Origin of the sequence: Intrasporangium oryzae NRRL B-24470, assembly GCF_000576595.1 — a bacterium.
Classification (GTDB): Bacteria; Actinomycetota; Actinomycetes; order Actinomycetales; family Dermatophilaceae; genus Intrasporangium_C; species Intrasporangium_C oryzae.
Genome location: NZ_AWSA01000036.1, coordinates 1 through 49,033, shown reverse-complemented (window position 1 = coordinate 49,033; position 49,033 = coordinate 1). Strand labels below are relative to the sequence as shown.

Here is a 49,033-nt window from a genome sequence, read left to right as displayed (position 1 = left end):
GGGTCCCCGGCCGCGTGCGCGAGGGCGCGGTGCGCGGGTTCGGCGCCGACACGGCATACGCCTCGGTCGGCTCGGCCGTGACCGCGCTGGCCCGTCTCGTCGTCGCGCTCGACCGCGACGTCGTCGATGCCTACCCGCGGGCGACGGTCGTCGTCGCCCGCGGCCTCGGGCGGGCAGGGGAGCGCGGCCATCGCGCCGTCCCCTCGCTCGCCCTCGTCGGACTCCTCGTCGGCGTCATCGCCGTCGCCGTCCTGGGGGTGACCGCGTGGCGCTGACCGCACTGCTCCTCGTCCCACTGCTCGCCGCGGTGCTGCTCCTCGCCCTGCCGAGCGCGCCGGCCACGGCCGTCGAGCGCTGGGTCGCCCTGGTCGCGTCCGGCGTCGCCGCGGTCCTGTCCGTCTACGTCGTCGCCACCCGTCCCGTCGTCGACGCCCCGTGGATCCGCTCGCTCGGGATCCGGTGGCACTTCGAGGTCGACGGCATCTCCGCCGCTCTCGTCCTGCTCACCGGGCTGCTGACGCTCGCCGTCGTCGCCCATGCCCTCGCCGGGCCCGAGCCGACGGGCGGTTCCCGCTCGACGTACCTCGGCTGCATCCTCCTCGTGGAGACCGGCGCCCTGGCGACGTTCCTCGCCCGCGACGCGATCCTCTTCTTCATCGCCTTCGAGGTCGTCCTCGTGCCGATGTGGGTGCTCATCCGCCGCTTCGGCGACGACCACGTCGCCGACGAGACCCGCGGCGACGCAGCCGGTCGGTTCGTCCTCTTCACGGTCCTCGGCTCGACGCTCATGCTCGTCGGCATCCTCTTCCTCGTCTACCACCAGGGCACGTCCGACCTCACGGTCTTGGCGACGCGGCACGGTGACGGGCTCTCGCGCGGGCTCGAGATCGCGATCGCCGGACTGCTCCTCGCCGGGCTCGGGATCAAGGTCCCGATCTGGCCGGTCCACACCTGGCTGCCGTCCGCGCACACCATCGCTCCCACCGCTGGCTCGGTCCTGCTCGCGGCGGTCCTGCTCAAGATGGGCACCTACGGCATCGTCCGCCTCGCAGTCGCCTCCGTCCCGCAGGGCGTCGCAGCCCTGAGCCCGGTGCTCGCGGTCCTCGGAGTCGTCGGCATCCTCTGGGGAGGCCTCGCCTGTCTCGTGGAGCGCGACCTCAAGCGGCTCATCGCGTACAGCTCGGTCGCCCACATGGGGTTCGTGGTCCTCGCCCTCGCCTCGGGCACCCACACGGGGCTGCAGGCGGCCCTCCTCGGCAACGTCGCCCACGGCATCGTCGCGGCGCTGCTCTTCTTCCTCGTCGGAGACCTCAAGGAGCAGTGGGGCTCGGCCGACCTGCGCATCGCGCGCCTCGCCCTGCGCGACACGGCCTCCCGCTACGGGTTCGCGCTCGTCGTCGGCCTCGGGGCGATGCTCGGCCTGCCCGGGCTCGTCAGCTTCTGGGGGGAGTTCCTCAGCCTGTATGCCGCCTGGTCCCCGGCGCCGGGCCGCCCGGTCGCGCTCATGCGGGGCTGCGTCGTCCTCGGCGCCGTCGGCCTCGCCATCGCGGCCGGCTACGCCCTCCGGGTCGCGCGGATCGTCTGGGCGGGAGAGGGCAGCGACCAGGCCGCCGGCGACGGTGCCACACCGGTGCGCGACGCCCACGGCGTCCGCTGGGTCGTCGTGGGCGCGCTCCTCCTCGCGATCGTGACGTTCGGGATCGCGCCGCACCTGCTCCTGCGCGTCTCCGACCTCGACGCGGCCGCCTTGCTCTCGGGGGTCCTCCGATGAAGAACCTCACGATCGACGTCGTCGCCCTGCTGCCCGCGCTCCTCCCGATCGGGGCCGTCATCGTCGTTCTCGTCGTCGACCTCGTCACCCCGCGCCTGCGCGCGGTGCCGTGGGGGATCGCCGCGGCGGCCGCGCTCGGTGTCGTCGCCACCGCCGGCCTCTCCCTCGTCCGTGCCGACTCGAACGGCGGCGGAGGCGCGACGCTCTGCCTCACCGGGCAGCCGGGCGGGGGCGCCACGACCGACCGGCTTCCCGACCTCCAGGGGCTCCCCGCCACGTGCTTCTGGCACGCCGACGCGCTCGGCTCGACGCTCCAGCTCGCAGCCGGTCTCGCCGCCCTGGTCTGCATCGGGCTGGCCTGGCCCCGCTCCGGGGCGCGCATGCCGGGTGCGACGCAGGCGCCCGTCGAGGCCGTCCTGCTCCTGACCGCGCTCTCCGGCACGGTCGTCGTCGCCGCGAGCCGCGACCTCGGGACGTGGCTCATCGCCCTCGAGCTCGCGACGCTGCCCGTCATCGCCCTCGTGGCCCTGTCCGGCCGCCGAGCCGCTGTGGCCGGCGCCGTCCAGCTTCTCGTGACCTCGCTCGTGTCCTTCGCCCTGCTCGCGCTGGGGGCCGCGCTCTGGTTCACCGCCACGGGCAGCCCGTTCCTCACCCCCGACGCTGCCGTCAGCCCCGGTGGCGGCCAGGTGACCTACTCGTCGGTGACGGCGGGGCTCATCTCCCTGTCCGTCGTGCTCATCCTCGCGGGCATCGGCTTCAAGCTCTCGCTCGTCCCCTTCCACGCGTGGACCCCGACCGCGTATGCCGGCTCGTCGACGGCCGTCGCCACCTTCCTCGCGACGGTCTCGAAGATCGCCGCCCTGGCGGCCCTGCTCGTCGTGGTCCGGGCCGTCGCCGCGCTCGGCGCCCCGGCGCTCGTCGCCGTCGGGCTCCTCGCGGCCCTCAGCATGACCCTCGGCAACCTCATGGCGCTGCGCCAGGACGACGTCATCCGGCTGCTCGCCTGGTCGACCGTCGCCCAGGCGGGCTGGGTCGTCATGCCGCTCGTCAGCGTGTCGACGCTCGGTGCGACTTCGTCGGCGACCTACCTGCTCACCTACGTCGTGGCGACCCTCGTCGCCTTCGCCGTCGTCGCGCTGACCGTGCGAGAGAGTGCTGCCAGTGGGCGCAGCCTCGCGGCCTACGAGGGACTCTGGCACCGCAGCCGGTGGCGCGCCGGTGCCCTCGCGATCGCGCTGACGTCGCTCGCCGGCCTGCCCCCGGGCGTCATCGGCCTCGTCGGCAAGGTCGTCGCCCTGCGTCCCGTGGTCGTCGAGGGCTGGGTCTGGCTCGCCGTCATCGCCGCGGTCAACGCCGTCCTCGGCGTCGCCGTCTACCTGCGCTGGCTCCGGCCCGTCGTCACGGTGACCCGGACGAGCGACCAGCCGGTCGCCGCGACCGCAGGTCCTGGCCACCGGCCGGCGATCGTGGCCGTCCTCGCGCTCGCGGCCGCGGTCCTGGTCGTTCTCAGCATCCAGCCGGACCTGCTGCTGCGCCTGCTGGGCTGAGACCGCAGCGCCCCGGCGATCCGCGACCCGCGACCCGCGCTGGTCGTCCTGGTCTTCCCCGCCCGGGCGGAGTTGTTGTGGTCGTTCCTGGGGTCGGGACCGGATCTTCTTCGCCGGGGCGGAGTTGTTGTGCTGCTGAGGCGCCCGGGACCGGATCTTCCCCGCCCGGGCGGACTTGTTGTGGTCGTCCTGGGGCGGGGACCGGATCTTCTTCGCCGGGGCGGAGTTGTTGTGGTCGTTCCTGGGGTCGGGACCGCATCTCCCCCGCCGGGGCGGAGTTGTCGGGGTGCTGAGGCGCCCGGGACCGGATCTTCTTCGCCGGGGCGGAGGTGTCGGGGTGCTGAGGCGCCCGGGACCGGATCTTCCCCGCCCGGGCGGAGTTGTTGTGGTGCTGAGGCGCCCGGGACCGGATCTTCTTCGCCGGGGCGGAGGTGTCGGGCTGCTGAGGCGCCCGGGACCGGGTCTTCTTCGCCGGGGCGGACTTGTTATGGTGCTGAGGCGCCCGGGACCGCGACCCGACCACAGCGGGTGGGCGGCTGTGCGCGGACCGGGCTGAGCGGCATACGCGCCCCCGGACATGGGACTGGCCACCCGGGGGACTCGGGTGGCCAGTTTCCGTGAGAGCGGTCAGGTCGTGACCGGTTCGGGCGTCGGGGTGGCGGTCGCCTCCGGCGTCGTGGTGCCCTCGTCCAGGTGCCGAGCGTGGTTGAGACCGGCGACGGCGAGGATGGTGAGGATGACCGCGCCGACGAAGGCGACGATGGCGCCGATGCCGGCGATCTTGCCCATGGTGGCGAAGGCGTAGCCGTAGAGGAGCAGGCCGCGGAGCGTGCTGCCCATGAAGAGCGTCTGGCGCAGCTCACCGAGCTTGGCGACCTGGGCCTGGTCCGCGTTCGGGTCGGCGGCGAGCTTCAGGTACGCGCCCGAGACCTCGGAGTAGGACTTGCCACCGCTCGCCTCGTTCATGTGGGCGAGGATGAAGTGGTCGGCGTAGGCCTTGGCCTGGTCACCGGTCGTCATCTGCTGGCCGGAGTACTGCGCCAGGTTGTCCTTCATGTCCTGCGTGGTCAGCGCCGCCGCGGCGGGCATCGTGATCTTCTGGGCCTGGAGCTGCTCGGTGACGTTGTTGTTGACGAAGGTGGCCGCCCACATCAGCAATCCGCCCGCCACGAGAAGGACCCCCGCCATGATGAGGCCGGTCCAGGAGATCAACTTGTCGAATGACTTGCGCATCGCTTTCTCCTTGTTCAGAGGTGGGTGTCGGTGTTCCCAACACCTCGAAACTACTACTACTTGTAGTAGTTGAAATGGGTGTGAGGTGAAGTCGCCGCGAGATCCGCGTCACAGCCCCTCCACAGGCCAGCCGGACCCGCGCCACAGCAGCCGGGCGCTCCAGGGCCACGCTTCGTCCAGAGCGGGTGCTGGGAAGCCGCTGGGAACACCCCTTCACCGCTGCTCGTTCAACCGGCATGCACAACCACTTCAACGGGCTCAAGACGGCTGCCCTCTTCGGCGGCATCTGGGCCCTGCTCCTCGCGGTCGGCGCCCTCGTCGGCGGCGGCCGCTTCATCTGGGTCTTCGCGCTCTTCGGCGTCGTGATGACCTTCTTCGGCTACTGGAACAGCGACAAGCTCGCCATCCGGGCCATGCACGCCTACCCGGTGTCCGAGGCCCAGGCGCCGGTGATGTACCGCATCGTCCGCGAGCTCTCGACCCGAGCCGGCAAGCCGATGCCGCGCCTCTACATCTCGCCGACCCAGGCGCCCAACGCCTTCGCCACGGGCCGCAACCCCAGGAACGCCGCAGTCTGCTGCACGGAGGGCATCCTCCAGCTCCTCGACGAGCGTGAGCTGCGCGGGGTCCTCGGGCACGAGCTGATGCACGTCTACAACCGAGACATCCTCACGAGCTCGGTTGCCGCGGCCCTCGCCGGCGTCATCACCTCGATCGGTCAGATGCTCATGTTCGCCGGCATGTTCGGCGGCGGCTCCGACGAGGACCGGCCCAACCCGATCGCCCTGCTCGCCATGAGCTTCCTCGCGCCGCTCGCCGCGATGATGATCCAGATGGCGATCAGCCGCACCCGCGAGTACGACGCCGACGAGGACGGCGCCACGCTCACCGGCGACCCGCTCGCCCTCGCGTCAGCGCTGCGCAAGCTCGAGTCCGGCGTCGCCCGCGCCCCGCTCGCCCCGCAGCAGGACATCGTCAACGCGAGCCACATGATGATCGCGAGCCCGTTCCGCGCCCAGGACGTCTCGCGCTTCCTCTCGACGCACCCGCCGATGGACCAGCGCATCTCGCGGCTCGAGCAGATGGCGGGCGGCCCGCTCCACCGCTGAGCCGGGCACCCGCCGGATCGGGCGGACCACTCTGCAGCGGCGAGCCTGCCCATCTGGCAGGCTCGCCCTCATGCGTAGTCTCACCTTGGCCGAAGCCCGCGAGCGCTCGGAGCTGCTCACCGTCACCTCGTATGCCGTCGAGCTCGACCTCGACCAAGGTGCCGAGGTCTTCGGCTCGGTGGCCACGGTCCGGTTCACGTGCCACCGTCCCGGCGAGCCCAGCTGGGTCGACCTCAAGGCCCGCTCGGTCGCGTCGATCACGCTCAACGGACGCGACCTCGACCCCGCCGCCGTCGTCGAGGGGCGGCTCCCGCTGCCTGACCTGGCCGCCGACAACGAGCTCACCGTCGTCGCGACCATGGCCTACAGCCACGACGGCCAGGGGCTGCACCGGGCGACGGACCCCGCCGACCAGCGTGACTACGTCTACGGGCACCTCTTCCTCGACGCCGCACCGAGCGTCTTCGTCTGCTTCGACCAGCCCGACCTCAAGGCCCCCTACGACGTCACGGTCAACGCCCCGGCGGACTGGGTCGTCATCGGCAACGGCGCGGCCACGCAGACCGCCCCGGGCCGCTGGACCCTCGCCACGACGCGGCCACTCGCCACCTACTTCGTGACGGTGTGCGCCGGGCCGTACGTCTCCGTGCGGAGCGAGCACGACGGCATACCGCTCGGCATCCACGCCCGCGCCTCGCTGAAGGAGCCGCTCGAGCGTCACGCTGCCGAGCTCTTCGACGTGACCCGGCGCTCGTTCGACTACTTCCACGGCCTCTTCGGCATCCGCTACCCCTTCGGGGAGTACCACCAGGTCTTCGTGCCCGAGTTCAACGCCGGCGCGATGGAGAACCCGGGATGCGTCACCTTCCGCGACCAGTACCTCTTCCGGGGGGCGGCGACGCGCGACGAGCTGCTGAGCCGGGCCAACACCGTCTCGCACGAGATGGCCCACATGTGGTTCGGCGACCTCGTGACGATGAAGTGGTGGGACGACCTCTGGCTCAACGAGTCGTTCGCCGAATACATGTCGCACCGGTGCCTCGTCGACGCCACCGACTACACCGACGCCTGGGTCGACTCCTCGATCGTACGCAAGGTGTGGGGATACGGCGCCGAGCGGTCGCCGTCGACCCACCCGATCGCGGGCGTCGAGGCACTCGACGCGCAGAGCGCCCTGCAGAACTTCGACGGCATCGCCTACGCCAAGGGCGCGGCGGCCCTGCGCCAGCTCATCGCCTACGTCGGCGACGACCGGTTCGTCGCCGGGGTCCGGGCCTACCTCAGCGAGAAGTCCTACGCCAACGGCACGCTCGCCGACTTCCTCGCCGCGATCGAGCAGGCGAGCGGCAAGGACCTCGCAGCCTGGTCGCAGGGCTGGCTCCTCACCGCCGACCGCGACGCGATCTCCGTCGAGCTGACGACCGACGGTGAGGCTCCCGGCGCCCACGTCACGGCTGCCGCGATCCGCCGCGGGGTGCCGTCGGCCCACCCTGCGGACCGGCCGCACGCCCTCGACGTGGCCGGCTGGACCGACGGTGCCGAGGTCTTCCGCGCGTCGACGACCCTGACCGGCCCGGAGGCCACCCTCGACGGCCTGCGCGGGAAGCCCGTGCCCGCCGTCGTCGTGCCCAACGCCTCAGACCTGACGTGGGCCCGGGTCACCCTGTCCGAGAGCACGATCCACGCACTCCCCGTCCAGCTCTCGCAGATCCCCGACCCGCAGGCGCGAGCCGTCGTCTGGTCGTCCCTGCTCGACGCGGTCCACGGGGCCGCGGTCGCGCCGGCGACCTTCCTGCACGTGTTCGAGTGCGTGTGGCCGTCCGAGACCAACTCGTCGATCCTCACCCGGATGGCCGCCTACGCGGAGCACCGCATCGTGCCCTTCTTCGTGCCTCGCGCCCAGCAGTCGCGCGCCCTCGAGCGGCTCGCATCGAGCGCTCGCGCCCTCCTCGACACGGCGACTCCCGGCTCGACGGAGTCGCTCGCCGCCGCGCGGCTGCTCGCGGGCGCCAACGACGACGAGGGGCTGCTCCGCTCGTGGGCGGAGGGCGAGGGCCTGCCGCTCGGTCTCGAGGACGACGGTGACTTCCGCTGGATCGTCGTCGGCAACCTCGCGACCCGCGGCTTCATCGGTGCCGAGGAGGTCGAGGGCTACCGCCTCAAGGACGAGACGCTCCAGGGCTCGCTCAACGCGCTCATGTGCCGGGCCAGCCTGCCCGACGCGGAGCAGAAGGCGTGGGCCTGGGACCAGCTCACCGGACGTCACGACCGGTCCAACTACGAGATGGTCCACCTGGCCCGGGGGTTCTGGTCCGCCCCCGAGGACGCCCTCGTCGAGGCCTATGTCGAGCGCTACTTCACCGAGGTCCCCGAGATGTCCGGCTGGGTCGGCGAGGACGCCCTGTCGCGCGTCGTGCGGGTCGCCTTCCCGCGGGTGTTCACCGACGAGACGGCGCGCCTCAGCGCTGCGACGCTCACGCGCGACGACCTCACGCCGGCCGTCCGCCGGTCCCTCGTCGACGCCGACTCCGAGCTGCGCGAGGCCCTCGCGTCCCGGCGCGCCTACTACCCCGAGGCGTGACGGTGGCGACCCCGACCCGGGACGAGCTGCCCGAGATCGTCCGAACGGTCTGCGACACGCATGCCGCCCTCGTCGACGACGCGCTGCCGGGCCTGCTCGACGGTCTCTACCTCCACGGCTCCATCGGGTTCGACGGCGAGTTCCACGCGGGCAGCGACATCGACTTCGTCGCGACGGTCACCCGCCGCCCCACCGACGTCGACATCGAGGCGCTGCGCCACGTCCACGCCGAGCTGGGCAAGCGGTGGCCGTCACCGGCCTACGACGGCTTCTACGTCCTCGAGAGCGACCTCGCCGGGCGTCCGGCCGACGTCCCGGAGGGGCCCGGCGTGCTGCACGAGTGGTTCGACGTCGGCCACCACGGCGACGTCAAGGAGATCACGTGGCGTGAGCTGCGCGACCACGGAGTCACCCTGCGAGGCAGGCCGCTTCGCGACATCGAGATCCACAGCGACGATGCCGCCCTCCACGCGGCGACCCGCGACAACCTCGACACGTACTGGCGCGCCCAGCTCGAGGCGATGGAGCATCACCCTCGCGAGGCCTCGCTGCCGCAGGCCGCAGAGTGGGGTGCTCTCGGGGCGCCGCGCCTGCACCACCTGCTCGTCACCGGACGACCCACGTCCAAGTCGGGCGGCGGACGGTGGGTGCTCGAGGCGTTCCCGCACCGCCGCGAGATCGCGGAGGAGGCCCTCCGCGTGCGCGAGCGTCCCGACGAGCCGTCGACGTATGCCGCTGACCCCGACCGGCGCCGACGTGACCTCATCGCCCTGATGAGTGAGGTCATCGCCGACGGCGTCACCCGCGGTTCGATGCCTTCAGCGGCCGCATCCGACCGCTGACACATCGCACCCCGTGCTCGGGTGGTCGGGGGTGGGTGCCTCAGACTCGCCCGAGCTGGTGGAGCAGGGCGATGTTGTCGTTGAGGATCCACCGCTCGACGGTCAGGCCCTCGTCGTTGAACCGCCTGAAGTTCATCGCATCCCAGCGCAGGCGCCGACCGGTCGGGGGCACGCCCTGGAGCACTCCCCGGTGGGTTCCGGTGTACGTGAGCCGCGCCGCCGACGTGTCGTTCTCGACGATGAGCGTGTGCACCTCCGCCTTGAAGTCCGGCAGGGCAGCACGCATCGCCGTGAGGAACTCGCGGTGTCCTGCGACGGTCGGTGGCAGGTGCTCCGGGAGCCCGTGGATGACCGCGTACGGCGCATAGCTCGCGAGGTAGCGGTCGAGGTCGCCCGCGTTGAAGGCATCGACCGCGTCCAGGGTGTTGCGACGGTTCAGTTCGGCGTCCACGTCTCCAGTGTGGCCCCGCCACGCAGCGACCGGGCCGGTTACGACGGACTGTGCTCAGCGGCATACGGCCTCATCGGGAAGCGGGGCGGCCCGTCCGGGCGCTCGAGCACGTCACACGTCCCCGGACGGGCTGAATTTCGTCTCTTCTCATCCTTTGTGGGCGATGTCGACCGGTATTCCGTGCGGGCAGGGTGGGCTTTGTCGGGCCTGATGTCAGGCCTCGGAAGAGCGTCCGCAGGCGCCGGTCCCCGCACAGCGACGGGCCGGAGGACGGCGGACACAAGTGAAGGAGTGGCAATGAACGACATCACCACCAACTTCTGGGACGTCCTTCTGTGGAGCTTCTGGTTCTTCATCTGGATCGCCGCGATCATGGTGTGGTTCCGCTGCGTGTTCGACATGTTCAGCGACCGGACGCTCAGTGGTTGGGCCAAGGCCGGGTGGGCACTCGTGCTGATCTTCCTGCCCTGGCTCGGCGCGCTCATCTACCTCATCGTCCGGGGCAAGAGCATGGGCGAGCGGCAGATGGCGTCGATGGCCCAGCAGCAGAAGGCCCAGGCGGAGTACATCCAGCAGGTCGCCGGCTCGGGCGCGTCGCCGGCCTCCCAGATCTCCGACGCGAAGGCGCTGCTCGACTCGGGCGCCATCAGCCAGTCCGAGTTCGACGCCCTCAAGGCCAAGGCCTTGGCCTGACCGCGTGACCGCAAGACCGTCGGCCCGAATCCGGTTCGCCCGGAGCTGAGCCCGGCGGCATACGGGTTCGTCGTATGCCGCCGGGCTCAGCCGCGCTCGGACCGCGCGGTCACCAGGGGCTGGGCTGGTAGTCCTTGACGAAGCAGCCGTGGAGGTCCTCGCCGGCCTCCCCGCGCACGATCGGGTCGTAGACGCGGGCCGCGCCGTCGACGAGGTCGAGCGGGGCGTGCCAGCCCTCGGCGGCGATCCGCAGCTTCTCGTCGTGCGGCCGCTCGTCGGTGATCCAGCCCGTGTCGACGGCCGTCATGAGGATGCCGTCGGTCTCGAGCATCTCTGCGGCGCTCGTGCGGGTCAGCATGTTGAGCGCCGCCTTTGCCATGTTCGTGTGCGGGTGGCCCGGACCCTTGTACCGCCGGGAGAACTGGCCTTCCATCGCCGAGACGTTGACGACGTACTTCCGGCGAGCCGTCGAGGCGCGCATCGCCGGCCGCAGCCGGGAGATGAGGATGAAGGGAGCCGTCGCGTTGCAGAGCTGGACCTCGAGCATCTCGAGCGGGTCCACCTCGTCGACCTTCTGGGTCCACGAGTTGACCCGCTGGAGGTCGGGCAGGAGGCCGCCGGCGTCGACGGCTGTCCCGGCGAGGTGCGCCTCGAGGCTCGCGTGGCCCGCCGAGAGGGCGAGCGCCGTCATGCTTGCGGCGTTCTGGGCGGCGATGGCGTGCTCGACGGACTCGCCGTCGTGGTGCGCGACGGCATGGTCCCTCAGGGCCCCGGCGATGGCGGCGGGGTGCGCCTCGCTGATGCGGTCGAAGGTGACCATCTCCGGCAGCGCGATCCCGTCAGGGAGCGGCGCCGACTCCATCTCGACGAGGTTGCTGTAGGCGCCCGGCGAGCGGCGCACGGTCTGGGCCGCGTTGTTGATGAGGATGTCGAGCGGGCCGGCGGCCGCCACCTCGTCGGCGAGCGCGACGACCTGAGTCGGGTCGCGCAGGTCGATCCCGACGATCTTGAGCCGGTGGATCCAGTCGCCGCTGTCCTCCATCGCGGCGAACCGGCGCATCGCGTCCTTGGGGAAGCGGGTCGTGATCGTCGTGTGGGCGCCGTCGCGGAGCAGGCGCAGGGCGATGTACATCCCGATCTTGGCGCGGCCTCCCGTGAGCAGGGCGCGCCGGCCGGTGAGGTCGGTGCGCTGGTCCCGCTTGGCGTGCGAGGTCGCCGCGCAGGAGGGGCAGAGCCAGTGGTAGAAGGCGTCGACGAGCGTGTAGTCCGTCTTGCAGATGTAGCAGCCTCGCGGGTTGACCAGCTCGCCGGCGAACGCGCCCCTCGCGCTGGAGACGAGGGGGATGCCGCGCGTCTCGTCATCGATCCGCATCGGCGACCCGGTCGCCGTCGACTCGATGACCTGGCGGTCGGCCTTGCGCTCGGCCCACGTCTTTGCGTTGCGCCGGTCCTTCTTGAGCCGCTTGTACATCAGGGACGCCGCCCGTTTGAGCGTCTCGAAGTCGGGGTCGTCGAGGTCGAGCGAGGGGGCGAGGGCGAGCACCCGGACGGCGGTCGCGACGTCCTCGGGGTCGAGCCGCGGCGCCGGCGGGGCGCTGCCATCGGCGCTCGCGGGGGGCCCCTCAGCCGGCGCCGTGGTGACGGCGCCGTCGGCGGTCGGGTGGGTGCTCTCGTCCGGGTTCACCGGAGCATCCTAGGTCGGACCTGCGCAAACGACGTGATCCCGGAAGCGGGAGGCTCCGGGATCACGTCGTCGCGCCGGGGGGAACGCGAGGGGAGGGGACGGTCAGTTCTGGGTGTCGGGCTTCACGGCGAGGGTCACATCGACGTTCTGTCGCGCACCCGACCGGATGATCGTCAGGGTGGTCTTGTCACCGGCGGTCATCTCGCGGATCTGGGCGACGAGCGCCGTGGCCGAGTCGACGGGCTGGCCGTTGACCGCGATGATGACATCGCCCTGCTTGATGCCGGCCTTCGCGGCGGGGGTTCCGTCCGTCACCGATGCGACCTGGGCGCCTGCGCGCTTGGCCGAGCCGTCGGTGACGGTCGCGTCGCGAGTGCTGACCCCGAGGAAGGCGTGAGAGGCCTTGCCGCTCGAGATGAGCTGGTCCGCGATGGTCTTGGCTTCCTTGATCGGGATGGCGAACCCGATGCCGATGTTGCCGCTCTGGCCGCCCGAGGAGCCGCCGAGCTGGGCGATCGAGCTGTTGATGCCGATGAGCTCGCCCTTGGCGTTGACGAGGGCACCACCGGAGTTGCCGGGGTTGATCGCCGCGGACGTCTGGATCGCGTTGGTGACGACGGGGTCGACCGCCTGCCCGCTGGGCGAGTCGCTCGTGCCGGTGCTCACGGGCCGGTTGAGGGCCGAGACGATGCCGGTCGTGACCGTGCCCGAGAGGCCGAGCGGGTTGCCGACCGCCATCGCGGGGTCGCCGACCTTGAGCGCCTCCGAGTCGCCGAGGGTGATCGGCGTGAGGTCGCTCGGACCGTTCGTCAGCTTGATGACGGCGAGGTCGGTCGACGGGTCGGTGCCGACGATCGTCGCGCCGTAGGTGCGTCCGTCGGCAAGGGTCACGCTGATCGCGCCGGCGCCGGTCGCGTCCCCGACGACGTGGTTGTTGGTCAGGATGTGGCCGGACTTGTCGAAGATGACGCCGGAACCGGCGCCCTCGCCCTGGGCCGTGGTGACATCGATGCTGACGACGCTCGGCGAGACGGCCTTGGCGACCGCCGTCCAGTCAGGCGCTGCGGCGTTGCCCTGGATGACGGTGGGGGAGGAGTTCGCGTTGTTCGTCGTGGTCGAGGACGTCGTCGTCTCCGAGCTCGGGAACACGGTGCCGTGGTCGTGGATCTGAGTGGCGGCATACGTGCCTCCGCTCGCGAGGATCGCGGCGAGCAGGGCCACGCCCGTGGTCTCGGCCAGCCGGCGGCGCTCCTTCGGGGGCGGCGTCGAGCCGCCACCGCCCTGCCCCTCCGGCGGCGCCGGAGGCATCGGGGGCGGAAGCTGGCTGTAGTAGTCAGCGTTGGGGATCTGCTGGGTGTGGTCCGGTGCCATGGTCATGGCTCCTCCTCGGTTCTCTCGCTTGTCTCCATCAGACAAGCCGAGATTGGGACACTCGTGTGGCGATCCTAAGAATGGGCTGTGTGGTCTCCGCACGGCGGCTCGACATCCGCCGAGAGCCTCGACGGCTGGCCCGGTGGGCCGTATGCCGCTGTGTCCCAGTCGAGGACGGGTCCCCGCCGCGCGCGGCGGGGTCGTCCTGCCGCCTCAGCCGTCGATGAGCTCGGGCCGCGGCCGCTGGGGCAGCTCGACGACGAACGTCGCGCCACCGCCGGGGGTCTCGTCGGCCCGGACCTCGCCTCCGTGGGCTGCGACGATCGCGTCGACGATGGCGAGGCCGAGGCCGTTGCCCCCGCCGCGGCCCCGGCTGCGGGACCAGTCCGCACGGTAGAAACGCTCGAAGACCGTGCGACGGTCAGCCGCCGGGATCCCCGGGCCGTGGTCGCGGACGAGCAGGGCGACCCGGTCGGGCCCGGTGCGCCCGACGAGGATCTCGACGGGCGTGCCCTCGGGCGTGTGGACCCGGGCGTTCGTGACGAGGTTGGTGACGACCTGGCGCAGCTGTCGCTCGTCGGCGATGAGCTCGGTCGGCTGGATCGGGCCCTTGATGCCCGATGCGGTGAAGTGCCGGTCCGGGCTGATCGTGCGGGCGTCCTGGGCGGCGTCCGCGGCGAGGACGGCGAGATCGACGGTCTGCAGCTCGAGCGGTCGCTCGCCGTCGAGGCGGGCGAGGGTCAGCAGGTCCTCGACGAGCCCGCTCATCCGGTGGCTCTCGCTCTCGATCCGGCCCATCGCGCCGGCGACCGCATCCGAGGTGGGAAGCGCGCCCTGGCGGTAGAGCTCGGCGTAGCCCGAGACGGCCGCGAGGGGGGTCCGCAGCTCGTGCGAGGCGTCGGCGATGAAGCGCCTCATCTTGAGCTCGTTGGCCTCGCGGACCGCGAAGCTCTGCTCGATCCGCGCGAGCATCGCGTTGAGCGAGCGTGAGAGCGAGGCGACCTCGTCGTCGGTGTCGGGGACCTCGACACGCCGCGTGAGGTCACCGGCCGCGATCCCTGCAGCCGTGTCCTCGATCCGGGTCAGTGGCCGGAAGGTTCGCCGGACGAGGAACCAGCCGAGCACCGCACACGCGAGCAGGACGATCCCGCCGATCGCGGCCGCGTAGCGCAGGAAGCGGTCGACGGTGTCGTCGAGCTGGCGGAGCGGCAGCGCGACGACGAAGGTCGCAACCTGGTTGGTGTCGGCCTGGGCCAGGGCCAGCCACTCGGTGTCACCGCCGCCGACGGAGCCGACGGTGAACGTCTTGCCGGACTTCACCTGCGGGTCGTCGGGGTGCAGGTAGGGGATGTCGGCCCGGTCGGTCTCGGTCGCCGCCTCACCGAGCGAGATCTGCTCCTCCCCATCGGCAGGCTGGAGGCGCAGGGTGAAACCGGTCGGGAGCAGGGGGCGGTCCTGGGCCATCTGGCTCACCTGCAGTCGAGCGATGCTCGCGCCGTAGACGCGCAGCTCCTGCTCGGCCTGGTCGAGCAGGTAGCGGTTGAGCAGGGCACTGACGACCACCATCGTGAGCGCGAGCGCGACGAGGATGAGCCCGAGGGCCACGGCCAGCAGGCGCCATCGCAGCGGGAGGCTGCGCAGGCGCCTGGGCAGGCCGCGCCGCCGCCTACGGCTCGAGGCGGTGGACGAGGCTGGTGGTGCGGCGACGGTCTCGCTGGTCTCGATGGTCACGCGGGCCGGCCGGGTCAGGTCGTGGCGAGCTCTGGGGGCACTCGCAGAACGTAACCCACGCCACGCTTCGTGTGGATGAGGGACGGGCCGTCGGCATCGATCTTGCGCCGGAGATAGGAGATGTAGGACTCGACGATGCCGGACTCGCCACGGAAGTCGTAGTCCCAGACGTGGTCGAGGATCTGCAGCTTGGACAGGACCCGGTTGGGGTTGAGGAGCAGGTAGCGCAGCAACTTGAACTCCGTCGGCGACAGGTCGATGACCCGACCGCCCCGGCGCACCTCGTGGGAGTCCTCGTTGAGCTCGAGGTCGTGGAAGCGCAGCGTCGCTCCCTCGTCGACGGCACCGCGGGTCCGGCGCAGGACCGCCCGGATCCGCGCGATGACCTCCTCGAGGCTGAACGGCTTGGTGACGTAGTCGTCGCCGCCGACCGTGAGTCCCTGGATCTTGTCGCCGGTCGCGTCGCGCGCCGTGACGAAGACGATCGGCTGCTGGCGGCCACGGTCACGAAGGCGTCGGGTCACCTCGAACCCGTCGACGTCGGGGAGCATGACGTCGAGGACGACGAGGTCGGGCTCCTTCTCGGCGGCCAGGGCGAGCGCCGTCGTGCCGTCGCCCGCGGTCTCGACCTCGAAGCCGGCGAATCGCAGGGAGGTCGCGAGCAGCTCGCGGATGTTGGGTTCGTCCTCCACGACGAGGAGGCGGGCCTCTGGTGTCTGGGTCTCCACGTCATCAGTGTCGGCGTGTTTGCTGGAAGTTTCCTGTGAACGCGGTGGACCCCCTCGGCGCGCCCGCTGGAGACGCGGGACGCCGGAGACGCCCCCCGCCCGCTCGTATGCCGCCCGCCCGCTCGTATGCCGCCCACCCAGCATTTCCGCCCGGGCGGAGCTGTTGGGGTGTTTCCGGCCCGATTGGCCGAGTTCCTTCGCCCGGGCAGAGAAGTTGTAGTGTCTCGGGCCAGGCCGGGTGCAGGTTCTCCGCCCGGGCGGAGAAGGTGTGGGGGCGGGGGACCGGCGTCCGGGTGTCCTAGCGTTGACGGCGATGGTCAACACGCTCGTGCTCGCGCCGCTCATCGGCCTGGTCGTCGGGCTCCTCATGGGGTCGCTCGGCGGGGGCGGTGGCGTCCTCGCCGTCCCGGTCCTCGTCTACGTCCTCGACCAGCCGGTGCGCGAGGCGACGACGATCTCGCTCGTCGTCGTCCTCTTCGGTGCAGCGGTGGGGCTCCACGCGCTCCGGGGCAGCGGGCTCGTCGACTGGCGGACCGGACTCGTCTTCGGCGGCCTCGGCCTCGGCGGGTCGGTCCTCGGCTCCCGCCTGTCCTACCTCGTCGACCCGACCTACCTGCTCGTCGGCTTCTCGGTCCTGCTCGTCGTCGTGGCGGTGGTCATGTGGCGCCACGCCGGCCGCCCGGAGCCGGCGGAGCGCACGGGTGAGGTCTCGATCGCCCAGCTCGTCCCCACCGCGTTCGGCGTCGGCGCGCTCACCGGGTTCTTCGGTGTCGGCGGCGGTTTCGCGACCGTCCCGTCGCTCGCCGTCGTCATGCGGATGCCGGCGATCATCGCGACCTCGACGAGCCTCGTCGTCATCGCGGTGAACGCCACCGCAGCGCTCGTGACGCGTGCCCTCGGAGGCGGGCTGAGCGGCATACCGTGGGCTCTGGTGGCGACGTTCGCCGTCGGCACGGGACTCGGGACCAGGCTCGGTGGGCGGGTGGCCCGGAAGGTCCGCGGGGTGACGCTGTTGCGGGCGTTCGCGGTGTTCCTCGTCGTGCTCGGGACCGTCGTCGCGGTGGAGAGCCTCCACCGCTGACCGGGCGGCTCAGAGGTCGTCGGCGTCGACGATGCGGTAGGCGTAGCCCTGCTCTGCGAGGAAGCGCTGGCGGTGCGCGGCGAAGTCGGCGTCCACGGTGTCGCGCGCCACGATCGTGTAGAAGTGCGCGGTCCGGCCGTCGCCCTTGGGGCGCAGCACGCGGCCGAGGCGCTGGGCCTCCTCCTGCCGGGAGCCGAACGTCCCCGAGATCTGGATCGCCACGCTCGCCTCGGGCAGGTCGATCGAGAAGTTCGCCACCTTGCTCACGACGAGCGTCGAGAGCTGGCCCGTGCGGAACGCGTCGTAGAGCCGCTGGCGCTCCCTGACCGTCGTCTCCCCGGTGATGACCTCCGCGCCGAGGCGCTCGGCCACCTCATGGAGCTGGTCGAGGTACTGCCCGATGACGAGGGTCGGCTCGCCCGTATGCCGCTGGGCGAGCTTCTCGACGACGTCGAGCTTGGCGTCGGAGCAGGATGCGAGCCGGTACCGGTCCTCGGGCTCGGCGGTCGCGTAGGCCATCCGCTGGCCGTCCGGCAGGGTGACTCGCACCTCGACGCAGTCCGCCGGAGCGATGTAGCCCTGCGCCTCGATGTCCTTCCACGGCGCGTCGAAGCGCTTGGGGCCGATGAGGCTGAAGACGTCGGCCTCGCGACCGTCCTCGCGCACGAGCGTGGCGGTGAGTCCGAGGCGGCGACGGGCCTGGAGGTCCGCCGTCATCCGGAAGATCGGCGCGGGGAGGAGGTGGACCTCGTCATAGACGATGAGGCCCCAGTCGCGGGCGTCGAGCAGGTCGAGGTGCGCGTAGGCGCCCTTCCGCTTCGTCGTGAGGACCTGGTAGGTCGCGATGGTGACGGGCCGGATCTCCTTGCGGGCCCCGGAGTACTCGCCGATCTCGTCCTCGGTCAGGCTCGTCCGGCGGAGCAGCTCGTCCTTCCACTGCCTCGCGGAGACCGTGTTGGTGACGAGGATCAGGGTCGTCGCCTTGGCCGCGGCCATCGCTCCGGCCCCGACGAGGGTCTTGCCGGCGCCGCAGGGGAGCACGACGACGCCCGAGCCGCCGTGCCAGAAGCCGTCGACGGCGTGCTGCTGGTAGGGCCGCAGCGACCAGCCGTTCTCGGCGAGGTGGATCGGGTGCGCCTCGCCGTCGACGTAGCCGGCGAGGTCCTCCGCCGGCCAGCCGACCTTGAGGAGCTCCTGCTTGAGGGTCCCTCGCTCGCTCGGGTGCACGACGACAGCGAGGTCGTCGATGCGCTCGCCCGTCAACGGCTTGATCTTCCGGTGCCGGAGGACCTCCTCGAGGACCGGGCGGTCGGTCGTGCGCAGGACGAGGCGGGTGCCCTCGGGGGAGTCGGCGAAACCCTCCTTCTCGAGGGTGAGGCGGCCGTATCGGTCCATCGTGTCGGCCACGTCGACGAGCAGGGCGTGCGGGACGGCATACCGGCTGTGCGTGATGAGGGCGTCGACGACCTGCTCGGCGTCGTGCCCGGCGGCCCGGGCGTTCCACAGGCCGAGCGGGGTGACGCGGTAGGTGTGGACGTGCTCGGGAGCGCGCTCGAGCTCGGCGAAGGGCGCGATGGCCCGCCGCGCCTCTTCGGCACGCGGGTGGTCGACCTCGAGGAGGAGGGTCTTGTCGCTCTGGACGATCAGGGGTCCGTCATTCATCGTCCTGCTCAACCCTCCCCTCCGTTCGATGTATTCCAGCACCGCCCACGGCCCCCGGATACATCGAACCGGGGGTGGGTGCCGCTGGTGACAGTATGGGCGCATGCGATCCCCACAGGTCGAGGCGGCAGCGGGCCTGCCCGCGGAGGTGACGATCTACGAGGTCGGCCCGCGAGACGGCCTCCAGAACGAGAAGACCATCGTCCCCGCCGCGACGAAGGTGGAGTTCGTCCGGCGCCTCGAGGCGGCCGGCCTCGGAACCATCGAGACGACCTCCTTCGTGCCAGCGAAGTGGGTGCCGCAGATGGGCGACGCCGAGGAGGTCCTGGCCGGTCTCGGTGCCGACGGCGTCGGCCGCCGCCGCCCCGCCCTCGTGCCCAACGAACGCGGCCTGGACCGCGCCGAGGAGCTCGGCCTGCAGGCGATCGCCGTCTTCGGCTCGGCCACCGAGACCTTCGCCCGCAAGAACCTCAACCGCTCGGTCGCCGAGCAGTACGCGATGTTCGAGCCCGTCGTGCGGCGCGCCCAGGCCGACTCGATGTGGGTCCGGGCCTACGTCTCCATGTGCTTCGGCGACCCGTGGGAGGGCCCGGTCCCCGTCGAGCAGGTCGTCGACGTCGCGGTGCGGCTCATGGACCTCGGCTGCGACCAGCTGAGTCTCGGCGACACGATCGGCGTCGGCACGACAGGGCACGTCCATCGGCTCCTCGAGGCCCTCGAGGCCCGGGGGATCGGCACCGACCGGGTCGCCGTCCACTTCCATGACACCTACGGCCAGGCGCTCGCCAACACGATGGCAGCACTGCGCGACGGAGTCACCGTCGTCGACGCGGCGGCGGGCGGCCTCGGTGGCTGCCCCTACGCGAAGTCGGCGACCGGCAACCTCGCGACGGAGGACCTCGTCTGGGCCCTGCACGGCGCGGGCGTGCGGACCGGGGTCGACCTCGACGCCCTCGTCGAGACGAGCGTGTGGATGGCCGAGCAGCTCGGCCGGCCGTCGCCGTCGCGCGTCGTCAAGGCGCTCGCGGGTTCCTGACCCGGGCCGAACCCCCACTGAGCCGCCTGGCGTCGCGTTGGTCATTCGTCACGTGCAACAGCCAGTCCCGCCCGGTGCTGACGAGGGCGTGGCGCCGCGCGCCGGCGTCGCCCGGAGCACGAACGCCGGACGCGTCGCCGCGCCGTTCACCCCTCGAGCGTCGCGCCGGTGATGCGGTGCACCGAGAAGGTCTTCTCCTGGCCGCCCTCGTCGGTCGCCCAGACGCGGCCGCCCTCGACCCGCTGCGGGTGGATGAGGTGGCGCGTCGTGCCGCCGACCTGGTCCGACAGGCCGATCCAGACGCCGTGCCGTTCGGCGACCGCGTCGCGAAGGAGCGAGAGGGTCACGACCGGGTCGGTCGCCGGGATCCGCGGACCCGAGCGTGACTCCTCCGCGGCTCGGCGCTCGTCGGCGGTCGCCTCGGCGGCGCGCAGGCCGGTCACGAGCGTCTGCGTGAAGGCGAGGTCGACGGGCGAGACGGCGGGGCCGGGCCCCCGGCGGCGGGTCGTCGCGCGTCGACGCGGCGTCTCGACGTGGACGACCGCGCCGTCGCGGCCCTCGTGGACCGGGGCGAACCCGTTGTCGCGCAACAGGTCGACGAGAACCCGCGGGTCGGCGGACGAGACGACGACCGTCGGCGCGATGCGCCGCAGCTGGAGCGCCGCGAGGTCGCGTGACGCGAGCATCGTGTCGAGGACCGACTCGTCGTCGGAGCGGACGTATGCCGCTGCGCCGCCGATCCGGGTCTGCCCGTGCCTCCGCGCGACGTCCGACACGAGGTACTCGAGCGGCTGGGGGACCGGTGTGCGGCTCGACCGCCGGACCGTCTCGATGAACTCCGCTGCCGTCCACCCGGCGTCGAGGGCGCGTCGGACGGACTCGGGGGTGAAGCGGTAGACCGTCGCACCGCCACGCGACTCGACGTCGGCGGCGAGGCGCATGAACGACGCGAGGCTCCCGACGAGCGGCCCGGGGGCGACCGCGGTGAGGTCGGCCTGGACGAGGACGTGGTCGACCGGTGCCGGCAGGTGCGCCGACATCGCGGCCGCCACCTCATCGAGGTCGCCGGCAGTCGCGGTCGCCAGGCCCGAGCTCACGTCGCCGCGCGCCGAGGACCCTGCTGCACTCGCCGCGCTCTCGGCGCGACGGCGGCCGACCGGGCCGAGCAGGGCACGCCCGGCCCCCGAGAGCGCGCCGCGGCCCGTGACACCCAGCCACTCCGCCTCACGCACGATGGCGCCGACGGCCTCTCCGAGGACCGCGCCCGGGCGGAGCGGACGTCTCCACATGAGGCGGTCGAGGAGCGCCTCGCTTCCCACCGCCTCGCCCTCGCCGAGCGAGGCGAGCTCGGTGAGCACCGAGCGACGCAGGGTGCGGATCGCGGGCCACTGGACGTCGGGGCCGAGGGCGTTGACCGCCCCCGCGGCCCCGCCCGGGCGCTGCCCGACGAGGTGCGGTGCGCGGGTCGAGCCGAGCCAGGCGAGGGCGAGGGAGGCCCAGCGGTGGCCGGCCTCGGTCGAGGACCACTCGTCGACGTCGGCCGTCGGAGCCCAGACGGGCACGATCTCGCCGTCGTCGGCGACGAGCCCGGCGGCATACGCGATCTCGACGACGAAGGCGGCCAGCTCCGGCTCGACGTCGAGCGTCAGCTGGGTCGTCCTCAGGTCGCGGACGGAGAGTCCCCCGGTGCGCAGGACCCTCGGTGGCGCGGCACCCCAGGCGGCGGTGAGCTCGTCGACCTGGGTCAGGAAGGTGCTGGCCGCTCCGCCGGCGACCTCGTCCACGAGGGAGACCCGGCGGGCCTCGAGCGGTGGCGGCACGAGCTGCGAGGCCTGGTGGAGACGCCCGTGGCGCAGCGCCAGGCCTACCTCGCGCGGCAGCGCCACGCGGTCGGAGGCGACCGGCACGAGGAGGTGGCGCTCGAGGAGCCACCGGGCCGTCGACGAGCCCGCCCGGCCGGTCGGCATGACCCCGAAGGGGGGTCCCCACGTCATCTTCTCGAGCATCGCCCGCGCTGCGTCGGGGGCCTCGTCGATCGCGGCGCGGAGCGCCACGGGGTCGTCGTGCTGGGGCACGAGGGACGAGCGCAGCTCACGCATGGGAGGCCCCAGCCCGGCGACGGTCCCGCCGAGCACCTCGTTCACCGTGCGGACGACATGCTCGCCGTCGGCCGAGCGCCACAGCAGGGCGGACCGCCACAGGTCGTCGACGAGCCGTCGGACGAGGGCCTCGTCGTCGGTGCCGAGGAGCTCGAGGACGACCGGGAGGGCGGCGCCGACGGAGGTCGGCTCGTCTGCGGTCTCACCGACCCGCGTCGGGGCCGGGTCGGCCGCGACGACGAGGGCCTCGAGGACCTGCAGGTGGCCCCGGTCGAGCGCCTCGACGGCCCGCTGGACGCTGGCGCGGGTGCTCGCGCGGGCAGCGAGGCTCGTCAGGTCGGCCGGGGCCGGACGGGCGAGGTCCGGGCGCGCGAGCACGAGGTCGACGAGCTCGGCGTCGCTGCGACCGCGGATGTCATCCGCGAGACTTCGGCTCGAGGGGGCCACCCTCCCAACTTAGCCGCACGCCGGACGACGGCGCCCGGACGCCGCTGCTGCCTCGCCGGCCCCTCTTCCGGCGGTCCGGCGTGACCGCGCGACTCAGGCGCAGGCCCCGGAGCGCTACCGTTGCCGCCATGAGCGCGCTCACACCTGTCGCGCTGACCGAGGGTCAGCACGCGCACCCGACCGGCCAGCAGTGGACCATCGGCCACGGTCCCTTCGAGGCGACGCTCGTCGAGGTCGGGGGCGGCCTGCGGACCCTGACCCGTGACGGCATCGACCTCGTGGCGGGGTACGACGTCGACGAGCCGTGCGCATCGGGGCGCGGCCAGCAGCTCATGCCGTGGCCCAACCGCATCCGCGACGGCAAGTACACCTTCGACGGCGTCGAGCACCAGCTCCCGATCACCGAGGTCCCCCGAGGCAACGCCAGCCACGGTCTCGTCCGCTGGGCGCTCTGGGAGCTCGTCGACCGCGAGGAGTCGTCGGTCACCGTCGGCTACCGCCTGCACCCGCAACCGGGCTGGGACCACCACCTCGACCTGCGCACGACCTATGTGCTCGACGACAGCGGTCTCGTCGTCACCACCGCCGCCCGCAACGTGGGGCGGAGCGAGGCGCCGTTCGGCTACGGCGCCCACCCGTATCTCTCGATCGGGAGCACCCCGCTCGACGACGTCGTGCTCACCGTCCCCGCCGACCGCTGGGTCGCCGTCGACGAGCGGCTCCTGCCGGCCTCCGTCGAGCCCGTCGAGGGGGGTGGCCTCGACTTCCGTGCCGGCCGTGCTGTCGCCGGAGCCGATCTCGACACGGCCTTCACCGGCGTCGTGCGTGACGCCGACGGTCGCTGGCGTGCCACGGTGGCCTCGGCGGACCGGACCGTCACGCTGTGGGCCGACGAAGCCTTCCCGTGGCTGCAGGTCTTCACCGCGCTGGCCCGGGAGGGCAAGGGCGAGCCGGGAGTCGCCGTGGAGCCGATGAGCTGCCCGGCCGACGCCTTCAACTCCGGTGACTCGCTCGTCCTCCTCGCGCCGGGCGAGGAGTGGACCGGCACGTGGGGGATCACCCCCGGCCCCGTCGCGGGTTGACGGGGTCCGCCGGACCGAAATTCGCGGTTGCCGGCAGCCGTTAGGCTGGTGCTGCGCGCACCAGGGCGCCCTATCGAGTCGTGCCGAACCGGGTGCGACCGACCGAGATCAACGAGGTGGACAGTGCCGACTGGCAAGGTCAGGTTTTACGACTCCGACAAGGGCTTCGGGTTCATCACCGAGGACGACGGGCTCGACGTGTTCCTGCACGCCAACGCCCTCCCTGCCGGTGTCACGACCGTGAAGAAGGGAGCGAGGGTCGAGTTCGGCATCGTCGAGGGCCGCAAGGGTGCCCAGGCGCTCGCCGTCAAGCTGCTCGACCCCGTCCAGTCGGTGTCCGCCAACCGTCGCGAGCGTGACCGCAAGCCCGCCGAGGAGATGGTCGTCATCATCGAGGACCTCGTCCAGCTCCTCGACGGCGTGAGCAACGGCCTGCGCAAGGGCCATTACCCCGACAAGAAGCTCGCCTCGACCGTCGGGCGCGCCCTCCGCGGGCTCGCCGCCCAGCTCGACGGCGGACCCGGCCCCGACGAGGGCAAGGGCCGATGACCGTCGCCCCCACGCCGACCCCGAAGCAGGACGCCGTCCTCGCATCGGCCGTCGACCTCGCCCGCGCCGTCCTCGAGGAGGTCGCCGAGCCGGGCACGGTCGGCGCTCACCTCGGCATGGAGGCGCTCGGTGAGCGGCTCGCCATGCACTGGTTCGAGTGCACGTCGGCGGGCTACCGCGGCTGGCGCTGGGGAGTCTCGGTGGCCCGGGTGCCGCGGGGCAAGGTCGCGACGGTCTCCGAGACCAACCTGCTGCCCGGCCCCGACGCGATCCTCGCCCCCGAGTGGCTGCCGTATGCCGACCGGCTCGCTCCCGGGGATCTCGGCGCCGGCGACGTGCTGCCGCACCGCGCCGACGACCCCAACCTCGAGGCGGGCTTCGAGGCCACGGGCGACGAGGACGTCGACCAGATGGCGATCTTCGAGCTGGGCCTCGGCCGCCCCCGGGTCCTGTCAGCCGAGGGACGCGAGGCTGCCGCGACCCGGTGGTATGCCGGTGACGGCGGCCCCCATTCCGACATCGCCCTCAAGGCGACCGCTCGGTGCGCGACGTGCGGCTACTTCGTGCCGATGGCCGGCGCGCTCCGGGCGACCTTCGGGGTGTGCGCCAACGAGTGGAGCCCCTCCGACGGCAAGGTGATCTCGCTCGACCACGGGTGTGGCGCGCACTCAGAGACCGACGTCGAGCAGCCGGAGCCGACGCCGATGGGTGAGCCGATCGTCGACGAGTTCGCCGTCGACATCGAGCCCCCGCTCGTGACCGCGGAGGCGGACGAGACCGAGGCGGTTCCGCCTTCCCAGGCCGAGGCCGAGGTCACGGCCGAGCAGGACTGAACCCGGCGGCATACAGCCCCCCGGGTCCGTGTCAGGCAGCGTCGCGCGCGTTGCCGCGGCCGCGGCGGACGTAGAGCCAGCCCATGGCGCCGAGCACGATCCCGGCCACGCACGTCCACGGCCACCAGTCGCGCGAGCCCTCGTGCAGGGCCGGCACGACGAGGGTCACGACGAGCGCGACGGCCCAGGCGAGGATGCCCGCCTCGACGATCTTCAGCATCGGGACATGCATCGGAGCGAGGTCCGGGTGCTCGTCGACGGGCCGGCCGGCGTCGAGACCGTCACGGTGAGGCTCGTCACGCGTCTGCTGGGGGTCGTGCGGGGAGGTCGGCTCGGTCACGCCCACAGCCTAGGCGCTCGATTCGGAGCGGGGTCACAGCCACCATTAAGGTGTGCGCCATGGCCACCCAAACCCCCACGCGCCCGGCAACTCGGACCGGGCTCGACGGCTTCTTCAAGATCACGGAGCGCGGCTCGACGGTCGCCCGTGAGGTCCGCGGAGGCGTCGTCACCTTCTTCACGATGGTCTACATCGTGGTGCTCAACCCGATCATCCTCTCCGGAGCCACCGACGGCTCCGGATTCATGATCGGCGGCGTCAAGGACCTCGAGCAGAGCAAGCTGCTCGTCGCGGTGGGCACGGCGGTCATCGCCGGCATCATGTCGATCCTCATGGGCCTCGTCGCGAACTTCCCCATCGCGCTCGCGGCCGGCCTCGGTATCAACGGCCTCATCGCCGGCATGGTGTTCACGCACGCGGCCGACAAGATCACCTTCGCCGACCTCATGGGCCTCGTGGTCATCGAGGGCGTCATCATCCTCGTCCTCGTGCTCACCGGGTTCCGCAAGGCCGTCTTCAAGGCGATCCCGGCCCCCCTCAAGGTCGCCATCTCCGTCGGTATCGGCCTCTTCATCGCCTTCATCGGCGTCATCGACGCGGGCTTCGCGCGCCGCCCGACCTCGCCGGGCTCGGTCCCGAGCGAGCTCGGCATCGGTGGCAGCCTCGACGGCTGGCCGACCTTCGTCTTCGTCTTCGGCGTGTTCCTCATCGCCTTCCTGCTCATCCGCAAGGTCAAGGGCGCCATCCTCATCGGCATCGCCTCGGCGACGGTCCTCGCGATGCTCGTCGAGGCGGTCTTCAACATCGGGCCGCGCGTCTTCGACAAGGACGGCCACCTCACCAACCCCGACGCCTGGGCCCTCACCGTTCCCAAGCTCCCGGCCTCGATCACGAACACGCCCGACCTCGGCATCCTCGGCCAGTTCAACCTGCTCGGCTCCTTCGAGAAGCTCGGCATCGTCACGGCCGTCATGTTCGTCTTCTCGCTGCTCCTCGCCGACTTCTTCGACACGATGGGGACCGTCGTCGCCATCGGGACCGAGGCCGAGCTGCTCGACGACGAGGGCAACCCGCCCAACACCGAGCGCATCCTCGTCGTCGACTCCATCGCGGCGATCGCCGGTGGCGCCGGTGGTGTCAGCAGCAACACCTCCTACATCGAGTCCGCCTCAGGTGTCGAGGAGGGGGCCCGCACGGGTCTCGCGTCCGTCGTGACCGGCGTCCTCTTCCTCCTCGCGACGTTCCTCGCCCCGCTCTTCGCGGTCGTCCCGTCCGAGGCGGCGGCCCCCGCCCTCGTCATCGTCGGCTTCCTCATGATGACGCAGGTGAAGAACATCGAGTGGGACGACATGGAGGTCGCACTGCCGGCCTTCCTCACGATCGTGCTCATGCCGTTCACGTACAACATCACCGTCGGCATCGGCGCTGGCTTCATCACGTGGGTCCTCGTCAAGATCGCCAAGGGGCACGCGAGGTCGATCCACCCGCTGCTCTGGATCGTCTCCGGCTTCTTCCTCGTGTACTTCTGCAAGGCGCCGCTCGAGCAGCTTCTCGTCAAGTGACCGCCTGACGCGCACGCGCGCGTATGCCGCTGGGCCCCCTCCCGCACGGGAGGGGGCCCTTCGCGTCGCCCGGGGCCGGAGGCGCGGCCGCGGGTCGAGGAGGTCGAGCGACGGGGCGCTTGGCGCTCGGTGGACGTGGGCGGCATACGGCGAGGACACCCCGGAATAGTTAGCCGGGCTAATGAGTTAAGGTAAGCATCTCCCAGGACGTGACTGACCGAGGACTCCGATGCGTACCAAGAACCTGACCCGGAACGAGCTCGTCTCGCTCTCCAACGACATCCGACTCGCGTGCATGCGGATCTCCCGCAGGGTGCGCTTCGAGTCGGACCGCGAGCTGCCGCCGCACCAGTTCTCGGTGCTCGCACGGCTCGAGGGTGCCCACCGGACCAACAGCGAGCTCGCCGACATCGAGCGGGTCTCCCAGCCGAGCATGAAGCGCTCGACGAACTGCCTCGTCGAGCTCGGCTACATCGCGCGCGCGGCCGACCCGACCGACGGGCGACAGGTGATCCTCTCGCTCACGCCGGAGGGCCGGCAGGCGCTCAAGCGGATCCGGCGCCACCGCGACGAGTGGATGCTCTCGCGGTTCGAGCACCTCAGCGAGGACGAGCTCGACCTGCTCCGCCGCGCCTCCGACGTGCTGGCGAAGGTGGCGAGCGAATGAGTCCGACGTTCCACTCGCTCGGCATCCGCAACTACCGCGTCTACGCCTCCGGGGCGATCGTCTCCAACATCGGCACCTGGATGGGCCGGGTCGCCCAGGACTGGCTCGTCCTCACCGTCCTGACCGACCGGTCCGCCTCGGCCCTCGGCCTCGTGACGGGTCTGCAGTTCCTGCCGTTCCTCATCCTCGCGCCGTGGGCCGGCATGATCGTCGACCGCTTCCCGAAGCGGCGCATCCTCTTCCTCACCCAGTCCGCTCTGCTCGTCACGGCCCTGCTCCTCGCGGTCCTCACCGCCACGGGGGTCGTCGAGCTCTGGCACGTCTACGCGCTCGCCTTCCTGCAGGGAGTTGCGACGGCCGTCGACAACCCGGCCCGCCAGACGTTCGTCTCCGAGATGGTCGACAGCGAGCACCTGCCCAACGCGGTCGCGCTCAACAGCGCCTCCTTCAACCTCGGCCGCCTCATCGGCCCCGGCGTCGCCGGCCTCGTCATCGCATGGTTCGGCCTCGCACCGGCGCTCTTCATCAACGCCGCGAGCTTCGTCTTCGTCCTCGTCGCCCTGTCCCAGATGGACACCGGCGCCCTCACTCCGTCACCGCGGGCACGCGGCAAGGGCCAGATCCGAGAAGGGGTGCGCTACGTCAAGGGCCGTCCCGATCTCATCCTCATCATGTTCCTCGTCTTCGTCCTCGGCACGTTCGGGATGAACTTCCAGGTGACGATGGCGCTCATGGCGACCAAGGTCTTCGACAAGGGCCCGGGGGAGTACGGCCTGCTCGGCTCGATCATGGCCGTCGGCTCGCTCACCGCGGCGCTCCTCGCGGCCCGTCGCGGCCGTCCGCGGCTGCGGGTGCTGCTCCTGGCCCTGGTCGGGTTCACCCTGTCGACGGCGCTGCTCTCGACCGCGCCGAGCTATGTCCTCTTCGCGCTCTACCTCGTGCCGACCGGCCTCTCGGCGTTGACCGCGCTGACGGCCGCCAACGCCATGGTGCAGGTCAGCGTCGACCCGGTCATGAGGGGCCGCGTCATGGCCCTCTACATGGCGATCTTCATGGGCGGGACACCCCTCGGTGCACCGATGATCGGCTGGATCGGTGACACGTGGGGTCCACGCTGGACGATCGCGATCGGGACGATCATGGTCGGCCTCAGCCTGGTGGTGGTGGCTCTCTGGTTCGCGCGCAGGGAGAATGTCGCGGTGACCTTCCAGACCCAGAGCCGTCCTCGCTTCCGCGTCCAGCTCGTGCCGCAGGTGTCGACGGCGCCCGAGGTGACCAAGTGAGCTTCAAGTTCCGCCACCGGGTGACGCTCGCCGCGCTCGCTCTCTTCGTCGCGATCGCCGTCGTGGCCGCGGTGCTCAACCGCTGAGTCGCCACCAGCCGGTATGCCGCTGGGCCGGCCCGCGCCCAAGGCGCGGTGGGCGCGGAGCCGGCTCGACGGCATACGGCCGGGTGGTTTCCGTCAGTGTTGTGGCCGGAGATATGCGAAAGGGTCTGGTGGTGAGTGCTCTACCACTCACCACCAGACCCAACGCTCTCGTCCAGCCCGGGTGGTCTGGGCCTGATCAGCCCTGCTGCGCGACGACGTAGTCGATCGCCTGCGTCAGCTTCGTGACGTCCTCGGGGTCGACCGCCGGGAACATCGCGACGCGGAGCTGGTTGCGGCCGAGCTTGCGGTAGGGCTCGACGTCGACGATGCCGTTGGCCCGGAGCGTCTTGGCGACGGCGGCCGCGTCGATCGAGTCGTCGAAGTCGATCGTCCCGACGACCTGCGAGCGGGCTGCCGGGTCGGCGACGTAGGGCGTCGTGTAGGACGTCTGCTCGGCCCACGTGTAGAGGCGGGTGCTCGAGTCCTTCGTCCGGGCGGTCGCCCAGTCGAGGCCGCCGTTGCCGTTGAGCCAGCGCAGCTGCGAGGCGAGCAGGGCGAGCGTGGCGAGGGACGGGGTGTTGTACGTCTGGTTCTTCAGCGAGTTGTCGATCGCGGTCGGCAGGCTGAAGAAGTCGGGGACCCAGCGGCCGGTGCCGGCCACCGCCTCGACACGGGCGAGGGCAACCGGCGAGAACGCCGCGAGCCAGAGGCCGCCGTCGGAGGCGAAGCACTTCTGCGGGGCGAAGTAGTAGACATCGGTCTGCGTGATGTCGACGGGCAGGCCGCCGGCGCCCGACGTGGCGTCGATGAGCACGAGCGCGCCCTCGTCGGCGCCCTCGACCCGCTGGACGGGGGCCATGACACCGGTCGAGGTCTCGTTGTGCGGCCAGGCGTAGACGTCGACACCGGGCTCGGCCTCGGGGGTCGCGAGGGTACCGGGCTCGGCCTTGATGATCGTCGAGTCGCCGAGGAAGGGGGCGTTGTTGGTCACCGTGGCGAACTTGCTCGAGAACTCGCCGAACGCGAGGTGCTGGGCGCGGTCGATGACGAGGCCGAAGGCGGCGATGTCCCAGAACGCGGTCGAGCCGCCGTTGCCGAGGATGATCTCGTAGCCGTCGGGCAGGTTGAACAGGGCGCGCAGGCCCTCACGGACCTCGCCGACGAGGTTCTTCACGGGAGCCTGGCGGTGCGAGGTCCCGAGGACGGTGCGACCGATCGAGGTGAGGAACTCGAGCTGCTCTCCGCGGACCTTGGACGGACCGGAGCCGAAACGTCCGTCGGCGGGCAGCAGGTCGGAGGGGATCGTCAGGGGACTGGTCACGGCCGTTGCATCGGTCACGGTTTCACCTTGGGGGTGGGGCCACGTTACGGGGGTGTGGCGGATGTGTTGATTGCGGATGACGCCGTTGTCACCGCGCCCATTGAACCCCAGGTGCCCACCCCTTGGACACCGCCTCTCGGTGTGTGGACGCCCACAGCCCGTCCGTTCAGAGGTGCGCGGGTGCCGGATCCATGCGTCCTGCAGGCCGCACCTTTCCGGCAACCGCGCACCTCTGGCGACTCAGTGGGAGATCTCGGGCGTCCAGCCCTCGACGTCCTGCGGACCGCGGGGACCCTCGCCGACGTAGCGGGACGACGGGCGGATCAGGCGTCCGGTCCGCTTCTGCTCGAGGATGTGCGCCGACCAGCCCGCCGTGCGCGCACACGTGAACATCGGCGTGAACATCGACGCCGGGACCTCGGCGAAGTCGAGGATGACCGCGGCCCAGAACTCGACGTTGGTCGCGAGGACACGGTCGGGACGCCGGGCGTGGAGCTCGTCGAGGGCGGCCTTCTCGAGCGCGGCGGCGGCCTCGTAGCGGGGCGCGCCGAGCCGCTCGCAGGCCGACCGGAGCACACGGGCGCGCGGGTCCTCCGCGCGGTAGACCCGGTGGCCGAAGCCCATGAGCCGCTCGCCCTTGTCGAGCACGTCCTTGACGTATGCCGTCGCGTCCCCTCGCTTCTCCACACCCTCGAGCATGTGGAGCACGCGCGAGGGCGCGCCGCCGTGGAGCGGTCCGGACATGGCGCCCACGGCCCCGGACAGGGCCGCGGCGACGTCGGCACCCGTCGAGGTGATGACCCGCGCGGTGAACGTCGAGGCGTTCATGCCGTGCTCGGCGGCGGAGACCCAGTAGGCGTCGACGGCCTCGACGTGCCGCGGGTCGGGCTCGCCCCGCCAGCGGATCATGAAGCGCTCGGTGATCGTCTTGGCCTTGTCGACCTCGCTCTGCGGGACCATCGGCTTGTCGAGGCCGCGCGCGGACTGTCCCACGAAGGACAGCGCCATGACCGCGGCGCGCGCGAGGTTGTCGCGGACCTCGTCGGCGTCGATGTCGAGCGTCGGGCGGAACCCCCAGACCGGGGCGAGCATCGCGAGCGCGGACTGGACGTCGACGCGGACGTCGCCGGTGTGCACGGGCAGGGGGTAGGGCTCGGCCGGGGGGAGGCCCGGGTTGAACTTGTTGTCGACGAGGAGTCCCCAGACGTTGCCGAAGGAGACGTGGCCGACGAGGTCGTTGATGTCGACCCCTCGATAGCGCAGCGCGCCGCCCTCCTTGTCGGGTTCGGCGATGGTCGACTCGAAGGCGATGACCCCCTCGAGGCCGGGTTTGAAGTCCGGGTCCGGCGTGTTCTCTGCCATCAGGATCCTTGCTGCTCAGGCGGTCGTACCACCGCAGTGTGGGCCACCAGCCATTCTGCCGCCCGGTGTCGCCTCTGTGGAGGGGCGTCGCGGCGGCCCGGCTGCCAGACTCACCGTATGCCGTCAGCCGCCGACCAGACCGTCTTTGCCGACCGGGTGTTCACCTCGCGAGACCGCGCTCTCTCGCGCGACCACGACGGGGTCCGATTCGAGGGGACGGACTTCACCGAGGCGGCCGCCGAGGGGGCGAGCTTCCTCGAGTGCACGCTCGTCGGGTGCGCGCTCGACGACGTGCACCTCGAGGGGTCACGCTGGGCCGAGAGCGCCTGGGAGCGGGTGCACGGCGTCGGCGTCGCGCTGCACGAGGCGAGCCTGGTCGAGACGACGATCGAGGACTGCCGGCTCGCCGCCGTGTCGGCGTGGGGCTCGGTCTGGCGGGACGTCACGGTGCGCGGCGGGAAGATCGACTTCCTCAACCTGCGCGGCGCCCGGCTCAAGGACGTCGCCTTCGTCGACTGCGTCATCTCGGGGCTCGACCTGCAGGAGGCGACGGTGTCGGGGGTCGGCTTCGAGGGGTGCACGCTCGTCGAGCCGGAGTTCGGGCGCGGGTCGTATGCCGCCCTCGACCTCTCCGGGGCCACGCTGCGTTCGCCTCGGGGCCTGGCCGGTCTACGGGGGGCGACCCTCAGCCGGCCGCAGGTCATCGAGCTGGCGGACCTGCTCGCGGCCGAGCTCGGGATCACCGTGGCTGAGTGAGCGGGTCAAGAGCCCGCTCAGTTGATGCTGCCGGGCTTGCCGCGGCGCAGGGCGGTCGCCGCCGCGTCCTTGGCGCGGTCCTTGGCCGTGAGCTTCGTGCTCGAGTGGATCCGACGGGTGAGGTCCGCCCCGCGCAGCAGCGAGCTGAGCGGCACGTCGGTCGGGGGGTACACCGTGATCGCGGTGTCGCCGCTGAAGACGAGCCAGAGCGCCTGGTCGCCGCGGTAGACCTTGAGGACGCTGCCGTCAGCGAGCGAGGACGCGTGGGAGAGCGCGGCCTTGCGGGCGCGCTCGCTCGCCATGATCTTCTGTGCGGCCTCCTTGGCGGGCTCCCGCAGGGCCTTGCTCGCGATCCAGATCTGCGGACCGTACTTGGTGCCGTACTTGATCACGGTCGTGACGACCTTCGTCTTGCCTGCCATCGAGCGTCTCCTCGCGTCAGTCATGCGACGGCCACGGGCCGCGCCGGACGCGTCAACCCTAGTCTGAACCCATGAGCAGCTCGGGCCGCCGCGACGGTGGACATGACGGGGAGCACATCGACGGGCACATCGACGAGTACATCGAAGGAGGCGAAGGGCTCGACGAGTCCGAGGTGCGCGCCTCGCCCTTCCTGCAGGCCCGGGCCTGGATCGACGCAGCCCTCGCCGCCTCGAGGCTGCGCGAGGACGTCCCCGAGCCGACGGCCCTCTCCGTCGCGACGGTCGACGCGTCCGGGGCGCCCAACGTCCGGACCGTCCTCATGCGCTACTTCGACGAGCGCGGACCGGGCTTCGTGACCAACCTCGACTCGGACAAGAGCCGGGAGCTGCGTGCGAGCCCCGCGATCGCGGCCGCACTGACGTGGCCCGCCCTCCACCGCGCGATCCGCTTCCGGGGGCGGGCCGTGCCGATCGGCCGTGAGGAGGTCGAGGCGTACTTCGTCTCGCGGCCCTACGGCTCCCGTCTCTCCGCCTGGGCCTCCGAGCAGTCCCGCCCAGCGGCGGACCGCGCCGAGCTCGAGCAGCGGTGGAGTGAGGTGCTCGAGCGCTTCCCCGACACCGGGCACGAGACCGACGTGCCGCTGCCGGACTTCTGGGGCGGGTGGCGGATCCTCTGCGACGAGGTGGAGTTCTGGGCGGGACGCGCCAACCGGCTCCACGACCGGATCGTGTTCACGCGCATCGCCGACGGCGACCTCGCGGAGGCCGGGGCCTGGGAGAGGTTCCGCCGCCAGCCGTGACGCGACGGCGGCCGGGACGGGAACAGGGCAGCCCGACCGGTCGGACTGCCCTGCTTCATCCCTGGGTGTGGGTGGGGGGCGCGGCTAGCGCGCGGCCACCTCACACATTCCGGAAGAAAACACTTCTCGGATCACCTCCCTTCTTGGTTGGTTCTCACGACCGTACGTCGGGTCCGAACGGCGGGGCAAGGCCTTTTGTGACGACCGGCGGCTCCCGAGCGCCGGCTCAGGACGCGGGTTCCCGATGGGGCAGGGGAGGCGCACCGGCCGCGGCAGCCGACCCAGCGGCATACGGGACCGGCCTCGGCGAGCGACCGCCGCCGACGAGGAGGGCGAGCAGGACCGGCACCTCGAGATAGGCGCTGAAGCTGGAGACGGCTCGGTAGAGCGTCTCCGTGTCGCGGAAGTCGAGCGCGAAGAGGACGGCGAACACGGCGGCGGCGATGAAGGCAGCGGCCCAGACCCGGGCTCCCGTCAGCCACGGCAGGCGCACCTCGAAGGTGGCCGTGACCTCCGGCGCGACCCGCGGCAGGAAGGCGACCCAGACGACGTACTGCATCAGCCCGAGGAAGGCGAAGACCACGAGGAAGCGGAGGGCGACCACCCCCTGGCCGGCGCCCGGCGGGGCGAGGGACGCGAGCATCCAGTCTCCGTCGCCGACGAGGCTGCGCACGGCCCCGGCCCCGCGGGTGAGCCACGGGTCCGCGAGGCCCGCCAGGACGGCCGCGGGGACGACGACCGACCAGACGACCTGGACGGCCCGGAAGAGCCCCCGGCGCTCCGGGAGCCGGGTCGACCAGTCCCAGAGGAAGACGACGGGTACGACGAGGTGGAGCAGCGCGACGGCCACCACGTGGTGCTCGGGGAAGAGGAGGGAGGCCACCGCCGCGGGGGCGAGCGCCACGAGCACGGCGACGCGGCGTCGGCCCTGCAGGACGTGGGCCGCGCCGAGCGCCAGGACGGCGTAGCCGAGCGCGACCTCCGCCACGTGGGCGGGTCGGCCCACTACGGGGGCGAGGAGCCGTGCGACGAAGATGCCGGTGACGAGCAGCCCCAGCCGCTCGACGAAGGAACGGCCGAGGAGCCCCGGGAACCGGCCGATGAGGTAGCGCAGCTCGAGGACGTTGTGCAGGACGCCGAAGAGGATGACCCCGATCACCAGGGTCGCCATCGGCGCGACGACGGAGACGGCGAGTCCCGCGACGGCGGCGAGGGCCAGCGCGACCGACGCGCCCACCGCGCTCGGGCTGGTCGTCCGCTCGTCCTGGGTCACCCCGCCATGGTTTCGTCGGCCCCGGGCCCCAGCCACCCGAGAGACCCAATCGTTAGGGTCTCGTGGCGTGACCGAGATGCGTGGCGGCGGCGAACGCGGAGCCCTCCGGCAGGTCGCCCTGTCCGCCTACGGCCCGACGCTCCTCGGCTCGACCGGGGCGGGCGCCGTCTCGCCGATCATCGCGCTGTCCGCCCGGGAGCTCGGTGCCTCCGTCGGGGTCGCCGCGCTCGTCGTCGCCGCCCTCGGGGTGGGCCAGCTGCTCGGCGACCTGCCGTCCGGGGCGCTCGCGGCCCGGATCGGCGAGCGGCGTGCCCTGCTCGTCGCCGCCGTGGTCGAGGCAGTCGGGATGCTCGTCGCGGCGCTCGCGCACAGCGTGGGCCTGCTCTTCGTCGGCGTCCTCGTCATCGGACTCGCCGGATCCCTCTTCGGGCTGGCCCGCCAGGCCTACCTCACCGAGGCCGTGCCCGTCGCGCTCCGGGCCAGGGCGCTGTCGACGCTGGGCGGGGTCAGCCGCGTCGGAGCCTTCCTCGGCCCGTTCATCGGCTCGTTCGTCATCGTGCGCTGGGGCACCGGCGCGGCCTACGTCGTCGGCGTCGTCGCCAGCCTCGCCGCCTTTGCCCTCGTCTGGCTGGCCCCCGACATCACGGCGACGCCGTCCGGTGCGGTGGGTTCGGCGCCACCGCTCTCGGTCGCCTCGGTCCTGGCCCGGCACCGCCATGTGCTGCTCACCCTCGGGACCGGGGCGATGTGTGTCGCAGGCGCCCGCGCGGTCCGCGAGGCCCTCGTGCCCCTCTGGGCCGAGTCGGTGGGCCTGACGCCGGCGCAGACCTCCCTCGTCTTCGGCGTCGCGGGGGCCCTCGACATGCTCCTGTTCTATCCGTCGGGCTGGCTCATGGACCGGCACGGCCGCGTCGCGGCGGCCGTCCCGAGCATGGTCGTGCTCGGCGTCGGGATGGCGCTCCTGCCGTTGGCGACCACGTTCGTCACCGTGACCGTGGTCGCGACGGTCCTCGGCCTGGGGAACGGCCTCGGCGCCGGGCTGATCATGACCCTCGGGGCCGACGCGTCGCCCGTCGAGGGTCGAGCCCAGTTCCTCGGAGGCTGGCGCCTCTTCGCCGACGTGGGAAGGGCTGCAGGGCCCCTCGCGTTGTCTGCTCTGAGCGCCGTGCTGACACTCGGCGCCTCTGCCGTCGTCCTCGGCGCCGGCACCCTCGCGGGCGCTGTCTGGCTCAAGGTCTGGGTGCCCCGCCACGACCCGACCCGACGCCGTGGCGGTGGGCCGGAGGCGACGGTGTCCTGAGCGCCGTCCGGCCTGCGCAGGGCACTCGCGAATTCTGAGAGGGTAGGACCCGTGACGGACCTGATCGACACCACCGAGATGTACCTGCGCACGATCTTCGAGCTCGAGGAGGAGGGGATCGTCCCGCTCCGGGCCCGGATCGCCGAGCGGCTCGGGCACTCGGGACCCACGGTGTCGCAGACGGTGGCGCGCATGGAGCGCGACGGTCTCGTGACCGTGACCGGCGACCGGCACCTCGAGCTGTCCGAGCACGGGCGCCTCCTCGCGACCCGCGTCATGCGCAAGCACCGGCTCGCCGAGCGCCTCCTCGTCGACGTCATCGGCCTCGAGTGGGAGTACGCCCACGACGAGGCGTGTCGCTGGGAGCACGTCATGTCCGAGCAGGTCGAGCGCAAGATCCTCACCTTGATCGGGGACGGGCTCGAGTCGCCGTACGGCAACCCGATCCCGGGTCTCGAGGAGCTGGGGGTCGAGCGCGCCGACGACTTCCTCACGGGGCTGACGGCCCTCACCGTGGTCGTCTCCGACGCGCCGCTGGTCGTGACGATCCGCCGGATCGGCGAGCCCGTCCAGGTCGACCCGGAGGCCCTGGCGCTCCTGACGAGCGCGGGTGTCGTCCCCGGCGCCCGGGTCGAGGTCGTCCGCACCGGCGGCCGCGTCATCGCCGTCCGGGAGGGCTCCGACCGCGCCGAGGGCGTCTCCCTGCCCGAGGACGTCGCCGGCCACGTCTTCTGCCAGGCCGCCTGAGGGCGGACCTTCTGCGGACCCACCCGGTGGACGCGCCGGGTGGGTCCGTGCATGGGTCTCACGTGGTCCGCGCGTGGCCCCGTGAATGAGCCGTGATGACTGGGAGCATCATCCGGGGTCCCTCGGGCGTCACGCGCAGGGGGCTCCGGACTGTTCCCGCGACATCGTCGGGGCCACGGGACGTTCACCGAAAATCGGTTGAATTGGTCCGTGATCCAGGCGTGACATTCGCCGGGCACATTCGGTACGGTGGGCGCACTCGCTCCTGAAGGGCGGGTGTTCCGGGGCGGATCGCCTAATCCTGCCGCCGTTCCGGAGCCCAGAACGAACCGCATGGCAGGAGCGGGGGAACCACCTTTCTACGGGCGCCGAGAGGCGCCCTCGGGGTGAAGCCCTCGACGGACCACCAGGTCCGAGCGAAGGCCGGGCAGCACCTCAGCCCGAACCCGACAGCTCACCTCGCAGGCGCCGAGAGGTCAACCGTGGCTCAGAACGTCATCGGGCGCCACCGCGTGCCTGGTCGCTTCAACCCGCTCTCCGAGCTCAAGATCATCGCGAAGGAGTCGGCCCAGCCGGCCGTCAAGGGAGCCGCCATCGTCGCGGCCTCGGGTGGGCTCGTTGCCACCTTCGCCTCTCCGGCCAATGCCGCTGACTCGGCCGGGGCGAACGTCGCCGCTGACGTCACGGCCGGCGCCGCGGTCGTCGGTCCGCAGACCACCACCCTCAAGGCCGCCAACGCCCTGTCCTCCATCGGCTTCGCCCAGGCGTCGATGCCGAAGCAGTCCGCCGCGCCGCAGGTCATCGAGGACATCGTCGTCAAGACCGAGCGCGCGGAGGCCAAGGCGAAGGCCGAGGCCGAGGCGAAGGCCCGCGCCGCCCGTCAGGCCGCGGCCTCGCGCTCCACCACGCGCAGCGCGATCAACGCCGCCCCCACCCAGTCGGCCACCGGCATCGTCGGCATCGCCCAGTCGATGTTCGGGGTCCCCTACGTCTACGGCGGCTCGTCGCCGAGCGGCTTTGACTGCTCGGGCTTCACCTCTTGGGTCTACCGCCAGGCCGGCATCACGATCCCGCGGACCGCCTCGGCCCAGCAGGCCGCCGCCACGCGCGTGAGCAGCCCCCGCCCCGGCGACCTCGTCTTCTTCGGCTACCCGGCCTACCACGTGGGCATCTACGTCAGCCCCGGCCGCATGATCGACGCTCAGCGGACCGGAACGGTCATCGGCAACCACTCGATCTGGACCACCCCGTCGGGCTACGGCCGCTTCTGATCCCGCACCTCCGTCGAGGCCCCCACCGCCACCGCGGTGGGGGCCTCGACGTTTCCTGCTGCACATCGCACCCCGGCACCCCGGCGCTCGGCACCCCGGCGTCTCCCCACCAGGGCGCGCGGGCTTCTTCGGTGCATCTCAGGCGTTCCAGGCATCCTCCGCGCGATCGGCCAACGGCCGGAAACGGCGTGCGAGACTGGGCAGATGACCGACCAAGAAGCGGCGGACTCCTCGGTCGTCGTCGACCTGGAGCTCTGGTTCGACCTCGTCGACCCGTGGTCGTGGTTCGCAAAACGCCGGGTCGAGATGGCCATCGCCGCCTTCGAACGCCCGGCCGACGTCGCCCTTCGGCTGCGCTCCTTCGAGGTCGCCCCCGAGCAGGTGGCCGTCCTGCCCGCGTCCGCTCGTCAGGTCGCCGGCCATGAGCTCGTCGGCGACGACTACGAGATCCCCTGGGACCGCGCCGGGTGGGTGAGCACCTTCGACGCCCACCGGCTGTGTGAGCTCGCCCGCGAGCTGGGCGGCCCGGCCCTCCAGTCGGCGGCCGTCGAACGCTTCTTCTTCGCGCACTTCGTCGAGGGCCACGCCATCGACGACCTCGAGGTCCTGCAGCGCGCCGGCGCCGAGTGCGGCCTCGACGAGCGCCGGGTCGCAGCCGTGCTCGCGGGCACGGCATACGGCGACGAGGTGCGACGCGACGAGGAGATGGCGCGGGCCCTGGACGTCGTGGTCGTCCCCTTCCTCGTCGCGAACGGGTCCGCGACGCTGCCCGGTGTGCACCCGACCGAGGACTACCTCGCCTTCCTCCGTGAGGTCGCGACGACGCAGGTCTGAGAAGGGCATCGGCGTGGTTTGTGTGGTGCCGCACCCGAGGTCGTGCCATTCTTCGAGTCATGGCGACCAACTGGGTGGTTTGTCCAAGGTTCGGGTCCGACGCCGGGAACGACTATGAGTGAGCGGGCGGGGAGCGTGGGTGGGACCCCTCCCCAGATCGACGGATCGGCCTCGGCGGCACTGCTCAAGGCGGGCCGGTTCTTCACCCGCTGGGACGAGTCCGACGACGGTCGCGCCGTCTTCCGCGAGGGCGGCCGCGCCGGGGACGTCTTCTACCGGGACCGGTGGAGCCACGACAAGGTCGTGCGCTCGACCCACGGCGTCAACTGCACCGGGTCCTGCTCGTGGAAGGTCTACGTCAAAGACGGGATCATCACGTGGGAGACGCAGCAGACCGACTACCCTTCGGTGGGCCCGGACCGCCCGGAGTACGAGCCGCGCGGCTGCCCCAGGGGAGCCGCGTTCTCCTGGTACACCTACTCCCCGACGCGGGTCCGCTACCCCTACGTCCGCGGTGTCCTCCTCGAGATGTACCGCGAGGCCAAGGCCCGGCTCGGTGACCCGGTGCTCGCCTGGGCCGAGATCACCGGCGACCCGGAGAAGCGCCGCCGCTACCAACGCGCCCGTGGCAAGGGCGGCCTCGTGCGGGCCTCGTGGGGTGAGGCTGTCGAGATCGCCGCGGCCGCGCACGTCCACACGATCAAGACGTACGGCCCCGACCGGTGCGCCGGCTTCTCGCCGATCCCGGCGATGTCGATGGTGTCGCACTGTGTTGGCACCCGCTTCATCCAGCTCATCGGCGGCGTCATGACGAGCTTCTACGACTGGTATGCCGACCTGCCCGTCGCGAGCCCTCAGGTCTTCGGCGACCAGACCGACGTGCCCGAGTCGGGTGACTGGTGGGACGCGACCTACCTCATGATGTGGGGCTCCAACGTCCCGGTGACCCGCACACCCGACGCGCACTGGATGGCGGAGGTGCGCTACCGCGGGACGAAGGTCGTCACGGTCAGCCCTGACTACGCCGACAACACGAAGTTCGCCGACGAGTGGATGCCGGCGCAGGCCGGCACCGACGCGGCGCTCGCGATGGCGATGGGCCACGTGATCCTCACCGAGAACTTCGTCCGCCGCGACACGCCGTTCTTCTCCGACTACGTGCGGACGTACACCGACCTGCCCTTCCTTGTGCGCCTCGAGCCCGCCGACCCGTCTCAGGGCTCCTCCTCCGCCACCGAGGCGTATGCCGCCGAGCCGGGTTCCGAGGGCAGCGGGCCCGTCGTGCCGGGCAAGTTCCTCACCGCGGCGGACCTCGTCGACAACGGGGAGCGGCCGCCGTCCGAGGAGGCCTGGAAGACGGTCCTGCTCGACGAGGCCACCGGCGAGCCGGTCGTCCCGAACGGGTCGATGGGGTTCCGCTACGCCGAGTCCGGGAAGGGCCGGTGGAACCTCGACCTCGAGGGGGTCACCCCGGCGCTGACGCTCGAGGGCGAGGCGTCCGAGGCGGTCGAGGTGCTCCTGCCGGCCTTCGTCGAGCCTGACGGCACCGGCTCGGTGCTTCGCCGCGGAGTGCCGGCGCGGCGGGTCCACGGACACCTCGTGACGACGGTCTACGACCTCATGCTCGCGCAGTACGGCGTCGCCCGCGACGGTCTGCCCGGCGAGTGGCCGAGCGGCTACGACGACGTCAGCACGCCCTACACGCCGGCCTGGCAGGCCGAGGTCACCGGCGTGCCGGCCGAGCAGTGCATCCGCATCGCCCGCGAGTTCGCCTCCAACAGCGAGGAGTCCGAGGGCAGGTCGATGATCATCCTCGGCGCCGGTGTCTGCCAGTGGTTCCACGGCGATGCGACCTACCGCGCGATCCTTTCCCTGCTCATCATGACCGGGTGCATGGGCCGCAACGGCGGCGGCTGGGCCCACTACGTCGGGCAGGAGAAGTGCCGGCCGATCACCGGCTGGATCTCCCTCGCCAACGCCCTCGACTGGTCGCGTCCCCCGCGGACGATGACCGGGACCTCGTACTGGTACATGCACACCGGCCAGTGGCGCACCGACGGCTACTCCGCCGACTCGCTCGCCTCGCCGCTCGCGCGGGGCCACCTCGCCGGCAAGCACACCGCCGACACGATCGCCCAGTCGGCCCGGCTCGGGTGGATGCCGTTCTACCCGCAGTTCGGGACCAACCCGCTCCAGGTCGCCGAGGACGCAGCCGCCGCGGTGGCGGAGGGCAATGTCCCCAACCCGGCGGCATACGTCGCGCAGGCTCTCCACGAAGGGACGCTGACGACGGCGATCGAGGACGTCGACGCCCCCGAGAACTGGCCGCGCACCCTCGTGCTCTGGCGCTCCAACCTCATGGGCTCCTCCGCGAAGGGCAACGAGTACTTCCTCAAGTACCTCCTCGGCACGCACTCCAACGTCATGGGCTCCGAGAGCCCTGACGCCCCAAGGCCGTCCGAGGTGCGGTGGCACGACGACGCCCCCGAAGGCAAGCTCGACCTGCTCATGTCGGCCGACTTCCGGATGACGTCGACCACGCTCCTGTCCGACATCGTCTTCCCCGCGGCGACGTGGTACGAGAAGCACGACCTCAGCTCGACGGACATGCACCCCTTCGTCCACGCCTTCACCCCGGCGATCGACCCGCCGTGGGAGGCCAAGAGCGACTTCGAGATGTTCCACCTTCTCGCGCAACGGTTCTCGGCGATGGCGACGACCCACCTCGGCGTCCGCAAGGACCTCGTGAGCGTCCCGCTCATGCACGACACACCGGGCGAGGTCGCCCAGCCCGGTGGTCGCGTCTTCGACTGGCGCGGCTCCGGACTGCCGGGGACGCCGGGTGTGACGATGCCGGTCTTCACCGTCGTCGAGCGCGACTACACCGCGATCGCCGACAAGCTCGCGACCGTCGGGCCGCTCGCCGACACCCTCGGCTTCACCGTCAAGAACGTCACCTACCGCCTCGAGGAGGAGACGGCCAGGCTCGCGGCCAAGAACGGGGTCATGCTGGGCGGCGCGGGGGACGGCCGACCGGCCATCGACACCGACGAGAAGCTCGCGGAGGCGATCCTCTCCTTCTCCGGCACGACGAACGGCCACCTCGCCGTCCAGGGCTTCCACACCCTCGAGGAGCGGGTCGGCAAGAAGCTCGCCGACCTCGCCGAGGGCGCCGAGGAGAAGCGGATCACCTTCGCCGACACGCAGGTCGCCCCGGTCCCGGTCATCACCTCCCCGGAGTGGTCGGGCTCGGAGACCGGCGGGCGGCGCTATGCACCCTTCACGGTCAACATCGAGCGGCTCAAGCCGTTCCACACGCTGACCGGGCGGATGCACTTCTACCTCGACCACGACTGGGTGCAGGACCTCGGCGAGGCGCTGCCGATCTTCCGGCCGCCCCTCGACATGCACCGGCTCTTCGGCGAGCCCCGGCTCGGACCTGACGGCGCCAAGCAGGTGACGGTCCGCTACCTCACCCCGCACTCGAAGTGGTCGATCCACTCCGAGTACCAGGACAACCTCCTCATGCTCTCCCTCTCGCGCGGCGGCCCGACGGTGTGGATGAGTCCCGGCGACGCCGCCTCGATCGACGTCCACGACAACGACTGGGTCGAGTGCCTCAACGCCAACGGCGTCCTCGTCGGCCGCGCGATCGTCTCGCACCGTATGCCGGACGGCGTCGTCTACGTCCACCACGCGCAGGAGCGCACGATCGACGTCCCGAAGTCGGAGGCGACCGGCCGGCGCGGAGGCATCCACAACTCGGTGACCCGCCTGCTCGTCAAGCCGACTCATCTGGTCGGCGGGTATGCCCAGCTGTCCTACACGTTCAACTACCTCGGCCCGACGGGGAACCAACGGGACATGGTCTCGACGGTGCGCAAGCGCTCGCAGGAGGTGACGTACTGATGCGGGTCATGGCCCAGATGGGCATGGTGATGAACCTCGACAAGTGCATCGGGTGCCACACGTGCTCGGTCACGTGCAAGCAGGCGTGGACCAACCGCGCCGGCACCGAGTACGTCTGGTTCAACAACGTCGAGACGCGACCCGGCCAGGGCTACCCGCGCCGCCACGAGGACCAGACGACGTGGAAGGGCGGCTGGGAGCTGGGCAAGCGGGGCAACCTCAAGCTCAAGGCCGGCGGACGGGTGTCCAAGCTCTTCGGCATCTTCGCGAGCCCGGTGCAACCGCAGCTGTCCGACTACTACGAGCCCTGGACGTACGACTACCAGACGCTCATCGAGGCCCCGCTCGGCGACGACTTCCCCGTCGCCCGGCCAAAGTCCCTCATCACCGGCGAGAACACGAAGATCACGTGGTCGGCCAACTGGGACGACAACCTCGGCGGCACGAGCGAGCTCGGTCACCTCGACCCCATCGTCGAGAAGATCCGGCGCGAGTCGGAGGACGTGGTCAAGTTCGAGCTCGAGCGGACCTTCATGTTCTACCTGCCGCGGATCTGCGAGCACTGCCTCAACCCCTCGTGCATGGCCTCCTGCCCGTCGGGGGCGATCTACAAGCGGGCCGAGGACGGGATCGTCCTCGTCGACCAGGACCGGTGCCGCGGCTGGCGCCAGTGCATCACCGGCTGCCCGTACAAGAAGATCTACTTCAACCACAAGTCCGGCAAGGCCGAGAAGTGCACGTTCTGCTACCCGCGGGTCGAGGTCGGGCTGCCGACCGTCTGCTCCGAGACGTGCGTCGGCCGGCTGCGCTACATCGGGCTCTTCCTCTACGACGCCGACCGGGTGACCGAGGCGGCGGCGACCCCCGACGAGGGGGACCTCTACGAGGCCCAGCTCGGCCTCATGCTCGACCCCGACGACCCCGCGGTCATCGCGCAGGCCCGGGCCGACGGCATACCCGACGACTGGATGGACGCCGCGCGGCGCTCGCCCGTCTACGCGCTCGCGAAGCGCTACCGGGTCGCGCTGCCTCTCCACCCGGAGTACCGCACGATGCCGATGGTCTGGTACGTCCCGCCGCTGTCGCCGATCGTCGACGTCCTCGCGGGCCAGGGCCACGACGCCGAGGACCGGGCCACGCTCTTCGGCGCGATCGAGGCGCTCCGCATCCCCGTCGAGTACCTCGCCGAGCTCTTCACGGCGGGCCGGACCGACATCATCACCGACGTCCTGCGCAAGCTCGCCGCGATGCGGTCGTACATGCGTGGCGTGACGCTCGGGCGCGACGGTGACGCAAGCATCCCCGAGTCGGTCGGCATGACCGAGGAGGCGGTGTACGAGATGTACCGGCTCATGGCCATCGCGAAGTACGACGACCGCTATGTCATCCCGACCGCCCACGTCGAGCGGGCCCACGAGCTCGAGGAGCTCGGCTGCTCGCTCGACTTCGACGAGGGTCCGGGGATGTACGAGTCCGGGCCGTTCGGTGAGGCGAGCGGACGCCCGGCACCCGTCGCCGTCGAGACCTTCAACGCCCTCAAGCAGCGCCAGACGTCCGAGGCCGCTCCAGCCGGCAGCGACCTGCGCGGGCGCGTCAACCTGCTCAACTGGGACGGTAACGGCGTCCCGAGCGGGATGTTCCCCCCCGGAACGGCTCGCGTGTCCGCCGCGTCGGGAGCGGCGCTGGGCGCCGACGAGGCGGAGGGTGAGGCGCCTCAGCCGCCGCAGACGCGGGCCGAGGCCAAGCAGTCCCGGGAGGACTCATGAGGTGGCCGTCGCGCGCTGCAGCCCGGCGCGACGCCGAAGTCGCCGACCGCGTCGTCCACCAGGTTGCGTCGTGGTGCCTCGACTACCCGAGCCCCGGGCTGCTCGACCGTCTCCCGGCCATACGCGCGGCCCTCGAGGAGCAGGCCGGCGTCCGCGAGGGCGCGTCGGACGGCCTGCTGGGGCTCGTCGACCACCTCGGCGCCCACCCCCTCGAGGAGCTCCAGCGCGCCTACGTCGACACCTTCGACCTCAGCCGGAAGCACGCGCTCTACCTGTCGTACTGGACCGACGGCGACACGCGCCGACGCGGCGAGGTGCTGGGACGGTTCAAGGCGGCATACCGTGCCTCCGGCTTCCTCGTCGACACGCACGGCGAGCTGCCCGACTACCTGCCCATGGTGCTCGAGTTCGCCGCGTGCGCCGACCCGGCCGCCGGCCGGACGCTCCTCCAGGACTACCGCGCCAGCCTCGAGCTGCTGCGGATCGCCTTGCAGGAGAAGGAGAGTCCGTATGCCGCCGCCGTCGTCGCCGTGTGCGCCACCCTCCCCGGGGAGTCCCCCGCGGACCGGGCGGCCGTCCAGGCGATGGTCGACGGGCCGCCCGTCGAGTCGGTCGGACTCGAGCCCTACGATCCGCGGCTGCTGCCCCTGCAGCCGGTCGGGAGGACGTCATGAGCACCTTCCTCTGGGGCGTGCTGCCCTACCTCACGCTCGCGACGCTCATCGGCGGGACGATCTGGCGCTACCGCTACGACAAGTTCGGCTGGACGACCCGCTCGTCCCAGCTCTACGAGTCGCGGCTGCTCCGCATCGGGTCGCCGCTCTTCCACTTCGGGATCCTCGTCGTGCTCATCGGGCACATCGGTGGCCTCGTCGTCCCCGAGTCGTGGACGGAGGCGCTCGGCGTGAGCGAGGGGCTCTACCACTTCAACGCCCTGCTCTTCGGCGGCATCGCCGGCGTGTGCACCCTCGTCGGCATCCTCATCCTCGTCTACCGCCGCCGCACGACCGGCCCGGTCTTCATGGCGACGACGAAGAACGACAAGCTGATGTATGTCGTGCTCGTCGCGGCGATCGTCCTCGGTCTCTGGACGACGCTGGTCAGCGTCGGGGCCGGCTCCGAGGCACACAACTACCGCGAGACGGTCTCGCCGTGGTTCCGGTCGATCTTCCTGTTCCGCCCCGACGTCGACGCGATGGCGGCGGCCCCGCTGCAGTTCCACGTCCACGCCATCGTCGGGATGCTCCTCTTCGCGCTGTGGCCGTTCAGCCGTCTCGTCCACGCCTTCACCGCACCGCTGCACTACCTCTTCCGGCCCTACATCGTCTACCGCAGCCGCGACCGCGACGCCTCCGGCTCGCGCCCGGCCCGCAGCGGCTGGAGTGCCGTCGGGACGACCGACCGCGACCGCAGCAGCCGCTGAGCCCTTTCCCGCCGAGCCACGCTCAACCGACCGGATCCAGGAGACCCGATGAGCCGCAGCACCGCAGCACCGCAGTCCGTCGCCCTCAGCGGGCAGTCGAAGAACCTGGCGCTCGCGACCCTCGCCTTCGCCATCAGCTTCTGGGCGTGGAACATCATCGGGCCGCTCGGGGTCCGCTACACCGAGCAGCTCGGTCTCAGCTCGAGCCAGAAGGCCCTGCTCATCGCGACGCCCGTCCTCGTCGGGTCGGTCGGCCGGATCCTCGCCGGCGCCCTGACCGACCGCCTCGGCGGCCGGCTCATGTTCCCCGTGCTCATGGTCATCTCGGCGCCGTTCGTCGTGCTCGTCGCCGTCGCCGGCAACGCCAAGTCCTACGGCCTACTGCTCGTCTTCGGGTTCTTCCTCGGCATCGCCGGCACGACGTTCGCCGTCGGCATCCCCTTCGTCAACGCGTGGTACGAGGCCGACCGGCGCGGTTTCGCGACCGGCGTGTTCGGCGCCGGGATGGGCGGCACGGCGCTGTCGTCGTTCTTCACGCCGCGCTTCGTCACGTGGTTCGGCTACACCGCGACCCACGTCATCATCGCCCTCGCCCTCGTCGCCGTCGCCGCGCTCTGCTGGTTCGCCATGACCAACTCGCCGGCCTGGAAACCCAACACCGATCCCGTGGTGCCCAAGCTCGCCGCCGCGCTCAAGCTGCCGGTGACGTGGCAGATGTCGTTCCTCTATGCCGTCGTGTTCGGTGGGTTCGTCGCCTTCTCCACCTACCTGCCGACCTACCTCAAGGACATCTACGGCTTCGACCTGACCGGGGCCGGCACGCGCACGGCGGGCTTCGCGATCGCCGCCGTGGTGGCGCGGCCGATCGGTGGCACGCTCGCCGACCGGATCGGACCCCGCAACGTCGTCGGCATCTCGCTCGCGGGCACGGCCGTGATGGCCGTCGTCGTCTCGCTCCAGCCGGCGCCCGAGCTTGCTGCAGGGCTTTCCTTCATCGTCCTCGCCTTCTTCCTCGGCCTCGGCACCGGTGGCGTGTTCGCGTGGGTCGCCGAGCAGGCCCCGCCGGAGCGGGTGGGTGCGGTCACCGGGCTCGTCGGTGCTGCCGGCGGTCTCGGCGGCTACTTCCCGCCGCTCGTCATGGGCGCGACGTACGAGAAGGTCTTCCCCGGCTACGGCTTCGGGCTCGCCCTCCTCGCTGTCGTCGCCGTCGGGGCGCTCGCCTTCACCTTCCTCGGGATCAAGCAGGCCCGGAAGGAGCGCGCCGGCGCCTGACGCGCCTCACCTGCGGAAGCCGGCTCGGCGGCATACCGCCGGTGTGGTGTCGCGCCCGGCGGGACCTTCGGCCCGTGGACGCGAGCTGGACCGGCGAGGGCCCCACGAGCCGGAGCGTCTCGAACAGCCGGTTCAGCACCCCAGGCTTCCACCTCAACGACCACTTCAACGGGACGAGCCGCAACGCCGTGGCGTCGGGCACCGTCGCCGGGAGCACGCTCACGGCCGACGACCTCGAGTTCGCCTTCCTCGGCACGACCAACTCCGGACAGACGAAGTTCTGCGACGGCTGCGCCGAGGGACTCAGCGCTCAGAGATCGTGACCGCCTCCTCCACGAACGCGTGAGGCCTCTTGGGGGTCCACCGTCGGTCCCCTCGGTCATGATGTGCGGACCATGACACGGTGGACCCCCCAGCAGGTCGCGAACGCGGCCCCCGACGCCTCGTCCCTGGCCGCTGCGCGCAAGCTCGCGAGGCCGGGGCCGTGGTCCGACGTGGGCTCGACCGAGACCCTCCTCTGGGGCAAGTGCCAGGGCTCGGGCAAGACGCCCTACCAGGTGAGCATCGACCTCACCGGCCCCGCGTTCCGGTGCTCGTGCCCGAGCCGGAAGTTCCCGTGCAAGCACGGGCTCGCCCTGCTCCTGCTCTGGGCCGACGGCTCGGGCGCCGTGGCAGACGTCGACGAGGCGGCCGGATTCGCCCAGGAATGGGCGCAGGAGCGGGCAGCCCGGGCCGAGACCCGGACGACCTCACGGGCCGCCGGCGCGCGCAGCGCACCTGACCCCGAGGCGCAGGCGAGGCGTCTCGCCGAGCGCATCGCCCTGATGAGCGCGGGCATGGACGACTTCGCCCGCTGGCTGGGCGACCTCGCCCGGAGCGGCACCGCGTCGGCGCGGCAGCAGCCGTACTCGTGGTGGGACTCGACGGCCGCCCGCCTCGTCGACGCCCAGCTGCCCGGCCTCGCCGACCAGGTGCGCACGATGGCCTCCGACGTGAGTGTCCGTCCCGACTGGTCGGACCACCTGCTCGAGGCGATGGGTCGCTGGTGGACGGCGACCCGGGCCTGGACCCGACGAGAGAGCCTCGACGAGGCAGAGCTCGGGGACCTCCGGGCTTTCATCGGCTGGGCGACGCCGACGGAGACCGTCCGCGCCGGCGACTCGGTCCGCGACCGCTGGACCGTGCTCGGAGCCCACCGCAGCGACGACGGCCGGATCCAGCAGCAGCGGACCTGGCTGCGCGGCGAGTCGACGGGGGAGACCGTCCAGGTCCTCGACTTCGCGGCGGGAAGCCAGATGCTTCCCGTCCCACGCGTCGTCGGCTCGGTCATCGACGCGACGGTCGCCCGCTATCCGGGACGGGCCGTGCGTCGCGCCCTCGTCGACGAGGCCCCGGCGGTCGTGTCGACGACCGGGGGGCTACCGCCGGGCCAGTCCCTCGACGGGGCCCTCGCGACCGCTGCCGGCGTCCTTGCCGACAACCCCTGGGCCAGACGGGTCCCCGTCGTCCTTGCCGGCGTCCGCGTGACCGCGAGCCTCCGCGACAGCACCGGGTCCACCGCCGGGTCCACCGCCGGAGTCACCGCCCGAGCCACCGCGTCAACCGAATCGTCCACTTCCGCAACCCGATCCGCCCGGCCCGCAGGCGAGACGACCGGCTCGCGAGCCATGGGCATGCCGCCGTCCCCCAGCATCGTGGACCCGACCGGCGCCACCGCGCCGCTCACGGCCGACACCGACTCCTGGATGCTTCTCGCCCTGACCGGTGGAGCACCGACAGACCTCTTCGGCGAGCTCGAGGGCCGGTGCTTCCGTCCCCTCACCCTCACGGTCGACGAGAGGCTGGTGGCCCTGTGACCGCCCGCCGCCCACCCGGTGTCGACACGTGGTGGCGCGAGCTCGGCTCGGCCGCCCTCGTCGGGACGGCCCGACGCCCGGTGCCGGCCCTGCCCGACCTCGGTGTCCCTGGCCTCAGCCTGCGGGACGGGGCGCGCGCCGAGGAGGCCCTGCTCACGTCGGCGGCGCTCGGCGCGATGGCGCGGCGCGCCGGTCGCGTCCCCGAGCACTCCCCGGTCCCGGAGCAGTCACCGGACGACGAGCGCCCCGCGGC

Annotated in this window: 41 protein-coding genes, 1 pseudogene and 1 riboswitch; of the genes and pseudogenes, 29 read left to right on the top strand and 13 right to left on the bottom strand. The window is 71.6% G+C overall.

What is annotated here, in order from left to right:
• The 3 genes and pseudogenes from N865_RS23060 to N865_RS15435 form a co-directional block, all read left to right on the top strand.
• Positions 1-275 (top strand): annotated as a pseudogene (locus N865_RS23060) (NADH-quinone oxidoreductase subunit L); the annotation flags it as partial.
• Positions 266-1,771 carry a complex I subunit 4 family protein gene (locus N865_RS15440; RefSeq protein ID WP_034807775.1) on the top strand — a complete coding sequence of 502 codons (1,506 nt, stop codon included), beginning with the start codon at positions 266-268 and terminating at the stop codon, positions 1,769-1,771. The pseudogene N865_RS23060 and the gene N865_RS15440, both read left to right, overlap by 10 nt.
• Positions 1,768-3,318: an NADH-quinone oxidoreductase subunit N gene (locus N865_RS15435; RefSeq protein ID WP_034807773.1), complete on the top strand. Its 1,551-nt coding sequence runs from the start codon at positions 1,768-1,770 to the stop codon at positions 3,316-3,318. The genes N865_RS15440 and N865_RS15435 overlap by 4 nt, the downstream gene beginning before the upstream one ends.
• Positions 3,319-3,945: 627 nt before the next feature.
• On the opposite strand, the gene N865_RS15430 is transcribed toward N865_RS15435, so the two are convergent.
• Complete coding sequence (locus N865_RS15430; protein ID WP_051510694.1) at positions 3,946-4,551, bottom strand: hypothetical protein; 606 nt, start codon at positions 4,549-4,551, stop codon at positions 3,946-3,948.
• A 236-nt stretch (positions 4,552-4,787) separates the two neighbouring features.
• On the opposite strand from N865_RS15430, the gene htpX reads away from it, so the two are divergent.
• The 3 genes from htpX to N865_RS15415 all read left to right on the top strand — a co-directional run bounded on the left by htpX (position 4,788) and on the right by N865_RS15415 (position 9,083).
• Positions 4,788-5,660 (top strand): zinc metalloprotease HtpX, encoded by an 873-nt coding sequence (htpX, locus tag N865_RS15425; RefSeq protein ID WP_034807771.1) that lies wholly within the window; start codon positions 4,788-4,790, stop codon positions 5,658-5,660.
• 70 nt (positions 5,661-5,730) lie between these two features.
• Positions 5,731-8,241, top strand: coding sequence for an aminopeptidase N (gene pepN, locus N865_RS15420; RefSeq protein WP_034807768.1), 2,511 nt, complete (start codon positions 5,731-5,733; stop codon positions 8,239-8,241).
• 2 nt (positions 8,242-8,243) lie between these two features.
• Positions 8,244-9,083 carry a hypothetical protein gene (locus N865_RS15415; protein WP_034807766.1) on the top strand — a complete coding sequence of 280 codons (840 nt, stop codon included), beginning with the start codon at positions 8,244-8,246 and terminating at the stop codon, positions 9,081-9,083.
• Between the two features lie 40 nt (positions 9,084-9,123).
• Here the strand turns inward: N865_RS15415 and N865_RS21900 are convergent, their stop codons facing one another.
• A complete protein-coding gene (locus N865_RS21900; RefSeq protein ID WP_051510692.1) occupies positions 9,124-9,534 on the bottom strand; it encodes an ester cyclase in 411 nt (136 codons plus the stop codon).
• Between the two features lie 297 nt (positions 9,535-9,831).
• Between N865_RS21900 and N865_RS15405 the strand changes: the two genes are divergently transcribed.
• Positions 9,832-10,227, top strand: coding sequence for an SHOCT domain-containing protein (locus N865_RS15405; RefSeq protein WP_034807763.1), 396 nt, complete (start codon positions 9,832-9,834; stop codon positions 10,225-10,227).
• A gap of 109 nt (positions 10,228-10,336) precedes the next feature.
• Here N865_RS15405 and N865_RS15400 read toward each other — a convergent pair whose 3' ends face one another.
• From N865_RS15400 to N865_RS15385, 4 genes are all read right to left on the bottom strand, one after another.
• Positions 10,337-11,911 carry an SDR family NAD(P)-dependent oxidoreductase gene (locus N865_RS15400; protein ID WP_084328281.1) on the bottom strand — a complete coding sequence of 525 codons (1,575 nt, stop codon included), beginning with the start codon at positions 11,909-11,911 and terminating at the stop codon, positions 10,337-10,339.
• Between the two features lie 102 nt (positions 11,912-12,013).
• Entirely contained in the window at positions 12,014-13,288 is a 1,275-nt protein-coding gene (locus tag N865_RS15395; RefSeq protein WP_034807762.1) for a S1C family serine protease, read from the bottom strand.
• Between the two features lie 207 nt (positions 13,289-13,495).
• On the bottom strand, positions 13,496-15,013 hold the full coding sequence (locus tag N865_RS15390; protein WP_245603788.1) for a sensor histidine kinase: 1,518 nt from the start codon (positions 15,011-15,013) through the stop codon (positions 13,496-13,498).
• Between the two features lie 14 nt (positions 15,014-15,027).
• Positions 15,028-15,741 (bottom strand): response regulator transcription factor, encoded by a 714-nt coding sequence (locus N865_RS15385; protein WP_034807760.1) that lies wholly within the window; start codon positions 15,739-15,741, stop codon positions 15,028-15,030.
• A 313-nt stretch (positions 15,742-16,054) separates the two neighbouring features.
• Here N865_RS15385 and N865_RS15380 point away from each other — a divergent pair, with 313 nt between their 5' ends.
• Positions 16,055-16,822 (top strand): sulfite exporter TauE/SafE family protein, encoded by a 768-nt coding sequence (locus N865_RS15380; protein WP_034807758.1) that lies wholly within the window; start codon positions 16,055-16,057, stop codon positions 16,820-16,822.
• A gap of 9 nt (positions 16,823-16,831) precedes the next feature.
• On the opposite strand, the gene N865_RS15375 is transcribed toward N865_RS15380, so the two are convergent.
• Positions 16,832-18,484: a DNA repair helicase XPB gene (locus tag N865_RS15375; protein ID WP_034807756.1), complete on the bottom strand. Its 1,653-nt coding sequence runs from the start codon at positions 18,482-18,484 to the stop codon at positions 16,832-16,834.
• Between the two features lie 103 nt (positions 18,485-18,587).
• Between N865_RS15375 and N865_RS15370 the strand changes: the two genes are divergently transcribed.
• Positions 18,588-19,520 (top strand): hydroxymethylglutaryl-CoA lyase, encoded by a 933-nt coding sequence (locus tag N865_RS15370; protein WP_034807754.1) that lies wholly within the window; start codon positions 18,588-18,590, stop codon positions 19,518-19,520.
• Between the two features lie 146 nt (positions 19,521-19,666).
• On the opposite strand, the gene N865_RS15365 is transcribed toward N865_RS15370, so the two are convergent.
• The gene (locus N865_RS15365) at positions 19,667-22,066 is read right to left on the bottom strand and encodes a helicase-associated domain-containing protein (RefSeq protein WP_034807751.1); all 2,400 of its coding nucleotides are present in this window, start codon (positions 22,064-22,066) and stop codon (positions 19,667-19,669) included.
• A gap of 128 nt (positions 22,067-22,194) precedes the next feature.
• Here N865_RS15365 and N865_RS15360 point away from each other — a divergent pair, with 128 nt between their 5' ends.
• The 3 genes from N865_RS15360 to N865_RS15350 all read left to right on the top strand — a co-directional run bounded on the left by N865_RS15360 (position 22,195) and on the right by N865_RS15350 (position 24,530).
• The gene (locus N865_RS15360; protein WP_051510690.1) at positions 22,195-23,148 is read left to right on the top strand and encodes an aldose 1-epimerase family protein; all 954 of its coding nucleotides are present in this window, start codon (positions 22,195-22,197) and stop codon (positions 23,146-23,148) included.
• A gap of 123 nt (positions 23,149-23,271) precedes the next feature.
• Positions 23,272-23,697, top strand: coding sequence for a cold-shock protein (locus N865_RS15355; protein ID WP_034807749.1), 426 nt, complete (start codon positions 23,272-23,274; stop codon positions 23,695-23,697).
• Positions 23,694-24,530 (top strand): DUF3027 domain-containing protein, encoded by an 837-nt coding sequence (locus N865_RS15350; RefSeq protein ID WP_034807747.1) that lies wholly within the window; start codon positions 23,694-23,696, stop codon positions 24,528-24,530. Before N865_RS15355 ends, N865_RS15350 begins: the two co-directional genes overlap by 4 nt.
• A gap of 31 nt (positions 24,531-24,561) precedes the next feature.
• Here N865_RS15350 and N865_RS15345 read toward each other — a convergent pair whose 3' ends face one another.
• Positions 24,562-24,870, bottom strand: a complete 309-nt coding sequence (locus N865_RS15345) for a DUF2530 domain-containing protein (protein WP_245603787.1) — start codon at positions 24,868-24,870, stop codon at positions 24,562-24,564.
• A 59-nt stretch (positions 24,871-24,929) separates the two neighbouring features.
• Between N865_RS15345 and N865_RS15340 the strand changes: the two genes are divergently transcribed.
• From N865_RS15340 to N865_RS15330, 3 genes are all read left to right on the top strand, one after another.
• Positions 24,930-26,432, top strand: coding sequence for an NCS2 family permease (locus N865_RS15340; protein WP_051510688.1), 1,503 nt, complete (start codon positions 24,930-24,932; stop codon positions 26,430-26,432).
• Between the two features lie 229 nt (positions 26,433-26,661).
• A complete protein-coding gene (locus N865_RS15335) occupies positions 26,662-27,099 on the top strand; it encodes a MarR family winged helix-turn-helix transcriptional regulator (protein WP_034807745.1) in 438 nt (145 codons plus the stop codon).
• The gene (locus N865_RS15330; protein ID WP_034807744.1) at positions 27,096-28,382 is read left to right on the top strand and encodes an MFS transporter; all 1,287 of its coding nucleotides are present in this window, start codon (positions 27,096-27,098) and stop codon (positions 28,380-28,382) included. The genes N865_RS15335 and N865_RS15330 overlap by 4 nt, the downstream gene beginning before the upstream one ends.
• Positions 28,383-28,664: 282 nt before the next feature.
• Here N865_RS15330 and serC read toward each other — a convergent pair whose 3' ends face one another.
• Together serC and N865_RS15320 are read right to left on the bottom strand one after the other, a co-directional pair.
• Entirely contained in the window at positions 28,665-29,789 is a 1,125-nt protein-coding gene (gene serC, locus N865_RS15325; protein ID WP_157557722.1) for a phosphoserine transaminase, read from the bottom strand.
• A gap of 240 nt (positions 29,790-30,029) precedes the next feature.
• On the bottom strand, positions 30,030-31,151 hold the full coding sequence (locus N865_RS15320; RefSeq protein WP_034807739.1) for a citrate synthase 2: 1,122 nt from the start codon (positions 31,149-31,151) through the stop codon (positions 30,030-30,032).
• A 117-nt stretch (positions 31,152-31,268) separates the two neighbouring features.
• Between N865_RS15320 and N865_RS15315 the strand changes: the two genes are divergently transcribed.
• On the top strand, positions 31,269-31,907 hold the full coding sequence (locus N865_RS15315; protein ID WP_051510686.1) for a pentapeptide repeat-containing protein: 639 nt from the start codon (positions 31,269-31,271) through the stop codon (positions 31,905-31,907).
• Positions 31,908-31,924: 17 nt separating this feature from the next.
• Here the strand turns inward: N865_RS15315 and N865_RS15310 are convergent, their stop codons facing one another.
• Complete coding sequence (locus N865_RS15310; protein ID WP_034807736.1) at positions 31,925-32,329, bottom strand: hypothetical protein; 405 nt, start codon at positions 32,327-32,329, stop codon at positions 31,925-31,927.
• Positions 32,330-32,400: 71 nt separating this feature from the next.
• Here N865_RS15310 and pdxH point away from each other — a divergent pair, with 71 nt between their 5' ends.
• Positions 32,401-33,129 (top strand): pyridoxamine 5'-phosphate oxidase, encoded by a 729-nt coding sequence (gene pdxH, locus N865_RS15305; RefSeq protein ID WP_084328280.1) that lies wholly within the window; start codon positions 32,401-32,403, stop codon positions 33,127-33,129.
• 226 nt (positions 33,130-33,355) lie between these two features.
• Here the strand turns inward: pdxH and N865_RS15300 are convergent, their stop codons facing one another.
• On the bottom strand, positions 33,356-34,402 hold the full coding sequence (locus N865_RS15300; RefSeq protein WP_051510684.1) for a hypothetical protein: 1,047 nt from the start codon (positions 34,400-34,402) through the stop codon (positions 33,356-33,358).
• A gap of 76 nt (positions 34,403-34,478) precedes the next feature.
• On the opposite strand from N865_RS15300, the gene N865_RS15295 reads away from it, so the two are divergent.
• The 12 genes from N865_RS15295 to N865_RS15240 form a co-directional block, all read left to right on the top strand.
• Positions 34,479-35,702, top strand: coding sequence for an MFS transporter (locus N865_RS15295; RefSeq protein WP_034807784.1), 1,224 nt, complete (start codon positions 34,479-34,481; stop codon positions 35,700-35,702).
• Between the two features lie 51 nt (positions 35,703-35,753).
• Positions 35,754-36,449, top strand: coding sequence for a metal-dependent transcriptional regulator (locus N865_RS15290; protein WP_034807734.1), 696 nt, complete (start codon positions 35,754-35,756; stop codon positions 36,447-36,449).
• Positions 36,450-36,744: 295 nt separating this feature from the next.
• A riboswitch (cyclic di-AMP (ydaO/yuaA leader) is annotated at positions 36,745-36,929 on the top strand.
• A 2-nt stretch (positions 36,930-36,931) separates the two neighbouring features.
• Complete coding sequence (locus N865_RS23595; RefSeq protein ID WP_034807782.1) at positions 36,932-37,720, top strand: C40 family peptidase; 789 nt, start codon at positions 36,932-36,934, stop codon at positions 37,718-37,720.
• A 204-nt stretch (positions 37,721-37,924) separates the two neighbouring features.
• A complete protein-coding gene (locus N865_RS15280; RefSeq protein ID WP_034807732.1) occupies positions 37,925-38,554 on the top strand; it encodes a DsbA family oxidoreductase in 630 nt (209 codons plus the stop codon).
• Positions 38,555-38,668: 114 nt separating this feature from the next.
• Entirely contained in the window at positions 38,669-42,463 is a 3,795-nt protein-coding gene (locus tag N865_RS15275; RefSeq protein WP_051510681.1) for a nitrate reductase subunit alpha, read from the top strand.
• Positions 42,463-44,229, top strand: a complete 1,767-nt coding sequence (gene narH / locus N865_RS15270) for a nitrate reductase subunit beta (protein ID WP_084328278.1) — start codon at positions 42,463-42,465, stop codon at positions 44,227-44,229. The genes N865_RS15275 and narH overlap by 1 nt, the downstream gene beginning before the upstream one ends.
• Entirely contained in the window at positions 44,226-44,903 is a 678-nt protein-coding gene (gene narJ, locus N865_RS15265) for a nitrate reductase molybdenum cofactor assembly chaperone (RefSeq protein ID WP_034807729.1), read from the top strand. The genes narH and narJ overlap by 4 nt, the downstream gene beginning before the upstream one ends.
• Entirely contained in the window at positions 44,900-45,652 is a 753-nt protein-coding gene (narI, locus tag N865_RS15260) for a respiratory nitrate reductase subunit gamma (RefSeq protein ID WP_034807727.1), read from the top strand. The genes narJ and narI overlap by 4 nt, the downstream gene beginning before the upstream one ends.
• 48 nt (positions 45,653-45,700) lie before the next feature.
• Positions 45,701-46,924 carry an MFS transporter gene (locus tag N865_RS15255; RefSeq protein ID WP_034807725.1) on the top strand — a complete coding sequence of 408 codons (1,224 nt, stop codon included), beginning with the start codon at positions 45,701-45,703 and terminating at the stop codon, positions 46,922-46,924.
• A 74-nt stretch (positions 46,925-46,998) separates the two neighbouring features.
• The gene (locus tag N865_RS15250; protein ID WP_034807723.1) at positions 46,999-47,247 is read left to right on the top strand and encodes a hypothetical protein; all 249 of its coding nucleotides are present in this window, start codon (positions 46,999-47,001) and stop codon (positions 47,245-47,247) included.
• A gap of 72 nt (positions 47,248-47,319) precedes the next feature.
• A complete protein-coding gene (locus N865_RS23740) occupies positions 47,320-48,780 on the top strand; it encodes an SWIM zinc finger family protein (protein ID WP_034807720.1) in 1,461 nt (486 codons plus the stop codon).
• Positions 48,777-49,033, top strand: a 257-nt coding sequence (locus N865_RS15240) for a DUF5691 domain-containing protein (RefSeq protein WP_034807718.1), incomplete at its 3' end; no start/stop codon positions are given. The genes N865_RS23740 and N865_RS15240, both read left to right, overlap by 4 nt.

What these genes read in the sequence shown, in the direction of transcription:
- N865_RS15430 (WP_051510694.1), bottom strand. Translation starts at nt 4,551, where the DNA reads ATGCGCAAGTCATTCGACAAGTTGATCTCCTGGACCGGCCTCATCATG.
- N865_RS23740 (WP_034807720.1), top strand. Translation starts at nt 47,320, where the DNA reads ATGACACGGTGGACCCCCCAGCAGGTCGCGAACGCGGCCCCCGACGCC.
- N865_RS15350 (WP_034807747.1), top strand. Translation starts at nt 23,694, where the DNA reads ATGACCGTCGCCCCCACGCCGACCCCGAAGCAGGACGCCGTCCTCGCA.
- N865_RS15315 (WP_051510686.1), top strand. Translation starts at nt 31,269, where the DNA reads ATGCCGTCAGCCGCCGACCAGACCGTCTTTGCCGACCGGGTGTTCACC.
- N865_RS15280 (WP_034807732.1), top strand. Translation starts at nt 37,925, where the DNA reads ATGACCGACCAAGAAGCGGCGGACTCCTCGGTCGTCGTCGACCTGGAG.
- N865_RS15335 (WP_034807745.1), top strand. Translation starts at nt 26,662, where the DNA reads ATGCGTACCAAGAACCTGACCCGGAACGAGCTCGTCTCGCTCTCCAAC.
- N865_RS15275 (WP_051510681.1), top strand. Translation starts at nt 38,669, where the DNA reads ATGAGTGAGCGGGCGGGGAGCGTGGGTGGGACCCCTCCCCAGATCGAC.
- N865_RS15370 (WP_034807754.1), top strand. Translation starts at nt 18,588, where the DNA reads ATGCGATCCCCACAGGTCGAGGCGGCAGCGGGCCTGCCCGCGGAGGTG.
- N865_RS15360 (WP_051510690.1), top strand. Translation starts at nt 22,195, where the DNA reads ATGAGCGCGCTCACACCTGTCGCGCTGACCGAGGGTCAGCACGCGCAC.
- N865_RS15255 (WP_034807725.1), top strand. Translation starts at nt 45,701, where the DNA reads ATGAGCCGCAGCACCGCAGCACCGCAGTCCGTCGCCCTCAGCGGGCAG.
- pdxH (WP_084328280.1), top strand. Translation starts at nt 32,401, where the DNA reads ATGAGCAGCTCGGGCCGCCGCGACGGTGGACATGACGGGGAGCACATC.
- narH (WP_084328278.1), top strand. Translation starts at nt 42,463, where the DNA reads ATGCGGGTCATGGCCCAGATGGGCATGGTGATGAACCTCGACAAGTGC.
- N865_RS15310 (WP_034807736.1), bottom strand. Translation starts at nt 32,329, where the DNA reads ATGGCAGGCAAGACGAAGGTCGTCACGACCGTGATCAAGTACGGCACC.
- narJ (WP_034807729.1), top strand. Translation starts at nt 44,226, where the DNA reads ATGAGGTGGCCGTCGCGCGCTGCAGCCCGGCGCGACGCCGAAGTCGCC.
- N865_RS15295 (WP_034807784.1), top strand. Translation starts at nt 34,479, where the DNA reads ATGCGTGGCGGCGGCGAACGCGGAGCCCTCCGGCAGGTCGCCCTGTCC.
- N865_RS15340 (WP_051510688.1), top strand. Translation starts at nt 24,930, where the DNA reads ATGGCCACCCAAACCCCCACGCGCCCGGCAACTCGGACCGGGCTCGAC.
- N865_RS15380 (WP_034807758.1), top strand. Translation starts at nt 16,055, where the DNA reads ATGGTCAACACGCTCGTGCTCGCGCCGCTCATCGGCCTGGTCGTCGGG.
- N865_RS15405 (WP_034807763.1), top strand. Translation starts at nt 9,832, where the DNA reads ATGAACGACATCACCACCAACTTCTGGGACGTCCTTCTGTGGAGCTTC.
- pepN (WP_034807768.1), top strand. Translation starts at nt 5,731, where the DNA reads ATGCGTAGTCTCACCTTGGCCGAAGCCCGCGAGCGCTCGGAGCTGCTC.
- N865_RS15395 (WP_034807762.1), bottom strand. Translation starts at nt 13,288, where the DNA reads ATGACCATGGCACCGGACCACACCCAGCAGATCCCCAACGCTGACTAC.
- N865_RS15330 (WP_034807744.1), top strand. Translation starts at nt 27,096, where the DNA reads ATGAGTCCGACGTTCCACTCGCTCGGCATCCGCAACTACCGCGTCTAC.
- N865_RS15375 (WP_034807756.1), bottom strand. Translation starts at nt 18,484, where the DNA reads ATGAATGACGGACCCCTGATCGTCCAGAGCGACAAGACCCTCCTCCTC.
- narI (WP_034807727.1), top strand. Translation starts at nt 44,900, where the DNA reads ATGAGCACCTTCCTCTGGGGCGTGCTGCCCTACCTCACGCTCGCGACG.
- htpX (WP_034807771.1), top strand. Translation starts at nt 4,788, where the DNA reads ATGCACAACCACTTCAACGGGCTCAAGACGGCTGCCCTCTTCGGCGGC.
- N865_RS15435 (WP_034807773.1), top strand. Translation starts at nt 1,768, where the DNA reads ATGAAGAACCTCACGATCGACGTCGTCGCCCTGCTGCCCGCGCTCCTC.
- N865_RS15320 (WP_034807739.1), bottom strand. Translation starts at nt 31,151, where the DNA reads ATGGCAGAGAACACGCCGGACCCGGACTTCAAACCCGGCCTCGAGGGG.